Genomic DNA, 57,671 nt, shown 5'->3' with positions numbered 1-57,671 from the left:
CTACATCTCCGCAGCGAGCGGCCTGCCCGGCCAGCACGACAACCCGGAGGGCTTCGTCGGCTTCTACAACACGGCGAACGCAATGGGCCTCGAGGCACTGTCGCTGGTCCAGACCCGCGCATTCCAGGTCAAGCTGGCCGCGCTCGGTATCCCCGCCACCTTCGAGTTCCCGTCGCGTGGCACCCACGCATGGAAGTACTGGGAAGACGAGCTGTGGAAGGCTCGCCCGCAGATCCTCGAGGCGCTCAACGCCTTCTGATCTCCCTAGAGATCCGGTAGCACTGCTCCTCACAGCGCCGCCCACCACCGTTCGGTGGTGGGCGGCGCTGCGTTCTCTGTAACAATTTTCCCATCAGTCACAGCGCGGCACCCCCGCGACCGGCTCTCCTACGTGTACAAACAAGGTTCGGGACGGGGGACATCCGGCACAGCAGCGCCCGTGTGTGGGCGCCCGGTAACGCAGGAAGCGAGCGATGCAGATGCGAACCCAGCTTGGCGGTCACCGGAGCAGATCGGGCGGCAGCGCACGATCCGAGAGCAGCGGCACACGTTCGGTGGGACGCGGGAAGCGGCGTGCACTCGGGCTGCTCGCAGCCGCGCTCGTGGCACCGCTCGCAGCCGGGATGACCACGGTGCCGGTCGCTTCCGCGCAACCTCTCGCGACCCAAGCCGACCCTGTCGGCCAGAACCAGTCGGGTGCGACGGTGCGTGCGGTCGACTGGCTCACGGACCGCCGCGTGGCGCTGTGGATCGACTCCCCGTCGATGGGAACGCCCATCCAGGTGCAGATGCTCCTCGCCCGCGACTGGAACATCGCGCCGGAGAAGCGCTTTCCGTCCGTGTTCATGCTCGACGGGATGCGCGCCCGCGACGACCAGAGCGGCTGGACGCTCGAAACGGACGCCGAGGCGTTCTTCGCCGACAAGAACGTCAACGTCGTCCTTCCGGTCGGTGGCCAGTCCAGCTTCTACTCGGACTGGGTGGACCAGAACAACGGCCAGAACTACAAGTGGGAGACGTTCCTGACGAAGGAACTCCCACCGATCCTCGAGAAGGACTGGCGCAGCACGGACAAGCGCGGTGTCGTCGGCCTCTCGATGGGCGGCACGGCCGCGATGTTCCTCCCGGCGCGCAACCCCGGTTTCGCGCAGTTCGCCGCATCGCTGTCGGGCATCCTCACCACCACGACCCTCGGCATGCCCGAGGCCATCCACTACGCGATGCAGGATGCGGGTGGGTTCGACTCGGAGGCGATGTGGGGTGAACCCGGCGGCGAGGGCTGGGAGGCGCACGACCCGTATCTCCTCGCCGACAAGCTGCGAGGCGTGAGCCTGTACGTGTCGAGCGGAAGCGGCAGTGCCGGTCCGTACGACGACCCGTCGAGCGTTCCCGGCGTCAGTACCAACTACGCGGGCATGGGCCTCGAAATCTTGTCGCGCCTGACGTCCCAGGCGTTCGCGACGAAGCTGAAGAAGACCGGTATCCCGGCGCAGATCGTGTACCGGCCCTCCGGCACCCACACGTGGAAGTACTGGGAATTCGAGCTGCACCAGTTGTGGCCGCAGCTCGCGAACACACTCGGTGTCGAGGTGGAGAAGCCGGCGTGCGCGCCTGCCGGAGCCATCGCAGACGTTGCCGGTGCCGGCCCGTGGCTGGGCGACTGCCTCACCGCCGAATACCCGGTTGCCGGTGGCACCGTGCAGGACTTCCGCTTCGGGCGGGTCTTCTCGTCCGACGGAGTGACCGTCCCGGTCGCCGGCGCGATCGGCGGTCTCTACCAGGGCAGCGGCGGACCCGCGGGAGCGCTCGGCTACCCGGTCACCGAGGAACGCGGCACCGCGGACGGGCGCGGCCGGTACAACCACTTCCGCAACGGCGCGATCTACTGGACTCCCGAACACGGCGCGCGCCCGGTGCGGGGCGCGATCTTCGAAGAGTGGAAGCGCCAGGGCTGGGAAGGTGGCCCTCTCGGTTACCCGGTCCTCGACGAGGCGCGAACCCCGGACGGTCGCGGCGTCGTGCAGGGCTTCGAGATCGGGGCGATGTACTGGTCGGAGCAGACCGGCGCGCACGCGGTCCAGGGCATGATCATGGACAAGTACGGTCAGCTCGGCTACGAGGGCGGAGTGCTCGGGTTCCCGATCTCGAGCGAGCAGGTCGTCAAGGACAACGGCCGCGTCGCCGACTTCGAGAACGGCCGCATCTACTGGAGCCAGCCCACCGGCGCGTGGCCCGTGCGCGGCAAGGTCCTCGACGCGTGGTCCGCGGAGGGTGCCGAGAACGGCCGCCTGGGCTATCCCGTCGGCGACGAGTTCCCGGCCGAGGGTGGACGCGGTGTCCAGCAGAACTTCCAGAACGGCTTCGTCACCGTCGACGGCGACGCGGTTACGCTGCACCCGTAACCCGCCCGGGGACTGTTACTCCCGCACGCGCGGCCGTACGGAGCGAGGCGCTCCGTGCGGCCGCGCGTGCGCTATGTAGCCTGGGGCACACCCTGTTCCAGTTCTGCTCGATACCGGATGTGAGGACACCACCACATGCCTGCACGGACCCGCTCGCGCTCCACCCGCGTCTTCGGCGCACTCGCCGCGGCAATCGCCGCCACCGCAGTTCTGTCCGCCTGCGGAAGCGACGACTCCACCGCTACGAGCACACCGACGACGACCGGTGTGACAACGTCGACCAGTACGGTGTCTCCCACCGACGAGGCGGACGAGACCGGCGCGGGCGAGACCTCGAGCACCACCGCGAGTGGTGACGAGTCCGCACCGCCCGCCGCGACGCCGGCCCCCGGCGGCGGGGCACCCGGTGGGGCGCCCGCTCCCACCGCGGAAGGCGACGAGTTCCTCGCCGCGCTGCGTGCCGAGGGTGTCGAGCCGTCCGACGAGGCCGGCGCGATCAGCATCGCGGACTACATCTGCAGCGCTCAGGCGCAGGGTGGCTCCCCGTCCGAGGTGAAGACGTTCGTCACCGCCTTGGTTGGCAGCGAGTCGGTCACCTCCGGCGGCGAGATCACCGAGGAACAGGCCGCTGCTACCGCGGACACTTACATCGCCGTCGCGGGCGACACGTACTGCAGCTAGGAAGGTCGGCACGATGGTCAGGACGAAGCAGCGCCGTAGTGGGCGCACAATCGTGGTTCTGGGGGCGCTGCTCCTCCTGGCCGTCGTGCTGGTGCTCTGGTACCTGCTTGCGGGACGGCTCGATGTGCCGGGCCCGACCCCACCGCAGGGTCCCGACGACACGCAGTCGCAGCCGGCGTCGTGCCCGGATGTGCAGGTCGTCAGCGTGCCGGGGACGTGGGAGTCGGCGATCGGGGACGATCCCTACAATCCGACCGCAAACCCCATGTCGTTGATGCTCAACGTGACGCGCCCGCTCCAGGAGCGGTTCGATCCGCAGCGGGCGGACGTGTACACCGTCCCGTACGTCGCTCAGTTCTCGAACCCGATCGCCATTCCCCCGGACGGTCAGCAGTCGTACAACAACAGTCGCGGCGCGGGTACGGCGGCGACCACAGATTTCCTGTCGCAGCGCTTCGCCGAATGCCCGCTCACGAGCTATGTGCTCACCGGCTTTTCGCAGGGTGCGGTGATCGTGGGTGACGTAGCGGCGCAGATCGGTGCCGGCAACGGTCCGGTTCCGGCGGATCGTGTCCTCGGGGTCGCGCTGATCGCGGACGGCCGGCGCGACGGCGTGTCGGGAACCGACATCGGAGCCCCCGTCGCGGGAGTGGGCGCGGAACTGTCGCTCGCCGGACTGCGACTGCCGGGCATCACCATGACGGGCGAACGTCCGGGCGGTTTCGGAGCGCTCGACGACCGCACCGTGCAGATCTGCGCGCCGACCGACAGCATCTGCGACGCCCCTGCGAACGCGTTCAATCCGTCGAACTGGGCGACTGCTGCGCCGCGCATCCTCGAGTACGTGAACAACCCGATCCATGCGCAGTACAACTGGTATGTCGTCGACGAGAACGGGACCACCGCACCGCAGTGGATCACGTCGTGGGCGACCGATTTGATCGAATCCGCCCCGCATCCTGCCGAGGAGTGAGGTTCCTCGAGGGTTACTCGCCAGTAGTGTCGGTCGTCACCACCGGGTGCAACGGTCCTGCCGTCGGCCTCTAGACTCATCTCTCGGCCGACACGCCCGGCCGATCCGGGGCGCGCGGTTCGCGATGACTGCCACAGGAGAAGAGGTCCGATGGGTGCCAGCGACGGAGCGGCGAATACCCGCCCGGCGATGGGGCGTACCCGCACCGGCGACCTCGGCCTCCGCTGCGTTCCGATGATCCACGTCACTACCACGTCGTCCGCGCGTCTGCGCGTCGATATCGGTCCGGTGCGCCGCGCGCACGTTTCGGGCGGGCCGAGGCGGGTACTGCGCAGGTCGGGGGATGACACCGGCACGCATACCGGGCCCGGGACCCCTGCGGAAAGGGCGCCGAATGTGCACAGCGGGTCGGCGATGTCGTATGTTGGTGGCTTCCCGAAGGGGACGGAAGTGCCTGTCCCGTCGATTCCGGTATTCGTGGGGTGGGTAAGCGATGCCGATCTGTAACATATCCGTGACCTCGGACCGATGAACACCTTCAGTGAGTCGTACACAGACGCTGTTCGCGGTGTTCGAGGAGATGATCTGGCAGCGCAAGAAAGAGTTAGGGGCGCAACCATGTCGAGTGGTTGTGGGATCGCTTCGACAGGGAGAAGGAATTGAGCGTCGGGTTCGAAGAGTTCATCGATGAAAACGGCCGGATCAACTTGCCGGAGGGGAACACGCTGCTCGATCACCTCGAGCAGAACGTGGCCTCCAACGGTGACGAGACGGCTTACCGCTACATCGACTACTCGCGGGAACGGGACGGTGAGGTCCACGAACTGACGTGGAACCAATTCGGCGTCCGGCTCAAGGCCATCGCCGCGCGATTGCAGCAGGTCACCGATCCCGGCGACCGGGTAGCGATCCTCGCCCCTCAGGGCCTCGACTACGTGGTCTCCTTCTTCGCCGCGATCTACGCGGGCGTCATCGCCGTACCGCTGTTCGATCCCGACGAGCCCGGCCACACGGACCGGTTGCACGCCGTTCTGGGCGACTGCACTCCGAGCGCGATCCTCACCGCTACCTCGTCTGCCGCAGGTGTCCGGCAGTTCTTCCGCCCCCTCCCCGCCGCGCAGCGTCCCCGGGTAATCGCCGTCGACGCGATCCCCGACACGCTCGCGGACTCGTGGACCAGCCCCGCGGTCTCCACCGACGACATCGCGTACCTGCAGTACACGTCGGGCTCGACCCGCGTCCCGGCCGGCGTGGAGATCACCCACCGCTCGGTGCTCACCAACGTCATCCAGATGGCCGATTCGATCGAGCTCGACGAGACCTCGCGTGGCGTGACCTGGTTGCCGCTGTTCCACGACATGGGCCTGCTGACGGTGATCCTGCCCGCGATCGGCGGAAAGTACATCACCATCATGAGCCCGCGTGCGTTCGTCGCACGTCCCGGTCGCTGGATCCGCGAACTCGCCGCCGTCTCCGACGGTGCCGGCACGTTCGCCGCCGCGCCCAACTTCGCCTTCGAGCACGCCGCCGCGCGCGGCCTGCCCAAGGACGGCGAAACCCTCGACCTGAGCAACGTCATCGGCCTGATCAACGGCAGCGAGCCGGTGACCACGTCGTCGATGCGCAAGTTCAACGAGGCGTTCGCGCCGTACGGCCTGCCCAAGACCGCGATCAAGCCGTCGTACGGGATGGCCGAGGCGACGCTGTTCGTCTCGTCCACCAAGCACAGCGACGAAGCGAAGGTCCTCTACGTCGACCGCGACGAACTCAACCGTGGCCGGGTCGTGCGCGTCGACCGCGACGCCGAGAACGCGATCCCGCAGGTGTCCTGTGGTTTCGTGTCGATCAGCCAGTGGGCCGCGATCGTCGACGCCGAGACCGGCGCCGAGGTTCCGGACGAGCACGTCGGCGAGATCTGGCTGCGCGGCGACAACGTCGGCATCGGCTATTGGGGTCGTAAGAAGGAAACCGACGAGACCTTCCACAACAAGATCACGCAGCGGCTTCCCGAGGGCAGCCACGCCGAGGGCACCCCCGACGACGCCAAGTGGCTCCGCACGGGCGACTACGGCGTGTACATCGACGGTGAGCTGTACATCACCGGCCGCGTCAAGGACCTCGTCATCGTCGACGGCCGCAATCACTATCCGCAGGACCTCGAGTACTCGGCTCAGGAGGCCAGCCCCGCGCTGCGCCCCGGGTTCGTGGCCGCGTTCGCGGTTCCTGCCAACCAGCTCCCGCAGGTGGTGTTCGAGAACGCCGCCTCGGGCCTCGAGTTCGACGCGGACGATTCGTCCGAGCAACTCGTCGTGGTCGCCGAGCGCGCACCGGGTGCGGGCAAGGTCGACCCGCAGCCGGTCGCGGATGCCGTGCGCGCCGCGATCTCGGCACGCCACGGCGTGACGGCGCGCGACGTGCTGCTCGTTCCCGCGGGTTCCATCCCGCGTACTTCCAGCGGAAAGATCGCACGGCGCGCCTGCAAGGCCGCCTACATCGAGGGAACGCTGCGCGGTGGTCACCAGCAGCAGGCGTTCCCCGACAGCGTGTGAAGAAATGTTCTTGTTCCCGGGTAGCGTGGTGGGTTGATGGCTGACATGGAAATGACCGTTGCGGAACTGCGTGACTGGCTGCGGAACTGGATCGCAAACACGACCGGCCAGCCGGTCTCGCAGATCACGGATGATCGTCCGCTCGAGGAGTTCGGACTGTCGTCCCGCGACGCGGTGGCCTTGAGCGGTGAGATCGAGGATCTTCTCGACGTCACCCTGAACGCGACGATCGCGTACCAGCATCCGACCATCGCGTCGCTGGCAACGCGCATCATCGAGGGCGAACCGGAACGTCCCGAAGACGACGACGACGCGTCCCTCTACGCGGCGCGACCGTCGGGGGCGTCGAAGGACATCGCGATCGTCGGTGTGTCGACGCGCTTCCCGGGTCATATCGAGACGCCGGAGCAGATGTGGGATCTGCTCTCGTCCGGGCGGGACGCCATCGGCGATCTTCCCGAGGGCCGCTGGTCGGAGTTCGAAGGCGACCCGGCCGTCCGCGAGTCGATCCGCAAGGCCAACACCCGTGGTGGCTACCTCGACGACGTCAAGGGCTTCGACGCCGAGTTCTTCGCGATGTCGCCGCGCGAGGTCGAGATGGTCGACCCGCAGCAGCGTCTCGCGCTCGAACTGACGTGGGAGGCGCTCGAGCACGCGCACATTCCTCCGAGCGACCTCAAGGGTGGTTCGGTCGGTGTCTTCATCGGCAGTTCGGCGAGCGACTACATGCTGCTGGCCTCGGTCGACCCGTCCGTTGCGCACCCGTACGCGCTGACGGGTACGTCGTCCGCGGTCATCGCCAACCGCGTCTCGTACTTCTACGACTTCCACGGCCCCTCGGTCACCCTCGACACGGCGTGCTCGTCGTCGCTCGTCGCGGTGCATCAGGCGGTGCGTGCGCTGCGCGGCGGTGAAGCCGATGTCGCGCTGGCCGGTGGCGTCAACATGCTGCTCGCGCCGGCCGGAACCCTCGGTTTCGACGAACTCGGCGTCATGGCTCCCGACGGCCGCATCAAGGCTTTCTCCGCCGACGCCGACGGCATGATCCGTGCCGAGGGCGGCGGTCTCGTCGTGCTCAAGCGTCTCGAGGACGCCGAGCGCGACGGCGACAACATTCTCGCCGTCATCGCCGGCACGGCCGTCAACCAGGACGGCCGTTCGAACGGCCTGGCGGCCCCCAACCCGGAAGCACAGGTCGACGTGCTGCGCCGGGCCTACCGGGACGCGCAGATCCTGCCGTCGGGTGTCGACTACATCGAGGCACACGGCACCGGCACGGTGCTCGGTGACCCGATCGAAGCCGATGCACTCGGGCGGGTCGTCGGCCGCGGCCGCGATGCCGACAAGCCGGTGCTCCTCGGTTCGGCGAAGACCAACTTCGGCCACCTCGAGTCGGCTGCCGGTGCTGCGGGCCTGATCAAGGTCGTGCTCGCGATGCAGGAGGACGCGCTTCCTCCGACGCTGAACTACACCGCGCCCAACCCGTACATTCCGTTCGACAAGGCGCATCTCCAGGTCATTCCCGACGGTGCGAAGTGGCCCCGGTACACGGGACGCGCGGTCGCGGGCATTTCCGGTTTCGGATTCGGCGGCACCAACGCGCATGTCGTGGTGCACGAATACACCGGCCCCGACGGGCAGGAAGCAGCCGAGGCCGAGGTCGAGATCGTGTCCGACGCCGTCTCCGAGATCGCCGAGACCCCCGCGGAACCGGCTCGTGAGATGCCGGTCGTGCTCGCGGTGTCCGCTCCGATGCCGTCCCGCCGTCGCCGCGCCGCCGCCGACCTCGCCGACTGGCTCGAGACCGAGCAGGGCAGCACGACTCCGCTCGCCGACGTCGCCCGCACGCTCGCGCGTCGCAATCACGGGCGCTCCCGCGCGGTCGTGGTCGCCGCCGACCGTGCCGAGGCCATCGCCGGTCTGCGCGCCGTCGCCGCCGGCAAGCCGGCCCAGGGTGTCTTCACCGCCGACTCTCCCGCGTCCGCGGGACCGGTGTGGGTGCTGTCCGGTTTCGGTGCCCAGCACCGGAAGATGGCCAAGCAGCTGTATCTCGAGAACCCGGTGTTCGCGCGGGCCGTGGACGAGGTCGACGAGCTGATCGTCGACGAGTCCGGTTACTCCATGACGGAGAAGTTCCTCGACGACAGCCAGGACTACGACGTCGAGACCGCGCAGGTCGGGATCTTCACGATCCAGATCGGCCTCGCGGCGGTACTGCGCCACCACGGTGCCGAGCCCGCCGCGATCGTCGGGCACTCGATGGGTGAGGCTGCCGGCGCGTACATCTCCGGTGGACTCGCGCTCGAGGACGCCGTGCGCGTCATCTGCGCCCGCTCGCGGCTGATGGGTGAGGCGGAAGGCCAGCTCGAGGGCGACGACATCCGTCTCATGGCGCTCGTCGAATACAGCGCCGACGAGATCACCTCGGTGCTCCCGGACTTCCCGCACCTCGAGGTGTGCGTCTACGCCGCGCCCACCCACACGGTCATCGGTGGCCCGCAGGGCGAGGTCAACGAGATCGTCGCCCGCGCCGAGGCCGAGGAGAAGTTCGCTCGTGTCCTGCAGACGAAGGGCGCGAGCCACACCTCGCAGGTCGACCCGATTCTCGGTGAGCTCGCTGCCGAACTCGCGGGTATCGAGCCGCACCCGCTGAAGGTCGCCGTGTACTCGTCGGTGGACCAGGAAACCCTGTACCGGCCGGGACACGAAGGCATTCACGGGGTCGAGTACTGGACCAAGGGCATGCGCCACAGCGTGTACTTCACGCAGGCCGTGCGCCAGGCACTGTCCGACGGCCACACCACCTTCGTGGAGCTCAACGCCAATCCCGCGACGCTCATGTCGGTCGCGTCGACCGCTTTCGACGCGGGCGTGCAGGACGGACAGTTCATCCAGACGCTCAAGCGCAAGGAAGACGAGTCGCTCGGCGTGCTCCTCGCCCTCGCGCAGCTGTATGTGCACGGGCATCCCGTGGACTTGGGCAGCCTGCTCCCCGAGGGGGACTACGCCGAGATCCCGCGGACCGCGTTCCTGCGGAAGCCGTACTGGGTCGAGGCCCGCATCGGCTCCGCGGGCAACAGCCGGGTTCCCGGTGCGCACGTCGCACTCCCCGACGGCCGGCACGTGTGGGAGGTGCAGGCTTCGGCCGTCACCGATCCCGCCGCGCTGCTCGTGGCCGCGGCCTCGCAGGTGCTCGCCGACGTGACGCTCACCGCGTCGATGCCGCACGCACCGGTGCCCGCAGCCGGGACGCTCACCACCACGCTCACCCGCCATCCCGGTGGTGCGTCGCTGCAGGTACACGCTCTCGACGACGGCGGGTTCACGCTCGTCCACGAGGGTGTCGTCACCTCCGGTGAGGTGCTGTCCGCACCTGTTGCCGCCACCGCGGTGTCGACCCGTACGGACGAGGACACCGCCGAGGTGGCCGAGAGCGCCGGCGACCGATGGGATCCGGCCGGCTCGCAGACCCTCGAGGATCGGCTCGCGCTGATCGTCGCGGAGTCGATGGGATACGCGCCCGAGGACCTGCCGGTCGAGATTCCGCTGATCGAACTGGGCCTCGATTCGCTCATGGCGGTCCGGATCAAGAACCGGGTGGAGTACGAGTTCGACATTCCGCAACTCCAGATCTCCGCGGTGAAGGATGCGAGCCTGCGCGACGTCGCGAAGTACCTGCGGTACGCCGTCGAGAACCGCGAGGAAGTCGCGGCACTCGCCGAGCAGCAGGCCGCGGACAAGGCTGCCGAGCGCGCGGCGGACGCCGCAGAAGACGCAGCGGCCGACGAGCAGGCACCGACCTCGGTGGAGGACACCACGGTCGTCGCCGAAGCCGAGCAGATCCTGGAGGACGCGGCGCCTGCCGCGCCGGCCGAGACCGCGCCGGAGACCGCTCCGGCCGAGACCGCGTCGTTGGACACCACCGATGACGGTGGCGTCGATGTGCCCCCGCGCGACGCCGCCGAACGCCTGACGTTCGCGTCGTGGGCGGTGGTTACCGGGCGGTCGGCGAAGAGCATCTTCAACACGCTTCCCACGCTGGACGACGAGAAGGCCGAGAAGCTCGCGGCCCGTCTGACGGAGCGTTCCGGAGGCAGCATCACCGTCGAGGATGTGCGGGGTGCTGCGACGATCGAGAAACTCGCGGATGTCGTCCGCGGATACCTCGAATCCTCCGACCGGATCGACGGATTGGTGCGCGCCCTGCGACCGCGGCCCGAGGGCTCGGATGCGGTGCCGGTGTTCGTCTTCCACCCGGCAGGTGGCTCCACCGTGGCGTACGAACCGCTGCTCAGGCGTCTTCCCGCCGATACGCCGATGTACGGCTTCGAACGCACCGAGGGACCGATCGAAGAGCGCGCCGCGGTATATCTGCCGCTCATCGAGGAGATCCAGGGCGACGGCCCGTACGTGCTCTACGGCTGGTCGCTCGGAGGTGTGCTCGCCTACGCGGTGGCGCGCCTGTTGCGCGAGCGCGGCAAGGACGTGCGTGTCGTCGGGCTGATCGACACCGTCATGGCGGGCGAGAAGGTCGAGAACACGCCCGAGGAGATCAGGAAGCGCTGGCAGCGCTACGCGCGCTTCGCGAAGAAGACCTACGGCATCGAAGCCCCGCTGCCGTACGACCTTCTGGCCGAGGCCGAGTCCGACGAGGACCAGATCGGAATCCTCATGGGCCTGCTCGAGATGAGCGGTGTCGAGATCCCCGGCGGCATCATCGAGCATCAGCGCACGTCGTGGCTCGACAACCGGGCGATCCAGACCGCCGAACTCGAAACCTACGACGGCGATGTCGTTCTCTACATGGCGGATCGCTATCACGACGACGCGATCGACCTCGAGCCGGCGTTCGGCACCCGGCAGCCCGACGGCGGCTGGGGAGACGTCGTCGCGAATCTGGAAGTCGTGTCCGTGGGTGGCGATCACCTGCAGATCGTCGACGAGCCGTACATCGCCAAGGTGGGGGCAGACCTGACCCGTAAGCTGGCCGCCATCGAGGCCTCGAGGAGCTGAACGAGTAGTGACCACCACCACGGCAGAAAAGCTGGCCGAGCTGCGCCAGAAACTGGAGATCGCGCAGGAACCTGCGGGCGAGATCGCAGTCGCCAAACGCGCGAAGAAGGGCATTCCGAGTGCGCGTGAGCGCATCGACATGCTCCTCGACAAGGGGAGCTTCGTCGAGATCGGCGCGTTGATGAAGACGCCCGGCCGCGAGGACGCCTTCTACGGCGACGCCGTCGTCGTCGGGCACGGCACGGTTGAGGGCAGGCCGGTCGCGGTCTTCTCCCACGACCAGACGGTGCTCGGCGGCAGCGTCGGAGAAATGTTCGGCCGCAAGGTTTCCGCGGTCCTGGACTACGCCCTCAAAATCGGCTGCCCCGTCGTGGGCATCAACGATTCCGGTGGCGCGCGCGTGCAGGACGCCGTCACGTCGCTCGCCTGGTACGGCGAGATCGGGAAGCGCACCGAGCCGTTGTCGGGGCTGTGCCCGCAGATCTCGGTCATCGTCGGCAAGTGTGCCGGCGGTGCCGTGTACGCCCCGATCAACACCGATGTCGTGGTCGCGACCGAAGACGCCCACATGTTCGTCACCGGACCGGATGTCATCAAGGCCGTCACCGGTGAGGACGTCAGCCTTCACGAACTGGGAAGCGCGCGTAAGCAAGCCGAATACGGCAACGTGCACCACGTCGCGCCCGACGAGAAGGCCGCGTTCGAGTGGGTGCGCCAGTACCTGAGCTACATGCCGTCGAACGCGCAGGAGAAGCCGCCGGTCGTCAATCCCGGTCTGGAACCGGAAATCACGCCCGACGACCTCGAACTCGATTCGTTCATGCCGGACGCCGACAACTCCGGCTACGACATGCACGACATCCTGCTGAAGATTTTCGACGACGGCGACTTCTTCGAGGTCCGTTCGCAGACCGCGCACAACATCATCACCGGATACGCCCGCGTCGACGGCCGCCCGGTGGGTGTCGTCGCGAACCAGCCGCTCCATCTGTCCGGTGCGCTCGACGCAGCCGCAGCCGACAAGGCCGCGCACTTCGTCCGGGTCTGCGACGCCTACAGCATCCCGCTGGTCTTCGTCGTCGACACTCCGGGCTTCCTGCCCGGTGTGGAGCAGGAGAAGATCGGCGTCATCAAGCGTGGCGGCAGGTTCCTGTTCTCGTACGTCGAGGCGTCCGTGCCGAAGGTGACCGTGGTGGTGCGCAAGTCGTACGGCGGCGGTTACGCGGTGATGGGTTCCAAGCAACTCGGCGCCGACATCAACTTCGCGTGGCCGACGGCCCGCATCGCCGTGATGGGTGCCGAGTCCGCGGTTGCGGTCATCGGTCGCAAGCAGATCGCCGACGCGGGCGAGAATGCTCCCGCGGTGCGGCAGCAGCTCATCAACTTCTACAACGAGCATGTGGCGACGCCGTACATCGCTGCCGAGCGCGGCTACATCGACGCCGTCATCGACCCGGCTTCGACGCGGCTCGAGATTCGGCGCGCTCTGAATCTGCTGCGCGACAAGACGGTGTTCAAGAACCCGCGCAAGCACCACCTGTTGCCGCTCTGACGGCCACCGTGTGACAACGATGCCGTAGCGGGCTGCACGCGCACTGTGCAGCCCACTACGGCATTCGTCTGTGCCGGCTAGACGGACAGGGCGCGGCGCACGTAGCCGACGATGTGCTCGACCTCTGCGTCGGCATCGAAGCTGGTGGTGTCGCGCCAGAGCAGGTGTTCCATCGAGGCGAGCAACAGGATCGACGTTGCGCGCGAATCCCGTTCGGGGTCGGTCGAGCCCAGCTCGCGGATCGGTCCGGCGAGCACCTCCGCGAGCGCGAACTCGAGATCCTCGCGCACCTTCGGCGCATGAGGACGACCGCCTCCCGCCGCGACGACATTGCGGGTCGCGGCTCCGATGCTCGGGTCGACCGCCTGACTGAGGACCGCGGCGACGCCCGCCCGGAGAGCGCCCTCGGGGCTTCCTGCCGCGTCCATCTTCCGGCGCAGGTAGTTCAAAAGCCGCTGGCTGCCCTCCTCGACCACGGCGTCGACGAAATCGCTCTTGCTCCGGAAGTACCGGTAGAAGGCGTCGTTCGACAGTCCGGCAGCGGTGACGATGTCCGCGACGCGTGCGGGAGCACCCTGCGTCAGCAGTTCTCGGCCGGCGCGGATGAGCCGGTCCACATCGCGACTCGCAGCCTCCTGCCGCGGGGTCAGACTCCGCCTGACCGCTTGGGTGGCTCGCGGGGAGAGCGACGAGGCGTCCGCGCTGTTCTCGATGGTCACTCCCGCATTCTAGGGATACGCGACATGGTTACCCGACACCCGTCCGGGCATGTGATCCCTCACGTTCCGTCCCCGGACGGCCCACAACCACGTTCGGCCGAACCGGACGTGGTTGTGGGTGCGGCAGCCCCGGACGCTACTCGTACACGCGCATCGACGCAGGCTTCCACAGCCCCGAGCGGTTCACCTCGCTGGTCGCGATCTCCGCGGGAACCGCGTCCGGGTAGTTCGGGACGTACCGCTCGAGCGAACCCCAGTCGCGGGCCCAGTCGTTCTTCAGGTACGTCGGAATCTGTTCGGCACGGGCGAGGACCTCGGTGAATCCGAGCGGGCCACCGTTGTCCGCCGACTGCCACGTGTCGGTCGACGACACCGCGAGCGGACGGTCGGGGAGGATGCGGTAGTTCGGCATCTCGGCGACACCGGCCCAGTGATCGAACGGCCGCTGGCACGGGAACTGCAGACCCACGGCCCAGTCCAGCAGGACGGGCTGCTCCGAGCCGATCACGCTGTCGAGGGTGTCGAGGACGGGCACCCGCGGCGGCGTGAACGCGAGCCACTGGTCTCCGGTGAGGTTGGGATCGTTCGCGACGATCCGCACCGCGTCGGTGTCCTCCGGCAGATCTGCGATCGGCACACGCAGGTTCCGCCACGACGGTGCCGGACCGATGTCCCGCGGCAGGTAGGTGCCCTTCGCCTCGACGGTTCCGTCGGGCAGCCGTGTGCCGTACTCGACGAGCAGCGACTGTCCGTAGTTCAGGGCACCGGTGTCGTCGTAGGACCAGACGCGGCCGGCGGCCGAGAGCACGATCAGCGGCGACTCGTCGGCACGCTCGGGCAGCTGGTACCAGCTCGAGGTGAGGCTTGCCGGTTCCTGCACGCCCTGCTGGTAGCTACCGAGGACCGGGGTGACGGCCGGGTCGAGTCCGAACGGCAGGCGCGCGGTACTGCCGTTGACGGTCTGTGCACCTCGTCCACCGGTGGTGCCGCCGCCGGAGCCGGTCTCGAACGTGGGGCCGACACTCTGGTTGTCGGTGTTGCCCTGTCCGGGTTTGACCTCGACGTAGTCGGCGGTGAGGTCGGACGGAACGCCGTCCGGGCTGAATCCACGGGGAGAGGATCCGGCGAGCGGATCTCCGCCGGCCGGAGGATTCGCGGGGTCGGTGATCGGTTCGAGACGGCCCTGGTTGGGGTCGATCTCGACGAGCACGTCGTTCGCGAGGCCGCAGGTGTCACCTGCGAGGGCACCGATGTTGGACCGGGCGAGCGAGTAGGCGGGGTATTGCGCCACAGCGCCCTTGAGGAGTGAGAGCACCTCGAACAGAACCATGACCGCGGCGACGACGGTGAGCGGCGCGGCCGCGAAGGTCCGGATACGGCGGCCCTTGCGCGTCGTCGGTTTCTCCGGTGGCGCCGCATAGCCTTCGCGCAGGTACTGCCAGGCGACGAGGAGCAGCGCCGCACCGAAGAGGATGAGGAACACCGAGCTCGACTGGGTGCCCTGGAACGAGACGGTCTTGTCGAACCACGGAACGCCGTAGCTCGAGACGTACCACCAGCCGTTGATGCCGGCGAACGACACCGCGAGGACGAAGAGCAGACCTGCCAGGAAGATCGTGCGGTTTCGCCGCGATCGCAGAGCACTGGCGGAGACGAGCACGGCGGTCAGTGCGGCGAGCGATCCGGCGATGCCCGCGTACGCCCCGAAGTGGTGGGTCCACTTCGTGGGGTTGAACATCATGAAGAACATCGTTCCGAAGACGATGCCGAGCAGGCGCCACGACGGGCTCATGGCGATGCCGGGGATCTTCCGGCGACGCAGCAGCACGAGCATCGTCGTGAACAGGCACAGCAGCATGACCAGGAACGCGAAACGGCGTGCCAGCGACCCGTCGACGGTCTGCACCATCAGGTAGTAGTAGCGGAGGAAGTCGTTCCACCACTCCTCGTTGGGGCCGATGATCGTGCGCACACGGGTGGCCTCGAGGACCGCCGCGAGGGTCTGGTCCGAGAAGACCACCACGAGGACGAGCACACCGGCTGCGCCGATCGGAGCGAGCAACGGCAGCGTGCCGACCTCACGGTGACGGCGGACCACGATGCGCGTCATGGGCCGCAGGCCCGCGATCAGCGCGGCGATACACATCAGGCCGGTCGGGGCGGCCGCCAGCGTGAAGGCGCCGATGATGACGGCTGTCGCGGCCGGCAACAGACGGCCGGTGGCGATCGCGCGCTCGATCGAGCACCACGTCAGCAACGCGCCGAGGGCGACGATCGGTTCGGGACGCAGGCCGTTGTTGTAGGGGAGCCAGAAGGCGAGGAACACCAGTCCGCCGGTCCACAGCGCGATCCGGTTCTCCCGGACGGCACGCCCGAGCCGGGGCACGACCTCCCGGCTGATGACCATCCAGCAGACGATGGCGGCGAGCAGTGCCGGCAGTCGCATCCACGGGCTCGCCGTGGAGATCTTCGCGAACGCCGCCAGCACGTCGTAGTACCAGCCGAACGGCGCTTCGGGTACACCGAACCACCGGAAGTAGTTCGCCATGTAGCCGGAGTGCTCCGACGCCCGGGCCATCGACAGGAGGTAACCGTCGTCGGAGGTGTTCGCGCCGAAGAAGTGCCAGCCGATGAGTGTGCCGATCACGACGATGTCGACACCGCTGAACTTCCACCAGCGTGCGGGCAGGAAACGGCGGTGCCCGCGTCCGTCGGTGCCGTCCAGCTTCGCGAGCGCGGCGAGCGCGAGTGCGGTCGACAGGACCGCGAGGATCATCGCCAGCGATTTGACGAGGGTGGGTGACGACGTGAATCGCGAATCCACGTCCACGGTCACCTCGAGTCCGGGCACCGCGGTGGTCAGGTCGCTGAAGACGCCCACGACCAGCGGCCGCAGGTCGCCACCGAGTTCCCCGGCGCGCGGGAGGCCGTTCTCGTCGGAGAGCCCGACGAATTCGGCGGTCGTCCGGTCGGCGTCCGAGAAGAGACGGATCTCGGTGCACGCACTCGACTCCACCTCGCTGCGCGGCGCCGTCGCCACCACGACGTTGCGGTCGAGCACGTCGACGTTCTCCTCGCCGACACGCACGAACATCGCGTTGAGCGCGGCGTCCTGCCCGTTCGCGGGTGCGGTCGCGAGGAGCATCCCGCCCGAGTCGGGGAGTTCACCGACCGCGACGCACGGGATCGTCGCCTCGAAACTGAGCGGTACCTGCGACATCAACGGCAGTTCGATGTCGGTGACCGAGCCGTTCTGGGGCCACGTCACGGTCGCTTCCGTGACGCGCACCGGCAGGAACGGCGTCGCTACGGCAAGGACGATGCCGAGCAGTCCCGCGACAGCGGCGACGAGTCGTGCGGTCCGGTACTGCGTACGAAGATCCTCGCCGACGGACCTGAGCGGGGTCTCGCTGGGAGCGGGGGCGGTCGTCACGTCGTCGGGCACGGGTTCCGATGGTATCGGCAGCCCACGTGTGACGGCACACGCCCTCATTCCAGCAGGACAGGCACCCCGTCACGGACACGTCCCGGATTCCACACACCGGACCGCGTGACCTCCTCGGTGTCGATCACCGCACCCGTCGCGTCGGGGTCGATCGGGCGGTACCGCTCGAGCGAACCCCAGTCGCGATCCCAGTCGTGGTTCAGGTAGGTGGGGATGGTCTCGGCGGCCAGGAGCTGCGGTATCCAGCCCAGGGGGCCGCCGCCGATGTCGTCCTGCCAGCCGTTCGTCGCATCGGCACCCACCCGGTCGGGAAGGATGCGGAACTCCGGGACCTCGGCGATGCCGTTGCGGTGACCGAACGGCCGCTGGCACGGGAAGGCCAAGCCCACCGACCAGTCGACGAGGACCGGAGCCTGCGAACCGACGACCTCGTTCAGCGTGTCGAGGCGCGGCATGCGCGGCGGCGTGACCGCGACCCACTGGTCCGGAGCCAGGTTGCCGTCGTCGACGACGATCCGGACGGCGTCCGCGTCGGCAGGGATGGCGTCGGTGGGCACACGCAGGTTGCGCCACGACGGCGACGGGCCGATGTCGATGGGGGAGACCCGGCCGACCGGCGACACTTCGCCACCCGAGGTGGCGCCGAACTCGAGTTGCACGTCCTGTCCGGGGGTGATCACGCCGTCGGGGTCGACGTAGTGGACTCGGCCGGCCGCCGTGACGACGAGCAGTGGGGTGTCCTCGGTGCGTTCGGGAAGGACGTACCAGCCGGACTCGAGCGCGGCGGCCTGCTGCACCCCGGTCCGGTAACTGCCCAGGATCGGCGTGGTCGCGGGGTCGAGCCCGAACGGCAGGCGGACGGTGCTGCCGTTGACGCCCTCGTTGCCGGTTCGTCCACCGCCGGTACCCGCACCCGTCGAGGTGGTGGTGCCACCGACTTCGGAGTCGACGGTGTTCGCGCCGCCTGTCGCGGAGGTCTCGGCGTCGGCGGTGAGGTCGAAGGCGACACCGTCGGGTGTGAATCCGGTCGAGGTCCCGGCACCGAGCGCGTCGGCGACCGACCCGTCGAGCGGCGAGAGCATCGTCGCGTTCGGGTCGGACTCGACGAGAACGTCGTTGGCCAGGGCGCAACTGTCGCCGCGCAGGGCGGACAGATTGGACTGCGCGATCGAGTACGCCGGATACTGCGCCACCGCGCCCTTGATCAACGACAGGACCTCGAACAGCACCACTCCCGCGGCCACGAGAGTGAGCGGCGCGGAGGCGAGTGCCTTCATTCGTCCGTTGCGTTCGGGTCGTGGCGCGACGAACGGTTCACGCAGGTGGAACCATGCGGCCACGATCAGCGCGACCACGGTGAGGCCGAGCAGTGCGGTGGAGAACGCGTACCCGGAGATCGACGGCGGCTTGTCCCACCAGGGAACACCGAAGCTCGAGACGTACCACCAGCCGTTGGATCCGGTGAACGCCATCGCCAGGACGAACAGCACGCCCGCGGTGAAGAGGGCCCGGTTGCGGGCGGACCGGATGCCCACCGCCCCGACGCCGACTGCGGCGAGCGCGGCGATCGATCCCGCGAGCCCGGCGTAGACACCGAAGTGATGCGTCCACTTGGTCGGGGTGAGCATCATGAGGAGCAGGGACGCGAAGACGATGCCGAGGATGCGCCGGGAGGGTCCGATCGCGGTCCCGGGGATGCGGCCCTTGCGGAGAATCAGCATGACGCACACGACCAGGCACAGCAGCATCACGAACACGCCGAATCGGCGGGCGACCGAGCCGTCCGGCGACACCGTCAGCAGCGCGTCCCAGCGCAGCCGTTCGTCGAACCAGGGCACGTTCGGCCCGACCGCGGAGCGCACGCGGGTGGCTTCGAGCACCGACGCGAGAGTCTGATCGGCGAACACCACGACGAGTACGACGGTGCCCGACGCGAGGAGCGGGGCGAGCGGCGCCCATCCCACGAGGGGGCGGCGCGCCACGAGGGCTTTCACGAGGGGGCGGGCGCCCGCGATGAGTGCCGCGACGCAGATGACGCCGGTGGGTCCGGCCGCGAGCGAGAATGCGGCGATGAGGACCGCGATCGCGGCAGGGAGCATGCGGCCGGTCGCGATCGCGCGTTCGATGGAGCACCACGTCAGCAGGGCGCCGACCGCGATGATCGGTTCGGGACGCAGGCCGTTGTTGTACGGGAGCCAGAACGCGAGGAAGACCAGTCCGGCGGTCCACAGCGCCACCTGGCTGTGCCGGACCGCGGTGCCGAGCCGGGGGATGACTTCCCGGCTGATGACCATCCAGCACAGGATCGCCGCGACGAGCGCGGGCAGCCGCATCCACATACTGGCCGTCGACACCTGCGACATCAGCACCAGGACGTCGTAGAACCACCCGAAGGGCGCTTCGGGGACACCGAACCACCGGAAATAGTTCGACATGTAGCCGGCGTCGCCCGATACCCGGGCCATGTTGAGGATGTAACCGTCGTCCGAGGTGTTGGCACCGATGACGTGCCACAGGAGCAGTGTCCCGACGACCACGCCGTCGGCGATCGTGAATCGCCACCAGTGGGAGGGGAAGAAGCGGCGGGCCCGCCGCCGATCCACGCTGTCGAGGCGATGCAGCGCGACGAGAGAAATCACCGTCGAGAGGACGCACAGGATCATCGCGGCCAACTTGATCAGCGTGGGTGTCGACGTGAACCGGGTGTCGAGGTCGGCGCGCACCGACAGCCTCTCGGTGTCCGCACCGGAGGTCAGTGCCGTGGCAGATCCGTTCAGGTCGCTGAACACGCCGACCATCTGGGGCCGGGAATCGCCCTCCACCTCGACGGCGAGCCGCGGGTCCGCGCCCACGACCTCGGCGGCGGTCAGTTCCGCATTCGATGCGACCGTGACGGCGGTGCACGGTGTGTCGAGCGGAGTGGACACCAGCACCGAGTTGCGCAGCACCGCTTCGATCGCACCGGGGTTGCCGTCCGTGCCCGGGACGGCCCTGATGACGAGCGCGGTGTCGGTCGCGTCGGGCGCGCCGGGGGGAACGGTCGACACGAGCGTCCCGCCGTCTTCCCCGAGCGACTCTGCTGCCGAACACGGAACACTCACGCGCAGCGACAGCGGGGTGTACGAGACCAGCGGCGCCTCGAGGTTGTCGAGCGAGTTGTTCTGGGGCCAGGCGAGGCTGGTCGCTTCCTGCCGGACCGGGAGGAACGGGACACTCAGCGCCAGGACGAAAGCGAGCAGACCCGTCACGATCGCGACTACGCGCGCGGTGCGGAACTGCGACGTCGGATCGGGTGAAGGGGCGTTTTCGGGCGCTCGGGTTTCGGCAGGCACAAGGCCCGATGCTATGCGAGGGTGCCGCTGTGGTGGCCGCGACACCGGTAGGTGCGGTCGGCGTGGCGGGTTCTTCCGACCCCGTCCGGTGCGCCACCGACCCCCACTAGCATCGGACACCATGGACACAGCGACGCCGATCGGACGCGCGCTGCGGGCGGCCGGGATCGCCGAGGTCTGTGACGACACCGCCGCCCGCGCCATGTATTCGTCCGATGCCTCGCTGTATCGCGTGCCGCCTCAGGCCGTGGTCCGTCCACGATCGGTCGACGAGGTTGCGGCCGTTCTCGACGTGTGCCGCCGGGAGGGCGTGCCCCTCACGTCGCGCGGCGCCGGCACATCGCTTGCGGGCAACGCCGTCGGGCCGGGTGTGGTGCTCGATTTCTCCCGCCATCTCGGGCGGGTGCTCGAGATCGATCCGGACGCGCGTACGGCCCGCGTGCAACCGGGTGTCGTGCAGACCGACGTGCAACGGGCCGCCGCGCCGTACGGACTCCGGTTCGGCCCCGATCCGTCCACCCACAACCGCTGCACCGTCGGCGGGATGATCGGCAACAACGCGTGTGGTGCCCGCGCACTCGGGTACGGCCGAACCTCCGACAATGTGGTGGCGCTCGAGGTCCTCACCGGAAGCGGGCACCCGCTGTCGCTGCCCGGCACCGACGGAATCCTCGAACCTCTGCGCGAGATCGTGGCCCGTGACCTCGCCACGGTCCGCACCGAGTTCGGCCGATTCGGCCGCCAGGTGTCGGGCTATGCGCTCGAATGTCTGCTGCCCGAGAACCGGTTCGACGTGCGCGGCCTGCTGATCGGCAGCGAGGGCACGCTCGGCATCACCACCGAGGCGACGCTCCGCCTGGTCGAGGATCCGCGCGTACGCACGATGGTGGTGCTCGGGTATCCGGACATCGTTGCTGCCGGTAATGCGGCCCACACGTTGCTGTGTTTCCGGCCTACGGCGTGCGAAGGACTCGACTCGCGGATCGTCGACGTCGTCCGTTCCCGTCGTGGACCGCAGGCGGTGCCGCCGTTGCCGCGCGGCGCCGCATGGTTGTTCGTCGAGTTGGCCGGCGACGATCCCGACGAGGTCCGTGAGCGCGCGCGGGGACTGGCGACGGCATCGGGGGCGGTGGACACGCTGCAGGTGGACGATCAGGTGCGGGCGGACGCGCTGTGGCGGATCCGGGAGGACGGATCGGGGTTGTCCGCGCGGAGCCCGCAGGGTCTGCCCGCGCACGCGGGGTGGGAGGACGCCGCCGTACCGCCGGAGCGCATCGGGAGCTATCTGCGCGACTTCCAGGAACTGACGGACAGTTACGGCATCACCGGCTATCCCTACGGGCATTTCGCCGACGGATGCATTCACATCCGCCTCGATGTGCCGCTCGAGGTCCCCGGCCTGTTCCGTGAGTTCCTCTTCGCGGCGGGCCGCCTCGTCGCCGACTACGGCGGGTCGATGTCGGGCGAGCACGGTGACGGCCGGGCCCGCAGCGAACTGCTCCCACTGATGTACTCCCCGGCTGCGATCCGACTGTTCGGCGCCGTGAAGTCGGTGTTCGACCCCGACAACGTCCTCAATCCCGGGGTGCTCGTCGACCCGCGCCCCGTCGACCTCGATCTGCGAGTGCCCGCCGCGCGAAAAGTGGACGTCGACTTGGGTTTCCGGTATTCGGACGACGGCGGGAACTTCACGCAGGCGGTCCACCGCTGTACCGGTGTCGGCAAGTGCCGCGCCGACACCACCGCCGTCGGCGGCGTGATGTGCCCGTCCTACCAGGCAACCCGCGAGGAGAAGGATTCCACCCGCGGACGGGCCAGGGCGCTGCAGGAGATGCTCAACGGCACGCTCGTCACCGACTCGTGGCGGTCGAAGGAAGTGCACGACGCTCTCGATCTGTGCTTGTCGTGCAAGGGCTGTCTGTCGGACTGCCCCACCGGCGTGGACATGGCCACGTGGAAATCCGAAGTGCTGCATCAGACCTACCGGGGCAGGCTCCGTCCTGTCGCGCACTACAGTCTCGGCCGGCTACCGCGCTGGGCGGCCCTCGCATCCCGCGCACCCCGGCTGGTCAACAACCTCACGCGGATACCGGGAGTCGCCGCAACGGGACTCACGCTCGCGGGCATGGACCGGCGCCGCACCGTCCCCGCCTTCGCGCCCCGCACGTTTCGTCGCTGGTTCGCCGACACCGCTGCGCAGCGGTCCCGGAGCGGGCGCCCGGTGGTGCTGTTCGTCGACACCTTCACCGAGTACTTCACCCCCGAAGTCGGCGTGGCCGCGGTGCGGGTACTCGAAGCTGCCGGGCACCGCGTGCTGATCACCGAGGAGCAGCAGTGCTGCGCCTTGACGTGGATCACCACCGGTCAGCTCGGAACTGCTCGAAAAATATTGGGACGCACCATTTCCGAGTTGTTTCGTATCGGAACGCCGATCGTCGGGATCGAACCGTCGTGCACCGCGGTGTTGCGCTCGGATGCGGTCGAGATGCTCGGCTCCGAACCGGCCCGGATCGTCGCCGACAGTACCTCCACGCTCGCCGAATTCCTCGGGGACTGGACGCCGCCGTCACTCGACGGCACCACGGTCGTCGCCCAGCCGCACTGTCACCACCACGCTGTCATGGGGTGGGGCGCCGACGCCGCACTGCTGCGGACCGCAGGCGCGCAGGTGCAGCGGCTCGGTGGGTGCTGCGGCCTCGCGGGGAACTTCGGCGTCGAACGCGGGCACTACGACGTCTCCGTCGCGGTGGCGGGCGCTCAGCTTCTCCCGGCTGTCGAGGCCGCGTCGGCCGACACCGTCGTGCTCGCCGACGGATACTCGTGTCGCACCCAGATCGGCGATCTCACCTCACGCCGCGGCACACATCTCGCGGAACTTCTGGCGTCGCGTCTCCCGTAAACGATGAATTCCCGGCCCGGGGCGGGTCGATGTAGGGACACAACCGATATGTGACACCGCATCGATCCCGGGAGACTCTCATGACCACCACCTCGCAATCAGTTCAGCGCACCGACTACGCCGTTGTGTCGAAGCCCGCTCGCATCGCCGGGCTGGTCGTCACCGCACTGGTAGTGCTTTTCCTGCTCTTCGACTCGGTCATCCATCTGATGAACACGTCGCAGGTGCAGGACGCAATGGCCGATCTCGGCTTCGACCCGAGCCTGAACAGGGTCATCGGGGCCGTTCTACTCGTGAGCCTGGTGCTGTACGTCGTACCGGTCACGTCGATCCTCGGGGCAGTGCTGATCACCGGGTACCTCGGCGGCGCGGTCGCGACCAACATGCTCACCGAACAGCCGATCCTCAGCACGACCCTGTTCCCGATCTACGCCGGGATCTTCGTCTGGGGAGGCCTGTACCTGCGCGACGCCGGCGTCCGGGCCGTTATGCCCCTGCGGCGCGCGTGACCACCACGAACGGACCGACCTCGGTGACCGCGAAGCGCGGGTCGTCGAACAGTTCCTCGGGGAAGGTCACCGTGTAGCGACGCACGTTCGGGTCGTTCGGATACACGTCCTCGGCCAGGCGCAGTGTGTAGCCCTCGGCGCTCTGCCGGAACACGATGGCGTCGGGGGCTCGCCACGGCAACTCGTCCCACGCAGCGATCAGTTCGTCGGCGGACCCGAGTTCGGCCCAGCTCTCGATCGCGGCGGCGCGAGCCGCGAAGTCCGCCAACGGATTCGCGTAGTGCGACGTCAAAGCCTGGAAGCCGAAATACGGGTAGTAGGCAAGGAACGAGGTGTCGGCGGTGAGAACGACCCAGTCGCTGCGTTCCGGCCCGAGCTGGGAGGTGAGCACGTCGTCGACCTCCCCGAAGTAGGACGCCGCGCCCGGCGGTCGTTGTTCGGCACGCTCGCCGTTGCCGTCGGTGTCGCTGTAGGCGAGGTTGATCTCGTTGGTCAGTACCTGCGGGATGTTCTGCGCGAAGGCCAATGCACCCAGTGCGCCCACCGCGACCAGGACCGTGCGTACCCGCGGATTGTCGCTGGTGGCCAAGCTGATCCAGCGGGAGAAGTCGACGAACGCGAACGCACCCGCGGCTCCGAGAAGCACCAGCAGGATCACCTCGAGCCGGAACGCCAGCAAGGTGTTGCCCAGGACGGTGAACGCCATCGACGCGAGGTACCAGAGGTAGACGGCGACCACACCGAGCCCGAGGGCCTGCGCCCGACGCGACGACGTGGCTCTGCCGATCAGCCACACGGTGCCGAGCAGGCACAGCAACCCGACCAGGGAGGCGTGGAACATCGGCAGCGGCAGGCGCGCGCCGGCCTCGGGCAGATAGTGCGTCGCGGTGCCCGAACCGGACGGGGAGTTGCCGCCGAGGACCTCGGCGAGGAACGGTGCCCACACGATCAACGCGATCAGCATCGCGATGGCGGCGATCGCGGCGAACTTCGTCAACACGGGGAGGGCGGCTCGCCACGACCCTCCGGAGCGGCGCGCCAGGATTGCGGCGGCGACCGCCATCACCGTCACCGCGAACGCCGCGAGCCCCAGATAGAGCGTGTAGAACGTGGCGGCGACACCGAGGAACACGCCTGTTCCGACGGCCGCGCCCCACCCCTGCCGGCCGTGTCCGCGGCGTCCGTCGTCGCCGGGGCCGCGTACCGGCGACAGGGCACCCCACGCGAGCACGAGAGCGGGCGGGAGCAGCAGCGCGATCACCGCGCCGTACGGCTCCGGAGATCCGTAGGCCAGCACGATGGCGGTCGCGGCCGTCGCGGCGAGCACGGCCAGGTCGGAGCGGACGAGTTCGGACCACAGGACCAGAGCGAGCACCGCCGCGACGGCGATCGACGCGATCGCGTACGGCTTGAACGCCTCCCAGCCGTCCATGCCCAGAACGTTCGCCACCCGTCCACCGATCCAGAACCACCCCGCGGGGTAGAACGGCGGCAGGTCTGCGTACGTCATGTCGCGCAGGGCCGGACTGTCGGTCAGGCGCGTCAGGAACTCGGTGCGGAACTCCTGGTCGACGGAGATGCCGTGCAGATAGAGGCGGGTCGCGGCGAGCGGCATGCCGAGCGTGGCGGTGACCAGGCCGGACAGTGCCGCCCAGGACAGGACCCGCGCGCCCCTCACGAACTTGCGGCGACGCAGCAGGAAGATCGACAAGCCCAGTGCTGCCAGAGCCGCGACCTGCATGACGGTCGTCACCGCCTGGGTGACGTTCGACGAGTTGAACGCCGGCCACTGCACCCGGCCGAAGGCGAACAACCCGACGGACGACACGAGCACCGCCACGACCACCGCGGCGACCATGGCGCCTGCGGTGGCCGCGATCCGACGGAACGGAGCGACGGGAAGGGCGGGGGAGCTCACGGGCGCGTCGGTCACGATTGCCGAGCTTAGTGAACGCGCGCGGACATACCGGACGGGTGCAGGCTGCCGGGCTCTCCTGCGACTCCTACATCGGCAGCTTGCGGAAGATCGCGCGCGGGACGTGACGTAGCACCATCATCACGAACCGGAAGGTGCCCGGTGCCCAGACGATCTCCTTGCCCTTGTCGGACGCGGCGACCGCGAGCTTCGCGACGTCCTCCTTGTTCACGGTCAGCGGTGCCTCGTCGACGTGGGCGCTGAACTGGGTGCGCACCTGACCGGGACGCACCACCGTGACGCGGGGCCCGAACTTCGCCAGCGCTTCGCCGAGGCCGAGGTAGAAGCCGTCGAGTCCGGCCTTCGTGGAGCCGTAGACGAAGTTCGCACGCTTGACGCGTTCACCGGCCACCGACGACATCGCGATGATGCGCCCGAAGCCCTGTGCCTTCATCTTCTGGCCGATCAGCACGCCCACCGAGACGGCGGCGGTGTAGTTGACACCCACGACCTGCACGGCTTTGCGCTGGTCCTGCCAGAGCGTCTCGGCGTCCGCGTCAAGGCCGAACGCGACGATCGCCACGTCGACGTCGCCGCCACTCCATGCCCGGTCGATGACCGCGGGATGGCCGGCGGTGTCGAGCGCATCGAAGTCGATGAGCTCGACCGATGTGGCACCGGCGGCCTTCGCCTGGCTCACGGCGTCTTCGCGGCGGGAGTCGCCGGGCAGCGCCGCGAGGATCACGCGGGCGGGAGCCTTGCGCAGGTACTCCTCGACGATCGCCAGGCCGATCTCGGAGGTGCCACCGAGCAGCAGCAGGGTCTGGGGGTTACCCACGGCGTTGATCATCAGTGCAGTTCCAACCTTCTGGACATATCGGAAGCGAAGACATTGGTGGGGTCGACCGAGCGGCGCACCTTGAGCCACTCGTCGATGCGCGGGTACATCGCGTGGAACGTCTCGGCAGACGTGCGCGAATCCTTCGCGGTGTAGAGGCGGCCGCCGAATTCGAGGACCCGCTTGTCGAGTTCGCGAACGAACTCGTTGAGGCCGTCCTTGATCGGGAAGTCCACGCAGACGTTCCACCCCTTCATGGGGAAGCTCAGCGGCGCCTTGTTGCCCTCACCGAACAGCTTGAACACGTTGAGGAACGAGTAGTGCCCCGACTTCTGGATGTCGCGGATGATCTTCTTGAACTCCTCGACGGCCTCGGGCGGCACCACGAACTGGTACTGCAGGAACCCCTTGGATCCGTACGCCCGGTTCCACTCACCGAACAGGTCGAGCGGATGGTAGAACTGCGTCAGATTCTGGATCTGGCCGGTCGCGTTCTTGGTCTTGCGGTAGTACAGCTCGCCGACGATCGAGAAGTCGAACTTGTTCGCCAGACCGTTCGGGAAGACGTCGGGGAACGTCAGCAGCGTCGACCCGGAGAAGCGCAGCGGATCCTTCTGCAACTTCTTCGGCAACTGGTCGAGCGTGGCGAGGGAACCGCGCGACACCGCGGCGCGCCCGAGCTTGGGCGGCGCGGAGATCGCGTCGAACCACGCGCTCGAGTAGTCGTAATTCTCCTCCGAACCGTCGCTGTGCAGCGCGATGGTCTCGTCGAGGCTCTCGGTGCGCGCACTGTCGGCGATGAAGTACGCCGTCTCGGTTGGCGTCATCTCGATGGTCGCGCGAAGGATGATGCCGGTCAGACCCATGCCTCCGACGGTCGCCCAGAACAACTTGGAGTTGCGGCCGGTGGGCGTGCAGGTGCGGATCTGCCCGTCGGCGGTGAGCAGCTCGAGGGAGCGCACATGGTTGCCGAAGCTGCCCGCGCTGTGGTGGTTCTTGCCGTGGATGTCGGAGCCGATGGCGCCACCGACGGTGACCTGGCGCGTTCCCGGCAGGACCGGCACCCACAGACCGAACGGCAGAGCCGCCCGCATCAGCTGGTCGAGGTCGACACCGCCGTCCACCACGACACGCCTCGAATCGCGGTCGATGCTGTGGATCTTGTTCAGTGCCGTCATGTCGATGACGAGCCCGCCCGCGTTCTGGGCCGGGTCGCCGTACGAGCGGCCGAGACCGCGCGCGATGACGCCACGGCGCAGATGCGCCGGCTTGGACTCGTTGTCTTCTGCGACTCGCGCGACTGCCTGCGCGATCAGTTCGACATCGGGTGTGGTGAGCACCTCTGCGGTGGTCGGCGCGGTGCGCCCCCAGCCGGTCAGGGTGCGGGTCTGGGTGGGGAGAGGCTCACTCGCCTGCTCTGCAGCTGTCGTGGACATCAGGACAAAGGCTACCCGCGTGACCGCACGGCACTGCAAGAGCAGGGTTACCCCCCATACGGCTTTGTGAGGATCTCCAGGTTGTGGCCGTCGGGATCCGCCCAGTAGACGCCGCGACCCCCGTCGCGGGTGTTGATCTCCCTGCTGCGTCGATGCACGGGATCGGCCCAATACTCCAGGTCGCGTGCCCGGATGCGGCCGAGGATCTCGTCGAACTCCTGTTCCCCGACAAGGAAGGCGTAGTGCTGCGATCGGACGGGGTGTGCGTCGGCCATGAAGTCCAGGGAGACGTCGTTGTCCACCTGCACAACGAAGAACGGTCCGTATGGGGTCGGCGATGCGACACCGAGGATCTCCGAGAGGAGGACGGCAGATCCCTTCGGGTCGGTCGCGTGGACGATGGTGTGGTTCAGCGCGATGCTCATGTATCCGAGGGTGCAACCTCGACCGGACTCGAGGTCAACAGTCGCTTCGGTCCGGGGCGTTACCCTCGTCTGCGTGCCCGAATTCCATGACCACGTGCAGCCGTTGCCGGAACATCACGCGCCGCTCGCTCCGGAACTGCCGCTGACCGATTCCACGGCCGACGATGCGCTGGGTCTCAAGACGCAACTCGTGCGGTTCGTGCTGACCGGCGGTCTGTCGGCGATCGTCGACTACGGCCTCTACGTGCTGCTCATGGCGCTCGGTGTCACTCGCGACGGCGCGAAGGCGCTGTCGTTCGTCGCCGGCACCACCACCGCGTACCTCATCAACCGCAGGTGGACGTTCAAGGCCGAACCGAGCAAGGTGCGCTTCGCCGCCGTCGTGGCGCTGTACGCCGTGACGTTCGCCGCGCAGGTCGGCATCAACGGGGTGCTCAACGACTCGCTGGGCGACCAGTGGTGGGTCACGCCGTTCGCGTTCGTCGTCGCGCAGGGCACCGCGACCGTCATCAACTTCGTGGTGCAGCGGCTGGTGATCTTCCGCATCCGGTGAACTCGGGTGAGATGTTGCCCGCTGAGCGGGCACTTTCCGACCAAGCTTTTCAGCGGCGGCGGTCCAGGGCCGCCTGTATCTGCCGGATAACCCCGTCCGGGTCCTCGACCAGCGTGTGCCAGGTGAACCGAAGGACATGCCACCCGGCATTGACCAGAACGTTCTGCCGCTCGGCATCCCGGCGTTGACGATGCGCGTCGCGGTGCCATGCCCACCCGTCCACTTCGACTGCCACCCGGCCCGCCTCGAAGACCACGTCGATCTCGAACCCGCAGCTCCACGCGTGCGCGCGCCAGCCCGTCAGACCCGCGTCGCGCAGGAGCCGATGCAGGATGCGCTCGGCTTCCGAATGCCCGCCGTCGCCTGCCGAGCACAGCAGGCGTGACGCGGCGCGGGCGCCGTGCCGCCCGGAGTTTCTGCGGTGGACCCGCTGGAGAACGTCGAGCGACGTGTGCCGCTGCAACGCGCGATCCATGAGCACCGACCCACTCGGCATCTCGGTTGCGGCTTCGAGCACGGTGAGCGGCAACGCCGTCACCGGCAGGCTCCGGACCACCACGGTGTCCTTCCAGTGCAGGTCCCGTCGTCGCACGCGGGTCGATCGCGTGCACGACCGTATCCGGTGGTGGGGAACGGTCACGTAGTGACGGGCCGGTGGGCGATCGAGCAGTCCGTGCCACCACGCGGCGCTCGGACCCCACGCGACCGCCTCGGCCCCGGCTCCGTACACCGCCGCACGCAGTTCGACGCCCGCGGTGCGCTCGCGGTCGGAACGCAGGTAGACGCCGGGTACGAGGGTGAGCCATTCACCGGTCCCGACGGTCCGGCTCACCGACGTCGAACTCATGCCGCATCGGAGTGCCTGGGTGCGGGTGATCACTCCGTCCTGCTGGGCCATGACGGCGTGGATCTCTGTGCGGTTCATGTCTCGTTCGACGCGGCGTGCCGGTGGGAGGTTCCCGTACTCCCCGTCTTTGGTGGGACAGTGCCCGGCCAGCGGGCACTGTCCCACCCAGGTTTTCAGAACTCGGGGAGCAGGCCGGCAGACTGCGCGTCGGCAAGGGTGGGGGCGGCGCGGTCCTTGGCCGACAATTCGTACTCGAGCGGGGCGCCGTCCCTGCCCACGGCCGGCCAGTCGATACCGATCTCCGGGTCGAGTGGATGCACCTCGTGCTCCCGCTCCGGGGTGTAGGGCGTCGAGCACAGGTACACCACGGTCGAGTTGTCTTCCAGGGCAAGAAAACCGTGTCCCAATCCCTCGGACAGGAAGATCGCCCGACGGTCGGTCGTGTCGAGCAGTACCGAATCCCACTGCCCGAATGTCGGCGACCCGACACGCAGGTCCACCACGACATCGAGCACCGAACCCGACACGCACGTGACGTACTTCGCTTGTCCCGGTGGCACATCCGCGTAGTGGATACCCCTCAACACCCCGGCCGCCGAGACCGAGCAGTTCGCCTGCGCCAACTCCAGCGACCGCCCGGTCGCCTCACGGAAGGTGGATTGCTTGAACCATTCGAGGAACAGTCCCCGTTCGTCACCGAATGTGGCCGGCGTGATTTCCCACGCCCCGGCGATCTTCAGTTCGCGATACTGCATCCCCTAGAAATCCCTTCCTCGTTCCAGCAGGTCGATCAGATATCTCCCGTACCCGGATTTCGCCAAGGGCTCGGCCAGGGCACGTAATTCGTCGTCGGTGACGAATCCGCGCCGCCACGCCACTTCTTCGGGAGCGCCGATCTTCAGACCCTGCCGTTGTTCGATCGTGCGAACGTAGTTCGACGCGTCGAGCAGCGAATCGAACGTGCCGGTGTCGAGCCACGCCGTACCGCGCGGCAGCACCTCGACCTGCAACTTCCCGGCCTCGAGATACGTGCGGTTGACGTCGGTGATCTCGTATTCCCCGCGCGCGGACGGTCTCAGCCCGCGCGCGATCTCGACGACGTCGTTGTCGTAGAAGTACAGTCCCGGCACCGCGTACGGCGACTTCGGGTCGACGGGTTTCTCCTCGAGCGACAGCGCGCGACCCGCGGAATCGAACTCGATCACCCCGTAGGCGGAGGGATCGGACACCCGGTAGGCGAACACCGCGCCTCCGTCGATGTCGGCGAACCGGATGAGCTGGCTGCCCAGGCCGGGGCCGTAGAAAATGTTGTCCCCCAGGACCAATGCCACCGATTCGGTACCGATGTGATCGGCACCGAGCACGAAGGCCTGTGCCAGACCGTCCGGGTGTTCCTGCACGGCGTAGGTCAGCTCGATCCCGAACCGCGACCCGTCGCCGAGCAGTCGCCGGAACTGGTCGAGGTCGTGTGGAGTGGTGATGACGAGGATCTCCCGGATGCCCGCCAGCATCAGCGTCGAGAGGGGGTAGTAGATCATCGGCTTGTCGTAGACGGGCGTGAGCTGCTTGCTGATGCCCAAGGTGATGGGATGCAGTCGCGAACCGGTCCCACCGGCCAGGATGATTCCGCGCATGCGGGCAAGTGTTCCACGTCCGCGGAGATGCCAGGCAGATGTCGGTAGGGTTTGGCGTCATGAGGCTGCTCGTCACCGGCGGCGCCGGATTCATCGGCGCGAACTTCGTGCACCGGACTGTCGCCGACCGCCCGGACGTCGACGTGACGGTCCTGGACAAACTCACCTACGCCGGCAACCGGGCGTCACTCGACCCCGTGGCCGGGAAGATCACCTTCGTGCACGGCGACATCGCCGATCCCGAACTCGTCGACCGTCTCGTCGCGAACGCCGACCTGGTGGTGCACTTCGCCGCCGAGTCGCACAACGACAACTCGCTGGCCGACCCGACCCCGTTCGTGCACACCAACCTCGTCGGCACGTTCACGCTGCTCGAAGCCGTGCGCCGATACGACGTGCGTTATCACCACATCTCCACCGACGAGGTCTACGGCGATCTCGCGCTCGACGACCCGGCGAAGTTCACCGAGGCAACCCCCTACAACCCGTCGAGCCCGTATTCGTCGACCAAGGCCGGCTCCGACCTGCTGGTGCGCGCGTGGGTGCGCTCGTTCGGCTTGCGGGCGACGATCTCGAACTGCTCGAACAACTACGGGCCGTATCAGCATGTGGAGAAGTTCATTCCGCGGCAGATCACCAATGTCCTGACCGGGGTGCGGCCGAAGCTGTACGGCAGCGGTGCCAACGTGCGCGACTGGATTCACGTCGACGACCACAACAGTGCGGTGTGGACGGTCATCGACAAGGGCCGGATCGGGGAGACGTATCTGATCGGGGCGGACGGCGAAACCGACAACCGCACGGTTGTCGAGACCGTGCTCGAACTGTGCGGCATGGACCCAGAGGCGTTCGATTTCGTCACCGACCGGCCGGGGCACGACCTGCGCTATGCGATCGATGCGACGCGGTTGCGCACGGAGTTGGGGTGGGAGCCGCAGTACCGCGATTTCCGCTCGGGCCTGGCGGCGACGATCGAGTGGTACCGCAGCCACGAGACGTGGTGGATGCCACAGAAAACCGCCACCGAAGCCGCGTACGAACGCAGCGAACGAATCCTCGGTGGTTGAGCGACCTGCGGTTCTTGCATATTCCGGCAAACAGTGTGATCACGACGAAACGCGCTACCTCCGCCCGCATGCCGTAGAGACAGCTATTTGCGCTGCTACTGTCGCATCCGTAACAGGATCGACCACAGCGGGGAGTAGCTCGATGGAGCAGGCAACTGCCGGCGACACGACAGCGATCGACAGCAACGCGGACGCACTGGACAGCGCCCTCACCGAACCCGTACGACGGGATCGGTTGATTGCGCAGCGCGGCGTCTTTGCGTCGCTGTCGCCTCGGGTGCCCGGAAAGATGTACGTCGTCACAAAGGGTGACGCCGCGGCCGACCGTTACGGTCTCCAGCTGGCCGACGGCGCGAGCGCCCACACCAACACGTATTTCGGCAGGTTCCCCGCCAGTTTCTGGCAGCGCTGGACCGACGTGAAGACGGTGAACCTGCAACTGACGTACGGCTGCTCGGGTAGCGCACGATTCGTCGTCCACGCCTCCGACGCCAAGGGCCGTGAACGGATCGTCTCGGTCGAGACGGTGTCCGGATCGGGAGAACTCGACCTCGAGGTGCCGATCGAGCGGTTCGTCGACGGCGGCGCGATCTGGTTCGCCGCCGAGGCCAGCAACGGCTCACTGCTCGTCTCCGACGCCCGCTGGACGGTTGCGGCGCCCGAACACCTGCGTCCGGCCGCGGTCGTGATCTGCACGTTCAATCGCGCGGACGACTGCACCGTGACCGTCGGCACTCTCGCCTCCGACGACGGGGCGATGGCCGACATCGACGCGGTGTGCATCGTGGACCAGGGCACCGACCAGGTGCGGTCGCGTCCCGCGTTCGGTGAGGTCGCCGAGAAACTCGGCGACAAGCTCATCTACCTGACTCAGCCCAATCTCGGCGGCGCCGGCGGTTTCTCCCGGGGCATGTACGAGATCACCGGGTCACCCAACTCGGCGCACGCCAACGTCATCGTCATGGACGACGACATCCTGTGCGAGCCGGAGTCGGTGCTGCGCCTGAACGCGTTCGCGAACATGACGGTGCAGCCGACGATCGTCGGTGCCCAGATGCTGTCCCTGAGCAACCCACAGGTCCTCCACGTCAGCGCCGAACGCGAGGTGCTCGACGAGATCAAAGCCGGCGAGCTGACCCCGGGCGCCAAGATGGGCGTCGACCTGATCAAGAAGAAGCAGGATCCGCGCTTCGACGCCGGCTGGAACGGCTGGTGGACGTGTCTGCTCCCCGCCGAGATCATCGCCGACTGCGGGCTGCCGATTCCGCTGTTCTTCCAGTGGGACGACATCGAGTACGGCATCCGCGCGCGTTTCGCCGGGCACCCCACGGTCACGCTGCCGAACGCGGGCGTGTGGCACGCCGACTTCTACCTCAAGGACTACGACGACTGGGCGCGCTACTTCAGCATCCGCAACGGTCTCGTCGTCTCGGCGATCTACGGGCGTTTCGACGGACCCGACATCTCCAAGTACCTCTTCCGCAAGATCGGCGAACTCATCGTTTCGATGCAGTACGGTCTGGCCGCCACGTTCATCAAGGCGGCGGAGGACTTCCTCGCCGGCCCCGATTTCCTGTACGACGGTGGTCAGTCGGTCCTGAAGGAACTGCGCGAACTGCGCGACCGCTACCCGGAGACCAAGCCACTGCCCGCGTCGCAGGTGGGCAAGGAATCCGATCCTCATACGCAGATGTCGGTGTGGGACTTCGAGCCCGACAAGAAGCGTGAGGGGCTCGTGCTCCTCAAGCGCGCGGTGCAGCAGCTCGCGGGCAAGGTGGACCGTCGTCCCGTCACCGTTCCCGCGGATTACGCCGACTGGTGGCACGTCGCGCTGTTCGACGGCGCCGTGGTCACCGACGCGTCGCAGAACGCGGTGCGGGTGCGTCGCCGCGACAAGGACACCGCGCTGGATCTCACCAAGCGGGCCGCGAAGGTGTGCTGGCAGCTCCGCAAGGAAGCTCCCCGGATGAAGACGGTGTGGCAGGAAGCGATGCCGAAGCTCACGAGCCGCGAGAACTGGGCGCGGCTGTACGGCATCGACGACTGACCGATGAGGGCTTGGCCGCTCCCTCTGCTGTTCGGGGGAGTGACCGTGCTCGTCGGCGCCGCTTTTTCCTGGGTTCCGTCGTTCTGGTGGGACGAGGCAGCAACGATCTCGGCCGCTGATCGGCCCTTCGGTGATCTGCTCGAGCTGCTCGCCGATTGGGACGCCGTCCACGGCCTGTACTACATCCTGATGCACGGCTGGTTCGCGCTTGTGGGCACCGGTGAATTCACCGCGCGGCTGCCCGGCGTGCTCGCCCTCGGTGTCGGGGCCGCAGCCGTCACCGCGACCGCGCAGATGCTGGCGGGACGGCGTGCCGCGGTGGCGGCCGGGGTGCTGTTCGCGATCCTTCCGCGGGTGACGTGGGCGGCCACCGAAGCTCGCTCCTACGCGTTCGCCGTCGGCTGCGCGGCAGTGTTGTCGCTGGTCCTCGTGCTGGCGCTGCGGACCCACCGGGCACGCTGGTGGATGCTGTACGCGATCGTGGCGGCACTCGCGACGATGTTCTTCGTCTACTCCGCGACTCTCCTGGTCGCACACGCGGTGACGATGTGGGCGCTCACGCGCGGCCTCGACTCTCGTCGACGCGACCGGGCCGGTTTCGTGCTCGCCGCCACCGCGGGAGTCGCGCTGTCGCTGCCCTTCCTCGTGCTGGCTTATTCGCAGGTGCGGCAGGTGTCGTGGATCCCGGAACTCGACGAGACGGTCATCAGCACGATCCTCGTCGAGCAGTGGTTCCCGGGGGCGCCGTGGGCGGTGCTGGTGTGCTGGACCGTCGCGCTGGTGGGGACGGTCGTTGCAGCAGTGCGGGGCGTCGAACCGGGCGAGCGGACATTGCTGTGGCTCGCGCTGCCGGGCTTTCTCGTGCCCATGGCGCTGTTGCTGGCGTATTCGGTACTGGCGAGCAACATGTACCTGGACCGGTATCTCGCCTTCACGGTGCCGGCGGTGACGCTCTTTCTGGGGTGGGCGGTCAGCCGCGCCGCGACGCGATGGTGGTCGCTGCTCGCAGTGCTCGTCGCGGTGGCGCTCGCGGTGGCACCCGCCTACCTGACGCAGCGACAGCCGTTCGGCAAGGCGGGCGGCATGGACTACAGCGTGGTCGCGGATCGGCTGGAGGGGGTGTCCCGGCCGGGCGACTGCGTGGCGTTCGAGCCGAAGGTGTCGTGGCAGCCGACGTCACCGCGGGCGGTCGCCGACGCTCGCCCCGACGCGTTCGAGGATCTCGTGGACGTGGGGCTGGATGAGACCGCTGCCGATCGGGTGAGCTTGTGGTCGAGCGACGTAGCGCCCCCGGTGCTGGCCGAGCGGGCGGCCGCCCAGTGCACGAGGTTGTGGGTGATCGCGGACCGGGACCGCGGCACGGCGTTCACGGTGTGGCATCCGAACGACGTGTGGTGGCGGTTCGACCGCTACCGGTTCACCGACACCGAGACCTACCGGGCGCTGTCCGAAGCCGGGTTCACGATCACCGACCAGGAATTCGTCAACCGGTTACAGCTGATCGAACTCGAGCCGGCTCAGACCCAGTAGGCGACGCGCGACCGGTAGTTGCGCATGGTGACCAGGGCGAGTCCCCACCCGAGCACCGTGATGATCAGCACGATCACCCAGTGGTAGAGATGCTGGTCGCCGCCGAGGAGAGGCGTCCGCACGATGTCGAGGAAGTGGTACAGCGGGTTGATCTCCGCGATCCGCGCCCGGTCTTCGTTGCCGGTGCCCGCGAGGGATTTCTCCGTCCAGATGATCGGCGTCATGAAGAACAGCAACTGCACGAGGCTGCCGAGCAGCGGTGCGATGTCGCGGTAGCGGGTGGAGAGGATGCCGAAGACGAGCGAGATCCATACCGCGTTGATCGCGATCAGTGCGAGGGCCGGGATGGCCGCAAGCGCGGTCCAGCTCAGGTGCTGCGGGAAGACGATGAAAATCCCGATGTAAATCACGATGTTGTGCGCGAACAAGATCATCTGACGCCACACGAGGCGGTAGACGTGCACGCTCAGCGGGGTCGGGAGCTGCTTGATCAGCCCCTCGTTGGACATGAAGACGTCCGCACCCTCGATGATCGACCCCTGGATCAGGTTCCAGATGATGAAGCCGAGCGCGACGTACGGCAGGAACTCCGCGATGTCGAGGTTGAACAGCGTGCCGTACAGCAGACCCATGGCGATCGTCGAGACGCCGGTCGCGATGGTGATCCAGAACGGCCCGAGGACGGACCGGCGGTAGCGCTGCTTGATGTCCTGCCAGCCGAGCAGCAGCCACAACTCGCGATGGTTGAAGCCGTCGCGCAGATCCTGGAACGCGCGCCGGAACGTCCGAGAAGACTTTCCCAGCGGTTCGTCGACATGGGTGGGTGCAGACACAAGGCCCGAGCCTACCCGCGCGGAAATCCGCCCCGACCACGTGTGGGCCGGATTCGTCGTTCGGGTCTCCTGCCGGCGCGAGCGTGCCGTGCCTCACGACGTGGGGAACTCGTAGGCTCGACACGGATCGTTTCGTACGAGCAGGAGAATGATGGCAACGAACCCGGCAGCATCGAAAGAGAACTTCGAGGAGCTTCGGCGCGACGAGGACCTGTACGAGATGTCCCTCGACCTGCTCGCCTATTACCTGGACACCGCGTTCGAGGATGCGGCAGCCGGCGAGGTCGAGCGATGGACGGTGAGTTGCCTTCCCGGTTCCGGCGACGCCGCGCCGCTGTTCTCGCTGGCTGTCGGATCGACCGAAGTCCTCCGGCTCGACAAACCAGCAGGGGGCGCCGACGGATCGGTGACCTGCCTCGCGTCCGTCGCCGTCTCACGTTCGGCACTCGAGGATGAAGCAGGTACGTCGCTCGGCGCGGTGAAAAAGGCTCTTCCCGCGGTGCGCTTCCTTCCCGACGAGTCCGACGCATCGGACGCCGTCGTCGTGGTGGTGAACCTGTTCGACGACTCGTCTCTCGGTGCATTCGAAGAACTCTCCGGAAGTGGCCGCCCGATTCGCCGGCTGGCGGACCAACTCGAGGGGATGGAATCTGACGACCACCACAACACGTGGCTCGCCCGGGCCGCCCTCGACCGCATCGCGAGTGCCCCGGCCGACGAGGCAGTCTGACCTTCAGTTGGAACCCACGCGCTGAACGGGGATCAGCGCGCGAAACTACACGCGTCGATCCCCGTCCACCGCGCCGATCACGTCACGCGGTCACGTACAGCGCGTCGATCTCCTCCGCATACTTGGCGTCGATCGGCTTGCGCTTGAGCTTCATCGTGGGCGTCAGTTCGTCGCCCGACGGCTCCCACACCGTCGACAGCACGGTGTACTTCTTGATCTGCTCGACACGCGACAGTTTGGTGTTCGCCTCCTTCACCGACTGCTCGATCTCGGCGAGGACGGCGGGGTGCTGCGCGAGTTCTTCGTGCGACCCGCTGAGCCCGTGCTGCTCCGCGAAGAGGGGGAGTGCGTCGGGATCGAGGGCGAGCAGCGCGACGATGTACGGCCGATCGTTGCCGATGACGACGGCGCCGCCGAGCATCGGGCACGCGGCCCGCAGCGCGCCTTCGATGTTGGTGGGGGACATGTTCTTGCCCGCCGCGTTGACGATGAGTTCCTTCTTACGGTCGATGAGCGTCACGTAACCGTCTTCGTCGATCCGAGCGATGTCGCCGGTGTGCAGCCAGCCGTCGGGATCGACGGCTTCCGCGGTCTTGACCGGGTCGTTGCGGTATCCCCGCATGATGAGCGGGCCGCGGACAAGGAGCTCTCCGTCGTCGGCGGTCTTGATCTCGACGCCGGGGACGGCTTGGCCGACGGTGCCGATCCGGATTTTTCCGGGCCGGTTCATGGTCACCACGCAGGATGTCTCCGACATACCCCACACTTCGGAACACGGGATGCCGAGCGCCAGCACGAACTCGAGTACTTCGGGTGAGATCGCGGCGGCGCCCGTCACAGCAGCGCGTACCTGGTCGAGACCGAGTTTCTTGCGTACGGCCGACAAGACCAGTTTGTCGGCGAGCGCGTGCTGCAACTCGAGGGCCTTCGGCACGGGCTTGCCCTCGGACTGCAATCGAGCGACCTTCCGCCCCACCTCGATCGCCCAGAACGCGAGCCTCTTCTTCACCGGGCTGGATTCTTCGGCGAGGGTCTTGTCGATCGCTGCCTTCACCTTGTACCAGACCTGCGGGACCGCACCGAACAGCGTCGGTCGCACGCTCGGCAGCACCGCGATGGCCTTCTTGAGGTCGTCGAGCGTGGTGATCTGCATGCCGCTGTAGATGCTCGAGTAGTGCGAGCCCCAGCGGTTCGCGATGTGCGCGTCGGGCAGGTACGACACGATGCGGTCGTCGGGTCCGGTGGGCAGGAAAGTTGTGGTCGCAGCGAGTTCGGCGAGAAGGTTGGCGTGGGTGAGTTCCACGCCCTTCGGCGGCCCGGTGGTGCCCGAGGTGTAGATGAGCGTGAGCAGGTCGGAGGGCTGAACGGCCTTCCATGCGGCCTCGAAGTCGAACGACTCGTCGGCGGCGGCCTCGACGTCCTCGAGGGAGAGGGTGCCGTCGGGCTTCGCGTCGATGCACACCAGGTGCTCGACCTTCGTCTCGCCGATCGCCTGTTGCAGCACGGGAACGAACTGCTCCTCACAGATCATCACCCGGTTGCCGGCGTTGCCGAGCACGTAGGTGATCTGCTCGGCGGTCAGCGAGTTGTAGATCGAGAACGGTACCGCGCCGAGATGGAAGGCGGCGGTGTCGACGAGATGGAATTCCGGGCGGTTCGTCAGCATGATGCCGACGGTGTCGCCGTGCCGGACGCCGAGACCGGCGAGACCGGCGGCCAGGGCGCGAACCTTCTCCGAGTACTCCCGCCACGTGTAGTGAACGGAATCGTCCGGAGTTCGCAGCGCGACGTGGTCGGGATACGCGGCGGCGGTGGATTGAAAAGCTTCGCAGAGTGTTGACGGTGAGTCGAGACGAGATGTCATCGCAGGCTCCCAGAGACGGTGGCGGCAAGTGTAGGTCTTGCTGCCACCGTCTGTGCGCGGAATTGCGGGATCCCTTGCGGGGGAGGATTACTGGTGGGGGCGCTCGAACTTCTCTTCGCGCCCGAGCTTGCGCAGCCGTACCCACTCGCGCAGGCCCGCCGGGTCGCGGCGCGTCACCAGGAAGTACCACCCGAAACGAATCCACTCCTGCGGCAACAGCTTCCGGAGCCCGGGCTGTGACAGCAGGTAACCCCTGTTGCGGTAGGTGAAGTACCGCTTGGTCTCGTTGTCGGGATACTGGGTGTGCATCCGGCCACCGAGGATCGGCTTGAATTCGTCGGCGCCGTCGGGATGTAGGTACGCCGTCTGCAGGCAGGTGCCGAACGGCAGGCCCGACCGCACGAGACGCCGGTGCACCTCCACCTCGTCGCCGCGTACGAACAGCCGCAGATCGGGGACACCCACGGCGTCGATCGCGGCGGCGGTGAACAGCGCGCCGTTGAACAGCGACGCGATACCGGGAAGCAGATCTTCGTCGCCGAGTTCGTGACGCCAGCGCCGCCATACGACCCCGCGACGCAACGGGAACGCCAGGCGGTCGGGTTCGGCGATGTCGCACACCACCGGCGACACTTCGGCCAGGCCGTTGCGTTGCGCGCACTCGAGGAGTGTCGCGAGCACCTCGGGTCCTTCGGGGCGACCGTCGTCGTCCGCGAGCCAGACCCGGTCGGCCCCGAGCGACAGTGCGTACAGAATCCCCAGCGCAAAACCGCCCGCACCGCCGAGGTTGTGTTGGGAGCCCAGATAGGTCGTGGGCACGTCGGCGCCTTCGACGAGTTCGCGCACGGCGTCCTCGTCGGCGTTGTCGACCACGACGAGATGGTCGAGCGGGCGGGTCTGGGTGGACAGCATCTTCAGCGACTCGGCGAGCAGTTCCCGGCGCCGATGGGTGACGACGACCCCGATGATGCGTTCGTCAGACACTCTTGGTGCCTGACGTGGCCGTCGCGTCGGCGCCGTTGCGCAGGGCGCTGCGTTCACGTTCGAGTGCGAGGTCGTGCAGAACCGTGCGGACGTGGTCGCCGGCCTCGTCGCCTTCGTACGCCCGCACCACGTGCTCGATGTCGCCGCGCTCACGGATCTGCCCGTGATCGATCCACATCGCCTGGTCGCACAGTTGCGCCAGGAACTCGTTCGAGTGGCTCGCGAAGACGAGGATGCCCGACCGCGCGACGAGGTCCTGCAACCGGACCCGGGCCTTCTTCATGAATTCCGCATCGACTGCGCCGATGCCTTCGTCGAGCAGCAGGATCTCCGGATCGATGCTGGTGACCACGCCGAGTGCGACGCGCACGCGCATGCCCGTCGAGTACGTGCGCAGCGGCATGTTGAGGTAGTCGCCGAGCTCGGTGAAGTCGGCGATCTCGTCGACCTTCTGGAGCATCTTCTTGCGGCTCATGCCCAGAAACATGCCGCGGATGATGATGTTCTCGTAGCCGGAGATCTCCGGGTCCATGCCGACACCGAGGTCGAACACGGGCGCCACCCGGCCGTTGACCTGTGCGAATCCGCGGGTGGGCTCGTAGATGCCGGACAGCAGGCGCAACAGCGTGGACTTGCCGGCACCGTTGTGGCCGACGAGTCCGACGCGGTCGCCTTCCTTCAGCGACATCGTGATGTCGCGCAAGGCCTCGACCACCACGACGTCCGAGTTGTTGCGGCCGATCGAACCGCCCGCTTTACCGAGGAACGCCTTCTTCAGCGACCGCGTCTTGGCGTCGAAGATCGGGAAGTCGACGCACGCGTCGCGCGTTTCGATGCTGACACGGGTCACGATGTGGCTCCAGAGGCTGACACGGGTACCGAGGGTACCCCGCGCACCTACAGGTACTGCCCGGTGCCGGGGTGCCCGGGGCCGTGACCCGGCTGCTCGCCGCCGCGGGAGACCGTTCCGCCCAGCCCGGGTGGAAGCGCGCCCTGCCGCATCTGCTCGAGTTGTGCGCGGGCAGCCATCTGCTGGGCGAACAACGCCGTCTGGATGCCGTGGAACAACCCTTCCAGCCAGCCCACCAGCTGGGCCTGGGCGATGCGGAGCTCGGCATCGGAGGGCACGGAGTCATCGGTGAAGGGCAACGCGAGGCGTTCGAGTTCGTCACGCAGTTCCGGCGCGAGCCCCTGTTCGAGCTCGCTGATCGAGGACCGGTGGATCTCCTTGAGCCGGGTACGGCTGGCGTCGTCGAGAGGTGCCGCCCTGACCTCTTCCAGAAGCTGCTTGATCATCGTGCCGATCCGCATGACCTTGGCCGGCTGTTCGACCATGTCGGCGAGGCTCTCGCCGTTTCCTTCCGCGTCGTTCCCGCGGTCCTTCTCTGCGCCGGTCGCCGCCCGGTCGGCTTCCCGCCGAGGGACGCGGACGGGCTGGCCGTCGGGGCCGATCACAAGAACCTGGTCGCTGTCCGGATTCGTCATGGCTCCATTCTGTCCCCTCACGCCGACAACCGTCGCGGGCACGCCCTTTCCCGGCGGGAAAAGTTCGCGGCCGCGAGGGAGCGCTCCGGTGAGCCGGGGCAGGATTCCGGGCGCGCGAGTCCGCTATACCCCGGCGCCGACGACCACAATTGACACAGGGTTTTAGAGTGTCAGCCATGGCTTACGACGTTGCCCGGATCCGGGGGCTCATCCCCTCGCTCGGCGACGGCTGGGTTCACCTCGATCCGCGCGCGGGAATGCAGATCCCGGACGCGGTGTCGCGCATGGTGTCGACGGCCTTCCGGAACGCGTCGTCCTCGGCTGTCGGGCGGCACTCGTCGTCCCGCCGCAGCGCCGCGATCCTCGAGGCCGCACGCGTGGCCGTCGCCGACCTCGTGGGTGGTGATCCCGCAGGTGTGGTGCTGGGCCCGAGCCATTCGGTGCTCTTGGCATGGCTCGCGGAAGCGCTCAGCTCCCGGCTCGGCCTGGGCACCGGAATGGTGCTCTCCCGCCTCGACGACGAAGCCAACATCGCACCGTGGTTGCGTGTCGCGAGCCGGTACGGCGCCCAGGTGCGCTGGGCCGAGATCGAGATCGACACCTGCGATCTGCCCACCTGGCAATACGAGGAACTCATCACGCCCACGACCCGGCTGGTCGCGCTGACGGCGGCGTCGTCGATCGTCGGCTCGGCACCCGACGTGCGAGTCGTCGCAGACCTCATCCACGACGTCGGCGGGCTCATGGTCGTCGACGCGGCCGCGGCGGCCCCGTACGCCCACATCGACATGGAAGATCTGGGAGCGGACATTCTCAGCATCGATGCCGCAGCATGGGGCGGACCACAAATCGGTGCCCTCGTCTTCCGCGATCCCTCTCACCTCGATCGCGTGCCCGCGATGTCGCTCGATCCGCATGCCCGCGGTCCCGAGCGGCTAGAGGTCGGCGGACACCAGTTCGGCCTGCTGGCCGGGCTGCCCGCGTCCATCGACTTCCTCGCCTCGCTGGACGACTCGGCGTCCGGCAGCCGCCGGAACCGCCTGGAGACGTCGATCAGCTCGATGCAGGACTATCAGGACGGCTTGTTCGACCGGCTGCTCAGGCAGCTCGACAGTCTCACCGGTGTCATGGTGCTGGGCAAGGCGCCCAGCCGGGTCCCCACCTTGAGTTTCACCGTCGAAGGCATACCTGCGGAGAAGGTCGCCGCACACCTGGCCGACCGGCGAATCGAGACGGTGGCGAGCACCCGCGGAACGAGCCGGTTGCTCGACTCCCTGGGAGTGAGCGACGAAGGCGGTGCCGTGAGCATCGGTCTCGCCCCGTACACCACCAGCTTCGACATCGACCAGCTCGTCCGCGAGCTACGCAACCTCTGACCGGTCAGGTCCGGGCGACCCGCAGCACCACCTTGCCGACAGTGTCGGGACTGTCGAGCATCTCGTGCGCCCGCGCAGCTTCTGTGATGGGCAACTCGGCGTGCACCACCGGCTGCACCTTCGCCTCCTCGATCAGCGGCCACAGGTGTTCACGCACCGCGGCGACAATTGCACTCTTACCCGACTTGCCGGTGTCCGGACGGCCGCGCAGGCCCGTCGCGATCACGTGTCCGCGCTTGGCGAGGAGCTTGCCGAAGTTCATCTCACCCTTGGTGCCACCCTGCATGCCGATGACGACGAGTCGTCCGTCCGGCGCGAGCACGTCGATGTTGCGGGACAGATACGCCGCACCCATGTTGTCGAGCACCACGTCGGCACCACCGAACGCGTTGCGCACCTCGGCCACGAAATCCTGGCTGCGGTAGTCGATTGCCAGATCGGCGCCGAGTTCCCGGCACCGCTCGAGCTTGCCGGCCGACGCGGTGACCGCGACCTTGGCACCGAGCGCCTTACCCACCTGGATCGCGTGCGTGCCGATACCCCCGCCACCACCGTGCACGAGCAGCACGTCGCCGCGTTCGAGTCCCGCGGTCATCACCACGTTCGACCACACCGTGCAGGCGATCTCCGGGAGCGACGCAGCCACGGCGATGTCCATACCGGCCGGCACGGGCAACAACTGGGCGGAGGGCACCACGACCTGCTCGGCGTAACCACCGCCGGTCAGGAGCGCACACACACGATCACCGATGTTCCATCCGCTGACACCCTCACCGAGTTCGGCTATGACGCCGGAACATTCGAGTCCGAGGATTTCGCTGGCTCCGGGCGGCGGGGGGTAGAGCCCGCGGCGCTGCAGAAGGTCCGCACGATTGACGGCGGTCGCTGCGACATCGAGGAGGACCTGTCCGGGGCCGACCGTGGGATCGGGACACTCTGCCCACCGGAGAACTTCGGGACCACCGGGTTCGGTAACGACGATTGCGTGCATGACCCCGACGCTAGCGTGTGCGGCCCGCGGTGTGGTCATCCCATCTCGGCGCGCAGGTCGCTTCGCCGGGAGAACCTCCGCGCCCGAGTCCGCCTTAGACTTTCGGGGTGACGAGCGAACAGGACGAGCCGAACTGGTTGACCGCGGAAGAGCAGACCGCCTGGCGCAACTATATGGACGGCAACGCCCGCCTGATGGATGTGCTCAACCGAAACCTGCAGGAGCGACACGGATTGTCGTTGGCGGAGTACCGGATCCTGGTCCTGCTGTCCGAGTCCGAGCACGGCTCGCTGCGTATGAGTGAACTCGCCGACGGTGTCCTCTCGTCGCGCAGCCGTCTCACCCATCAGATCCGTCGCATGGAGGAACAGAATCTGGTCGTGCGCGGGTCGTGCCCCGAGGACGGTCGGGGGGTTCTCGCGTCGGTCACCGATGAAGGACGTCGGCGGCTCGCCGAAGCGGCCCCCACCCACGTCCGCGCCGTCCGCAACAACCTCATCGACCGGCTCTCCAAGAGCCAGGTCAAAGCACTCGCGCAGATCTTCGGCCGGATCGACGAAGCCCTCGCCGACCACTAGGGCGCGGATGCGGTTAGGATTTGCGACGGAAGCGTGGCAGAGCGGCCGAATGCACTCGCCTTGAAAGCGAGCTTGGGTAAAACCAACGGGGGTTCAAATCCCTCCGCTTCCGCCACAGTCCCCTTACCTGTTCGCGCAGGTGAGGGGATTTTTGCTGTGGTGGAGGACGTCACCGGACGTGCCCATCGGGACGGGCGTGCGGGGTTGCAGACGAACGGAAAGGGTTCATGACCGACACGGATGTAGGTGCGCGCAGAAGCACCGTCGATCTGGTTGCGCGTGTACTGACCGAGGTGGGTGCACCGTGGGTGATCAACATCGTTACGTCTGTGATTCTCGGCGCAGCGGTCGGTGCACTCGGCTGGGGCGTGTTCGTCGCCGTGTGTGCGGGAGTGATCCCGATGGGTGCGATTCTCCTGGGCATGCGCCGATCGCGTATCGGTGACCACCATGTCACCACGCTCGACGAACGTCACGCGCTGATCGTCGTGATCTTGCTGGCGACGACAGGTGGGTTGGTGACCCTGGTCGTCGCCGATGCTCCGCAGGAGATGGTCGGGTTCACGGCCGCCGGTTTGATCACCTTGGTGGCAGCGGCTGTCGTCACCAGCATCTTCCGATGGAAGATCAGCTTTCATACGGGAGTCGCGGCCGGGGTGAGTGTCGTTCTGGCCCTCGCTCTGTCGCCCTGGTGGCTCGCGGGTCTGGTCCTCACCGTTCTCAGTGGCTGGTCCCGCGTGCATCTCGACCATCACACGATCGGACAGGTGACGGTCGGCGCCGTTCTCGGCGCGATCACAGCGGGAGTGAGCTACGTGCTCATCGTCTGAGGGACTTGCCGTCCCGGAGACATGTCAGCTGTTTCCTTCGAGTTCGTCCGCGATGAGCGATGTCCACGTCATGACTTCGTCGGGGTCGGAAGTCGGGAAGTACTTGTGGTCGCGCGCGGCGACAGCCGCCAAGAGTTCGGGCACTTCCACCTCCCCGCGGATGGTGCTGTTCTCCTCCACGGGCGCGGAGAACAACCACACCTGCTGCTGAGTCAAGGCGTCCGCGTACCGGCGGCACAGATCTGCGGAGGCAGCGGGCCACTTTCCGCTTTCGGCTGCGCTGCCGATGATGATCGCCTCGAACTCCGCCACGCGGTCGAGATCGCTGTTCTCGCCCAACGTGACCTCGATATCGCGTGTACCGAGCGACTCGGCGATCGCTTGTGCGACCTGGTGAGTCACTCCTCGGTTGCTCCCGGCTACGACGAGTACGGTCATGTTCCAGGGGTTTCCCCGCACCCGATCCGGGGAAACATGGATGCACCAGCCGGCGCCGCCGGTGCTGCGCGCTGCCCGGGACCGGTCACGATCCCAGTGAAGGGGACTAGGGCCGCTACCAGTCGGCTTGACCGCGCACGCGCGGCCGAGTTGGGATCAGGATCCATGTCGTCGGGGGACGGGGAGCTCGATGCTGAAAAGGTTCATCACCGCGCTCGGTGTGGGTGTGATGTCGATAGTAGGAATTCCGTCGCTTTCGCACGCCCAGCCGGCGCCTGTCGCGTCGATCGAGCGCACGGCGATGCTCACCGAACAGCGGACGGACGTCGAAGTGTTCTCGCCCGCGATGCAGCGCGTGGTCCGGGTGCAGGTGCTCCATCCCGTCGGTGACGGCCCTCGACCGACGTTGTACCTGCTCGACGGGGTCAGCGCGGGCGAGGAGTCCGAGTTCAGGGAGAGCACGTGGACTCAGCGCACCGACATCGAGGAGTTCGTCGCCGACAAGAACGTCAACGTCGTGCTCCCGATCGGCGGCACGGCGAGTTACTACACGGATTGGCGGAACCCCGACCCGGTACTCGGTGTCAACAAGTGGGAAACCTTCCTGACGCAGGAACTGCCGCAGCTCATCGATGCACGGTTCCACGGCAACGGGGTCAACGCGGTCGCCGGATTGTCGATGGGGGCGACCGGGGCGATGAGCCTGATCACGCGACACCCCGATCTGTATCGAGGCGTTGCGGCGCTGAGCGGATGCTTCGATACCTCGCGTGAGTCGTCCCGCGACTCGGTGCGCGGAACCGTCGCCTACAAGGGCGGGAACCCGGACAACATGTGGGGCCCTCCCGGTGACCCCGTCTGGGAGGAACACGATTCGTACCTGCTCGCCGAGCGGCTGCGTGGCAAGGAAATCTTCCTCAGTACGGGCAACGGTCTCGTAGGCCCGTACGACTTCGGTTCGGGCGAAGAAGTGTTGACCGGCGGTACGCCGCTCGAAATCGGCACGTTGGCGTGCACGGTGACCTTCGACCGTCGCCTGCGGCAGCTCGATATTCCGGCGCAGGTCGTATACCGGCCGTGGGGTACCCACTCGTGGGCATATTGGCAGGACGACATCAAGACCGCGTGGCCGACGCTGAAAGCCGCTCTCCAACTGTAGGTTCGCGCTCAGTGCATGTGGATGCGGTCTGTTGTGGGCGGGACGACGGGATCGTGGGCCGCGAAATAGGCGTTGAGAGCGTCGAGTTCCTCTCCGGCGCCGGTTCGGTGCCGGGCGTGGGTGAAGACGTCGAAGCCGTCACCACCTTCCGCGAGGAAGTCGTTGACCACCACTCGGTAGTGCTGTTCGGGGTCGACCGGCTCCCCGTCGATCGTGAGATCCCGGATTCGGTCGCCCGAAGGAGCGATCCGGTCGAGCGTGTATCGAAAGTTGTCCGACGGCGCGAGAATCCATTCGAGCGCGTTGCCGTTCGCGGTCGTCTGGAATTGTTGCTCGAGAAGTTCGTCGAGTTGGGCGCCGGAGAGTTCGAGCACCTGGAGGCGATTGCCGAAAGGCTGCGCTGCGTACGTTTGCCCGTACGTGACGACTCCGTTTTCTCCGCAGATGAGGTCGCTGCGAAGGCCGCCCGGATTCGTCAGTGCCACTTGCGCTCCCACCGATCGGGCTGCTGCGAGCTGGGCATCGGCAACGAGGTTGCCGAGCGCGGATTCGCCGCTGGGACCCGCTTCGCGGGTGATGTCCGCCGAGGCGGAACCCACGCGACGACCTGCGACCGCGTCGGACATTTCGACTGCGCGTTCGACGAACTGCTGCGTCTGAGGGTCGGGTTCGATGTCGTGGGTGATGACTTGGGTGAAAGCCAGCGTGTGATCCCGCAGTACGTCGCGGGTTTCGCGGTCGATCATGAGATCTGCGACGGAGATGATGCGCCCGTGCGAGGCGCCTTGCACGACGGTACGTGGTTGGCCGAGCGGATCGGGATAGGTGCAGTTGAAGTGCCTGTCACCGTCCGAGGTGACGATCAGATCGACTTTCGGGGACACGGCGGTGGCGACGACGTTCGCCGGCCCGTCGACGGGATGGCAGGGGTCGTTCTGTCCATCGGTGCCGATATCGCCCTTGTAGAGCAGCACGACGGCGCGAACCCCCAGTGAATCGAGTAGGTCGGCGGTTCGGTCCACCGCCTCGATCTCGTCGCCGAATCGAAGGCCCGCGATGGAGTCGGACCGGATGAAGTCCGGCGTGTTGCTGGGAAGCACACCGATGGTGCCGACCGGGATTCCGTCGACATAGCTGATGCTGAACGGCAGCGCGGCAGGCGCCCCGTCCTCGGTCGTGAGATTCGCGGCGAGCAAGGGGAAGCGAGCACCCTCGAACGTCTCGCCGTAACGGCACCCGTCGTCGGGGTGACACCCTCCGTCGCGCAGACGGGTCAACTCCGCGTATCCCTGGTCGAGTTCGTGGTTGCCCAGTGCGGCGGCCGTGACGTCGAGATCGTTCAGCAACTCGATGGTGGGCTCGTCGTGGAACATCGCCGATTCGAGCGGGGACGACCCCCACGTGTCGCCTACCGCGTACAGCATCGAATGGTCTGCTTGTGCCCGTAGCTGACGCACGTAGGCCGCGAGATGCGCCACTCCACCTGCGGCGACGGACGTTCCGTCGGACCTGACGACCTCACTGCGCGGTCCCTGCGGCGGCAGAAGGTTGCCGTGGAGATCACCGAAGGCGATCAGGCGCACCGGCACCACGTTCGGAGGTTCCGCGGCAGCGGGTGCGACACCGGTACCTGCACACACGATTGCGGCGAGGGCGCAAGCGGACAGGGCACGGCGTGCCTTGCCTCCATCCATGCAGCGCCTCCGAGTCGGGTCCGTATCAACCGCCCGAGTGTGTCAGCGCAGGGTCACGTCACCGATACCTAGGGATAACGGTTGGGTCTCGTCACAGGTCAGGCGACCCCTGCGAGTGCCCGGCCCGGACCCGTCGCGAAGGCGAGGAACCGATCGTTCTCGTGCGGGTCGCCGATCGTCACGCGCGTGCCGTCACCGGTGAAGTTCCGCAGGATCACGCCTGCCTCTGCCGCCGCCTCGGCGAAGGCCGCAGACCGGTCGCCGAGGGGCAGCCAGAGGAAGTTCGCACCGCTCTCGGGCACGTCGTAGCCGGCCGCCAGCAGTGCGTCGCGCACGCGGTGGCGCTCGGCGACGACATGTTCGGTACGCGCGAGCAGTTCGTCGGCGGCCTCGAGCGACGCGATGGCGGCCTTCTGCGCGATCGTGTTGACCGAGAACGGGGTGTGCACCTTGCTCATGGCCGCGGTGAGTTCGGGGGCGGCGACCGCATACCCGACCCGCAGGCCCGCAAGTCCGTACGCCTTGGAGAACGTCCGCAGTACGACCACGTTGTGGCGGTTCTTCGCCAGGTCGAGACCGTCTGCGAAGTCGTCCTCCGAGGCGGGCCGCACGTATTCGAAGTACGCCTCGTCGAGTGCGACGACGACGTCGGACGGGACTTCGTCGAGGAACTGCTCGAGTTCCTTCTTCCCGAGGAGCGAGCCGGTCGGATTGTTGGGATTGCAGATGAAGATCAGGCGGGTCCGGTCGGTGATGGCCGCGAGCATCGCTTTCAGCTCGTGGCCGTGCTCCGGGGTGTTCGCCACGGGGACCGCGGTTGCGGCCGCGACGGCCACCACCACCGGGTACGCCTCGAACGATCGCCACGGGAAGATCACCTCGTCGCCGGGCTCGCAGGTGACCTGCACGAGTTCCTGGCACAGGCTCACCGATCCGCAGCCGACCGCGATGTTCTCGACGGGGACCTGCAGCCGCTCCGACAGCGCTGCGAGCAACGCCGTGGCGCCGTTGTCCGGATACCGGTTCACGTCGGCGGCGGCTTCGAGAATGGCCTCGCGCACGGAGGGCAACGGGCCGGCGGTCGTCTCGTTGCTGGCGAGCTTCACAGCGCCGGGAAACGTGCGTCCGGGAACGTAGGCCGGGATCGAGGCGAGGTCGGGTCGGGTCCGAGGGGTCACCAGCCGATTATGCTCCCGACGATTCCGTGCGGGTACTCGGTGGGCGTGTCATCGTGGACACCATGCCGGAAACCAGCAATGATGCTGCGCCGCGGATCGGTGGTACCGGGGACGTACCGCTGACAGTGGTTCGTCCGGATTCGAGGCCGCGCGGGAGCATCGTGGTGTTGCACCGCTCCCACGGACTCTCGCCGGCCCTCCGCGACTTCATCGAGACGCTCGCCGACGATCGGTGGCTCGTCGTCGCGCCCGAGCCGACACAGGATGCTCGCAGTGCGGAAAACGCCGAGCAGTTCGGGGACGAGTTCTACGCGAACGTGGACGCGACCTTCCGGTGGATCGCCGGGCAAGGGATCGGCCCCGACATGATCGGGGTGCTCGGGTTCGACGATGCGGGCACGGCCGCGCTCTATGTTGCCGCGGAGCGGGTCGTCGGTGCCGTCGTGAGCGTGGCCTCGCCCGGCATCGTGCAGACCGCGCAGGGCGGTACGCGGTCGCTCGCCGACATCGTCGGGTCGCTCCGGGCGCCGTGGCTCGGACTGTACGGCGACGACGACCCGAAGACTCCACCGTCGGAGGTCGCCGCCTTGCGTGAGGCTGCGGGCCGGTCGGATGCGCCGGCGCTTGTGGTCAGTTACGAAGGGCTCGCCCACCGGCCGGATGAGCCGCCGGTCGTGCACGACTCCCTCGATCCCGAGACCGATCGCGCGGAAGCGGCGATCGTCGACGCGCGGCGCCGTATCTACGATTGGTTCGACACTCACCTGCGTTGACCAGCCGTTTTGCGTTTCGGTGCGGTGCATGTGTAATCTTTCGTCCCGGCGGTTCGAGAGCTTCGAATCCCCGAGGAGGCGTGCCAGAGCGGCCGAATGGGACTCACTGCTAATGAGTTGTCCCCCTTACCGGGGACCGGAGGTTCAAATCCTCTCGCCTCCGCCAGTTGGTGTACCGTCACTGACGACAATTGAATAACTTGCGCCCGTAGCTCAACGGATAGAGCATCTGACTACGGATCAGAAGGTTAGGGGTTCGAATCCCTTCGGGCGCACGCACAAGAACACCCCGCCGGCATTGTCGGCGGGGTGTTCTCGCACTGCGGGTCGTGTCACACCAGCTTCGCGATGATCTCCTCCGCGAATCGCTCGATGGGCTCGCGGTAGCGCTCCGCGGTCCCGAGAAGGTGATCGTGGTCGCCGGAGTGGGTTGCTTCCCAGTTGGCCCACGGCGAGCACATCACGCCCGTGATCCCGATCTTCTCGGCCCGCTTGTACAGCTCGGTGGACGGCTGGTCGCGCAGACCGAGGATGATGTCGAACGGTTCGTTCTCACGTCCGAATTCGCGCCGGTAACCGTTGATCCGCTCGATCCACTTCTCGGCGTCGTCGATGGTGTACGCCGTGCCGACCCAGCCGTCGCAGTAGCGGGCGGCTCGCTTGAGTGCGGCAGTGGATTCTCCACCGCACAGGATCGGTACGGGTGCAGGCGGGTGCGGCTCGATCGTCATCTCGGGGATGTCGTAGTACTCGCCCTTGAAGGACACCCATCCGCCCTTCCACAGTGCGCGCAACGCCTCGATCATCTCGTTGAGGCGCGGGCCACGGTTGTCGAAGTCCTGGCCCAGCAACTCGAATTCCTCGCGCATCCAACCGGCGGAGAGGCCGATGGACACGCGGCCGTGTGAGATAGCCGCTGCGGTGCCCACCTGTTTCACGACCTCGAGAAGTGGGCGCGACGGCGCGATGTAGACGTTGTTGCCGAAGTGCAGGTTCTGGGTGACGGCTGCCATGGCTCCGATGAGGACCCACGCGTCGGGCCAGTCCGTCTCCGGGTGCCAGAACATCTTTCCGCTCTCGTGCCCGGGGTAGACGGTCTTCATCTCTTTCGGATAGATCAGGTGGTCCGAGACGAGCACGCCGTGGAACCCTGCCTGGTCGAGCATGGTCGCCACCGCCGGCATTTCGGTCGTCTTCATGAATGCGGTCCCGGTCCAGAACTTCAACGGACTACCTCCGTGCGCCGGCACTCTGCAAGAGTCATGATCATCCAATCGGAGAGTGCAGTTATTCCATTGTCAGAAGACTGTTCTACCGGATGTTGTGACCGCAGTCACCACTGGTCACGTGCGGTGCGGCGCCGACAGGCCCGCGAGTGAATCCGGCATCTCACCCCTGGCGGACTGCCCGCCCGGAGCTCGTCGGGGTCGGTGGGGGAGCAAAACGACGCCGGTACCGGCCCAAAGGATGTATTGACGAGGCCGTGCGAACGACAGTAGATTCCGGGACGGTGCCGAGAAGTTAACGATGATTCGCACGATCAGCCGGCGGCTGGCGGTCGCGCTCTGCGGGGGAGAAGACATGGAACTTGCGTGGTCCGACGCCGACGCCGCCTTCCGAGACGAGGTCCGTGCCTTTCTCGACGAGAAGCTCACCCCCGAGCTGAGACGTGCCGGCAGGCTGGCCACCAGCGTGTACTCCGACCACGAGGCGAGCATGGAGTGGCAGCGCATCCTCCACGAGCGGGGATGGGCGGCGCCGGCCTGGCCGGTGGAGTACGGAGGATGCGACTGGACGCAGACGCAGCACTACATCTTCGGTCGCGAATCGATCCTCGCCGGTGCCCCGTCGTTGTCGCCGATGGGTATCCGGATGGTTGCGCATGCGATCGTCGCGTACGGCACGCAGGCACAGAAGGACTACTTCCTGCCCGGAATCCTCACCGGTGACGTCTTCTTCTGCCAGGGCTACTCGGAACCCGAAGCCGGTTCCGACCTCGCCTCCCTGAGCATGGCGGCTGTGCACGACGGTGACGATCTCGTCGTGACCGGAAGCAAGATCTGGACCACCCACGCGACGGAGGCGAACTGGATGTTCGCGCTCGTGCGGACCACCAGAACCGAACGAAAGCAGCAGGGCATCACCTTCCTGCTCATCGATATGACCTCGCCGGGCATCGAGATCCGACCCCTGGTGATGACCTCCGGCGAAGAGGTCCAGAACCAGGTGTTCTTCGACGGCGTGCGTGTCCCCAAGAAGAACGTCCTGGGCGAGATCGACCACGGCTGGTCCGTCGCGAAGTACTTGCTGGTGTTCGAGCGAGGCGGAGCGGCTGCTGCGCCCGCACTCCAGGTCCTCGCAGAGCGCATCGCGGTCGCGGCAGCCGGGCAACCCGGCCCCGGCGGTCGCGCGCTCGTCGACGATCCCGCGTTCGCCGCCAGACTCGCGGACGCCCGTATCCGTACCGACGTACTGGAGATCCTCGAATACCGCGCCCTCGCAGCGCTATCCGCAGGTAGGGACCCGGGCCCGGCGTCATCCATGCTCAAAGTGCTCGGCACCGAGCTCAGCCAGACGCTGACGCAATTGGCTCTCGAGGCTGCCGGCCCACGGGGGCGCGTGTACCAACCGCACGTCACTGCGCCCGGTGGCCCGATCGCCGACTACGAACCGCCCGCCGACGGTTACGTCAGTGGCGAAGACTGGCAAGCGGTAGCGCCGCTGCGCTATTTCAACGACCGCGCCGGCTCGATCTATGCCGGTAGCAACGAGATTCAGCGAAATATCCTCGCCAAAGCAGCATTGGGGCTCTGATGGACTTCGGTTTGAGCAAAGAGCAAGAGCTTCTCCGCGATTCGGTCACCGGGTTTCTCTCACACCGGTACGACCTGGCCCGGAGTCGCACGGCAGCGACCACCGGCGCGGGGTGGCAACCCGACGTGTGGCGCGCGCTGTCCGAAGAACTCGGCATCCTCGGCGCCACTCTTCCGGAAGACGTCGGAGGAATGAACGGCGGCCCGGTGGAATTGATGGTCGTGGCCGAAGCTCTGGGGCACGCCCTCGTCGTCGAGCCTTATGTCGACACCGTTGTGCTCGGGGGCGGGATGCTCCACCGCGCCGGCGGACCCCGGGCACACGCAGTACTCGAAGCGATCGCCTCGGGGGAGGCGGTCACCGCCTTCGCGGCAACGGAACCGACGAGTGGCTACGACTTCCACGACCTGACGACCACCGCGCGCCGGGACGGCGGCGAGTGGGTGATCGACGGTGCCAAGATCGTCGTCACCAGCGCTCCGCTGGCAACACATCTCCTCGTGACCGCCCGCACAGCAGGTGACCGCCGCGACACCGCAGGGTTGTCGCTCTTCCTCGTCGAGTTCGATCCTGCGAACCCTCCGGCCGGAGTGGAGATGCACTCGTATCGAACCATCGACGATCGCCGCGCCTCGGATCTCACCTTCTCCGGTTTTCGCGTCCCCGCGGACGCTCTGCTCGGTGACGAGGGCGGCGCGTGGCCGTCGGTGTCCCTGGGGATCGACGAAGCCACCACCGCGGTGGCGGCAGAAGCGGTCGGCCTCATGCGGAAGGTACTCGCCGACACCGTCGAGTACACGAAACAACGCCGGCAGTTCGGTCACCCGATCGGCAGCTTCCAGGCATTGCAACACCGCATGGTCGACATGTACATGGAACTCGAGCAAGCGATATCGGCCGTGTACCTGGCCGTCATGCACCTCGAGGCGGACGATCTCGTCCGCGCGCGGTCCGTCTCGGCCACGAAGGCGACCATCAGCCGTGCCGCGCGCTTCATCGGGCAGAACGCCGTCCAGCTGCACGGGGGAATGGGCATGACCGAGGAACTCGCGGTCGGGCACTACTTCAAGCGGTTGACGGCGATCGAGTACGAGTTCGGTACCGCGGACCACCACATCGCGCGGTACGCGGAACTCACCAAGGCCTGACCCGGACGGTGTCGGCGCACGAGTTCAGAACAGGAGCCACCACGTCGTCGCAGCGAGCGCAGCGAAGGCGATGACCAGAACGAAGTCCGACTTGCCGGTCATCGAATCGTTGAACAGTGGCCGGGTGCCTCGCTGGATCCGTCGTTTCTGCTCGGCCATGACTCCAGTGAAGCGCGGTCGTGCCCGCGCGCGCATCCGAATTACTGCTCAATCTGTGCCGGAGTCGTCCAGAGGAGAACCGGCGGGTGATTCCGGCGGGGGTGTGAGCGCCTCCGCGACTCGCGTGGCGGCCGTGATCGGGTCTTCGTGCTCCCACACCCGGATCACCGTCCACCCCGCAGCGGCCAGGCGAGAATCCGTGTCGCGGTCACGCTCGACGTTGCCTGCGAGTTTGTCGGCCCACCACTCGGCGTTGTTCTTCGGATCGGTCGCGTGCAGTGGGCACCGATGCCAGAAGCAGCCGTCGACGTACACCGCGACACGTCGGCGAGGAAACACCAGGTCGGCTCGGCGTCGCACGCCGGGCAATGGCGCCCGGTCCACATAGAAGCGCAGACCGCGGCGATGCAGTTCGCGTCGCAACGCCACTTCCGGAGCGGTGTCCCGACGGCGTTGCCTGCTCATCCGTGCGCTGGTACGCGCGTCCGTCTGCGGTCGTGCGGGCCGGAGTTCGTCGGACGGAGGCATCGCGACCTCCTACGCGGCGGCCTGCGGGAAGCCGCCCATGCGGTCGAGGTGGTTCTCCACGTCGTCGAGAAATCCTGGGAGAAAGCGGAGGCTGCCCGACCGTGCCCGCCGGAGGAAGCCGGCGGTCGCGCGAGCGGACAGCAGACGCGAATCGTCGAGGAATCCGCCGAGGTCCTCGTAGGGGTCGTGGACGGGCCACTGCGATTCGTGCACGCGGAATGCTTTGCGGTGAGAACCCCATGCCGCGGTGGGCCACGGATCGCCGGGTTCGAGGGGAGTCTCGTGATCGGCGGTGTAGTCGATCTGATTGTTCACGCGATGTCCCACCCAGGTCGCCATCCGGACACTGACGGCGTTGCCCACGAGGCGCCAGCGGTGCCCGGTCCGGACACCCACCGCCTGCGTGGCAGGTGCGGTCCAGTCGGGGTCGAATCCTTGGAGTCGTTCGGCATCGGTCAGCCCGGGGGTCACGATCTCGCCGGACGGCAATCGCACGGCCGGTGGACTCGCGATACCGAGAGTCGAACCGCCCTTGAGCGTGGGCACGGCATTGACCGCCCAACCCAAACCGCGCACACCTTCCGTCCAGTAGAAGCCGCACGGGAACAGGTCGGGGTTCCCGTCGACCGGCATGCCGGCATCCTGCCCGAACAGGACGGCGCGCGGATCGTCGGTGCGGGAGGCCACCATGAGCACTCGCTGCCGGCGCTGGGGGAGGCCGAAGGCGCGAGCGTCCACCACCCGGTAGGCCCACGTGTACCCGAGGTCTTCGAGCGCATCCGTGATGTGGCGCATCGCAGCACCGCGGCTGAGTTGGAGCATGAACGGAACATTCTCGATGACGAGCCAGCGCGGCCCGTTCTTGCGCCGGACGAGACGGAACACCTCGTCCACGAGGCTCGACTTCGTTCCGGTGATGCCGGCGGTACGGCCGGCCTGGGACAGGTCCTGGCAGGGAAAGCCCGCCGCAACCAGTTCGGTCCCCTGCGGCAAGGAACGCAGTTGGGTGACATCCGGATGGAGGGGAACGTCAGGGAAGCGGGCACGCAGCACCGCTTGTGCACCGGGGTCGACCTCACACAGGAGTTCGGTATTCCACCCATTCTCCCCGAGCCCAAGCTCGAGGCCGCCGATTCCGGCGAACAGCCCCACCATGTTCCCCGACGACGTCACGGCACCCTTCCTCGCTCAACTCAAGCGAGAACGTTACTCGAGTAGTAGGGGCATCCGTGACCCGACGCAGGATCACGCCCCGGAGCTCGGCATCTTGCTGATGTCTCCCGGAATCCGGGGAGGTGCTGTACCTGTCTCCCTATAGATGGACACCTTCTCTACAGATCGCCCTCTCTATAGGGGGCCACGGTGGGCCGCCGGCACATCGACTGGCGGGTTCTTCCCAGCAAATCGGCGTTGACCTGGCGATTTGGTGTTTGTGGGGGTGCTCGCGTAACTTAATCCAGGTCAGAGCGACACGGACACCGACCCGGACCTACAGGGACTGGGAAAACGAGGTTGGACGAGAGCGCCTGAATATCTGGTTCGAAATCTTCTGGTAAGGTTTCGTACTGCCCCTGGGTTCGGAAGCGACACGGATTTGCGTCTGTGTGGTGCGGGATCTAGGCTGGAACAGTTGCCCCGGAACGAGCGAGTTGTGAAATTCGTGAGTGATGGTGTGTGCGTGTTCTTTGAGAACTCAACAGTGTGCCGATGAATGTCAGTGCCAATTATTTGGTGCGATCATCC

44 protein-coding genes and 3 tRNA genes (1 of these 47 running past the window's edge) are annotated in these 57,671 nt (G+C 67.3%); 24 read left to right on the top strand and 23 right to left on the bottom strand.

Translation table 11 applies throughout. The features are described from left to right. The 7 genes from HF886_RS10255 to HF886_RS10225 all read left to right on the top strand — a co-directional run. Nucleotides 1-259 carry the final stretch of an alpha/beta hydrolase family protein gene (locus HF886_RS10255; protein WP_169620778.1) on the top strand. The gene continues 752 nt to the left of window position 1, outside the view, so 259 of the gene's 1,011 nt are visible here — the last part of the coding sequence; its start codon lies beyond the left edge, outside the window; it ends in the stop codon at nucleotides 257-259. A gap of 214 nt (nucleotides 260-473) precedes the next feature. After that, nucleotides 474-2,402: an alpha/beta hydrolase-fold protein gene (locus tag HF886_RS10250; protein ID WP_169620777.1), complete on the top strand. Its 1,929-nt coding sequence runs from the start codon at nucleotides 474-476 to the stop codon at nucleotides 2,400-2,402. Nucleotides 2,403-2,537: 135 nt separating this feature from the next. Then, nucleotides 2,538-3,083, top strand: coding sequence for a DUF732 domain-containing protein (locus tag HF886_RS10245; protein ID WP_169620776.1), 546 nt, complete (start codon nucleotides 2,538-2,540; stop codon nucleotides 3,081-3,083). A 13-nt stretch (nucleotides 3,084-3,096) separates the two neighbouring features. Continuing rightward, on the top strand, nucleotides 3,097-4,056 hold the full coding sequence (locus HF886_RS10240) for a cutinase family protein (protein WP_169620775.1): 960 nt from the start codon (nucleotides 3,097-3,099) through the stop codon (nucleotides 4,054-4,056). A 659-nt stretch (nucleotides 4,057-4,715) separates the two neighbouring features. Beyond that, nucleotides 4,716-6,605 carry a long-chain-fatty-acid--AMP ligase FadD32 gene (gene fadD32, locus HF886_RS10235; RefSeq protein WP_169652236.1) on the top strand — a complete coding sequence of 630 codons (1,890 nt, stop codon included), beginning with the start codon at nucleotides 4,716-4,718 and terminating at the stop codon, nucleotides 6,603-6,605. A 51-nt stretch (nucleotides 6,606-6,656) separates the two neighbouring features. Then, nucleotides 6,657-11,618 (top strand): polyketide synthase Pks13, encoded by a 4,962-nt coding sequence (gene pks13 / locus HF886_RS10230; RefSeq protein ID WP_169652347.1) that lies wholly within the window; start codon nucleotides 6,657-6,659, stop codon nucleotides 11,616-11,618. A gap of 7 nt (nucleotides 11,619-11,625) precedes the next feature. Continuing rightward, the gene (locus tag HF886_RS10225) at nucleotides 11,626-13,170 is read left to right on the top strand and encodes an acyl-CoA carboxylase subunit beta (RefSeq protein WP_169652235.1); all 1,545 of its coding nucleotides are present in this window, start codon (nucleotides 11,626-11,628) and stop codon (nucleotides 13,168-13,170) included. A gap of 77 nt (nucleotides 13,171-13,247) precedes the next feature. Here the strand turns inward: HF886_RS10225 and HF886_RS10220 are convergent, their stop codons facing one another. The 3 genes from HF886_RS10220 to HF886_RS10210 all read right to left on the bottom strand — a co-directional run bounded on the left by HF886_RS10220 (nucleotide 13,248) and on the right by HF886_RS10210 (nucleotide 20,666). Further along, nucleotides 13,248-13,889, bottom strand: a complete 642-nt coding sequence (locus HF886_RS10220) for a TetR/AcrR family transcriptional regulator (RefSeq protein WP_169620772.1) — start codon at nucleotides 13,887-13,889, stop codon at nucleotides 13,248-13,250. A gap of 136 nt (nucleotides 13,890-14,025) precedes the next feature. Further along, nucleotides 14,026-17,334, bottom strand: coding sequence for an arabinosyltransferase domain-containing protein (locus HF886_RS10215; protein WP_169652234.1), 3,309 nt, complete (start codon nucleotides 17,332-17,334; stop codon nucleotides 14,026-14,028). Nucleotides 17,335-17,378: 44 nt separating this feature from the next. After that, complete coding sequence (locus HF886_RS10210; RefSeq protein WP_169652233.1) at nucleotides 17,379-20,666, bottom strand: arabinosyltransferase domain-containing protein; 3,288 nt, start codon at nucleotides 20,664-20,666, stop codon at nucleotides 17,379-17,381. Between the two features lie 121 nt (nucleotides 20,667-20,787). On the opposite strand from HF886_RS10210, the gene HF886_RS10205 reads away from it, so the two are divergent. Both HF886_RS10205 and HF886_RS10200 read left to right on the top strand, forming a co-directional pair. Next, nucleotides 20,788-23,565, top strand: a complete 2,778-nt coding sequence (locus tag HF886_RS10205) for an FAD-binding and (Fe-S)-binding domain-containing protein (protein ID WP_169652232.1) — start codon at nucleotides 20,788-20,790, stop codon at nucleotides 23,563-23,565. A gap of 80 nt (nucleotides 23,566-23,645) precedes the next feature. Beyond that, a complete protein-coding gene (locus tag HF886_RS10200) occupies nucleotides 23,646-24,074 on the top strand; it encodes a DoxX family protein (protein WP_169652231.1) in 429 nt (142 codons plus the stop codon). Here HF886_RS10200 and HF886_RS10195 read toward each other — a convergent pair. From HF886_RS10195 to HF886_RS10180, 4 genes are all read right to left on the bottom strand, one after another. Beyond that, a complete protein-coding gene (locus HF886_RS10195) occupies nucleotides 24,052-25,932 on the bottom strand; it encodes an arabinofuranosyltransferase (RefSeq protein WP_169652346.1) in 1,881 nt (626 codons plus the stop codon). The genes HF886_RS10200 and HF886_RS10195 overlap by 23 nt on opposite strands. A gap of 145 nt (nucleotides 25,933-26,077) precedes the next feature. After that, nucleotides 26,078-26,839, bottom strand: a complete 762-nt coding sequence (locus HF886_RS10190) for a decaprenylphospho-beta-D-erythro-pentofuranosid-2-ulose 2-reductase (protein WP_169620767.1) — start codon at nucleotides 26,837-26,839, stop codon at nucleotides 26,078-26,080. Next, entirely contained in the window at nucleotides 26,839-28,263 is a 1,425-nt protein-coding gene (locus HF886_RS10185) for an FAD-binding oxidoreductase (RefSeq protein ID WP_169652230.1), read from the bottom strand. Before HF886_RS10185 ends, HF886_RS10190 begins: the two co-directional genes overlap by 1 nt. 47 nt (nucleotides 28,264-28,310) lie before the next feature. Beyond that, nucleotides 28,311-28,688, bottom strand: a complete 378-nt coding sequence (locus HF886_RS10180) for a VOC family protein (protein WP_169652229.1) — start codon at nucleotides 28,686-28,688, stop codon at nucleotides 28,311-28,313. Here HF886_RS10180 and HF886_RS10175 point away from each other — a divergent pair. Continuing rightward, nucleotides 28,687-29,241 carry a GtrA family protein gene (locus HF886_RS10175; protein ID WP_277351034.1) on the top strand — a complete coding sequence of 185 codons (555 nt, stop codon included), beginning with the start codon at nucleotides 28,687-28,689 and terminating at the stop codon, nucleotides 29,239-29,241. The two genes, HF886_RS10180 and HF886_RS10175, sit on opposite strands and share 2 nt — an antisense overlap. 49 nt (nucleotides 29,242-29,290) lie before the next feature. On the opposite strand, the gene HF886_RS10170 is transcribed toward HF886_RS10175, so the two are convergent. The 3 genes from HF886_RS10170 to rfbA form a co-directional block, all read right to left on the bottom strand. Beyond that, complete coding sequence (locus HF886_RS10170) at nucleotides 29,291-30,166, bottom strand: type IV toxin-antitoxin system AbiEi family antitoxin domain-containing protein (protein ID WP_169652228.1); 876 nt, start codon at nucleotides 30,164-30,166, stop codon at nucleotides 29,291-29,293. A 95-nt stretch (nucleotides 30,167-30,261) separates the two neighbouring features. Then, on the bottom strand, nucleotides 30,262-30,843 hold the full coding sequence (gene rfbC, locus HF886_RS10165; protein ID WP_169652227.1) for a dTDP-4-dehydrorhamnose 3,5-epimerase: 582 nt from the start codon (nucleotides 30,841-30,843) through the stop codon (nucleotides 30,262-30,264). A gap of 3 nt (nucleotides 30,844-30,846) precedes the next feature. Continuing rightward, complete coding sequence (gene rfbA / locus HF886_RS10160; RefSeq protein ID WP_169620762.1) at nucleotides 30,847-31,722, bottom strand: glucose-1-phosphate thymidylyltransferase RfbA; 876 nt, start codon at nucleotides 31,720-31,722, stop codon at nucleotides 30,847-30,849. 59 nt (nucleotides 31,723-31,781) lie between these two features. Here rfbA and rfbB point away from each other — a divergent pair, with 59 nt between their 5' ends. The 3 genes from rfbB (at nucleotide 31,782) to HF886_RS10145 (ending at nucleotide 36,366) form a co-directional block, all read left to right on the top strand. Further along, the gene (gene rfbB, locus HF886_RS10155; protein ID WP_169620761.1) at nucleotides 31,782-32,789 is read left to right on the top strand and encodes a dTDP-glucose 4,6-dehydratase; all 1,008 of its coding nucleotides are present in this window, start codon (nucleotides 31,782-31,784) and stop codon (nucleotides 32,787-32,789) included. 142 nt (nucleotides 32,790-32,931) lie between these two features. Continuing rightward, complete coding sequence (locus HF886_RS10150) at nucleotides 32,932-34,836, top strand: glycosyltransferase (protein WP_169652226.1); 1,905 nt, start codon at nucleotides 32,932-32,934, stop codon at nucleotides 34,834-34,836. 3 nt (nucleotides 34,837-34,839) lie between these two features. Beyond that, a complete protein-coding gene (locus HF886_RS10145; RefSeq protein ID WP_169652225.1) occupies nucleotides 34,840-36,366 on the top strand; it encodes a glycosyltransferase family 39 protein in 1,527 nt (508 codons plus the stop codon). On the opposite strand, the gene HF886_RS10140 is transcribed toward HF886_RS10145, so the two are convergent. After that, nucleotides 36,354-37,199, bottom strand: coding sequence for an ABC transporter permease (locus HF886_RS10140; protein WP_346765344.1), 846 nt, complete (start codon nucleotides 37,197-37,199; stop codon nucleotides 36,354-36,356). The two genes, HF886_RS10145 and HF886_RS10140, sit on opposite strands and share 13 nt — an antisense overlap. 151 nt (nucleotides 37,200-37,350) lie before the next feature. On the opposite strand from HF886_RS10140, the gene HF886_RS10135 reads away from it, so the two are divergent. Continuing rightward, nucleotides 37,351-37,929: a hypothetical protein gene (locus tag HF886_RS10135; RefSeq protein ID WP_169652224.1), complete on the top strand. Its 579-nt coding sequence runs from the start codon at nucleotides 37,351-37,353 to the stop codon at nucleotides 37,927-37,929. An 82-nt stretch (nucleotides 37,930-38,011) separates the two neighbouring features. Here HF886_RS10135 and HF886_RS10130 read toward each other — a convergent pair whose 3' ends face one another. From HF886_RS10130 to HF886_RS10115, 4 genes are all read right to left on the bottom strand, one after another. Beyond that, nucleotides 38,012-39,793, bottom strand: coding sequence for a long-chain fatty acid--CoA ligase (locus tag HF886_RS10130; RefSeq protein WP_169652223.1), 1,782 nt, complete (start codon nucleotides 39,791-39,793; stop codon nucleotides 38,012-38,014). Nucleotides 39,794-39,880: 87 nt separating this feature from the next. Continuing rightward, nucleotides 39,881-40,777 carry a glycosyltransferase family 2 protein gene (locus HF886_RS10125; RefSeq protein ID WP_169652222.1) on the bottom strand — a complete coding sequence of 299 codons (897 nt, stop codon included), beginning with the start codon at nucleotides 40,775-40,777 and terminating at the stop codon, nucleotides 39,881-39,883. Then, complete coding sequence (locus HF886_RS10120) at nucleotides 40,770-41,630, bottom strand: ABC transporter ATP-binding protein (RefSeq protein WP_169621053.1); 861 nt, start codon at nucleotides 41,628-41,630, stop codon at nucleotides 40,770-40,772. Before HF886_RS10120 ends, HF886_RS10125 begins: the two co-directional genes overlap by 8 nt. Before the next feature lie 44 nt (nucleotides 41,631-41,674). Further along, a complete protein-coding gene (locus HF886_RS10115; RefSeq protein WP_169620754.1) occupies nucleotides 41,675-42,262 on the bottom strand; it encodes a bacterial proteasome activator family protein in 588 nt (195 codons plus the stop codon). Nucleotides 42,263-42,438: 176 nt separating this feature from the next. Between HF886_RS10115 and HF886_RS10110 the strand changes: the two genes are divergently transcribed. Then, a complete protein-coding gene (locus tag HF886_RS10110; RefSeq protein ID WP_169620753.1) occupies nucleotides 42,439-43,638 on the top strand; it encodes a cysteine desulfurase-like protein in 1,200 nt (399 codons plus the stop codon). Between the two features lie 4 nt (nucleotides 43,639-43,642). Here the strand turns inward: HF886_RS10110 and HF886_RS10105 are convergent, their stop codons facing one another. Further along, entirely contained in the window at nucleotides 43,643-44,629 is a 987-nt protein-coding gene (locus tag HF886_RS10105) for an NAD(P)H-quinone oxidoreductase (protein WP_169620752.1), read from the bottom strand. Nucleotides 44,630-44,802: 173 nt separating this feature from the next. Here HF886_RS10105 and HF886_RS10100 point away from each other — a divergent pair, with 173 nt between their 5' ends. The 3 genes from HF886_RS10100 to HF886_RS10090 all read left to right on the top strand — a co-directional run bounded on the left by HF886_RS10100 (nucleotide 44,803) and on the right by HF886_RS10090 (nucleotide 46,037). Then, complete coding sequence (locus HF886_RS10100) at nucleotides 44,803-45,207, top strand: MarR family transcriptional regulator (RefSeq protein ID WP_169652343.1); 405 nt, start codon at nucleotides 44,803-44,805, stop codon at nucleotides 45,205-45,207. Between the two features lie 27 nt (nucleotides 45,208-45,234). Then, nucleotides 45,235-45,322, top strand: a tRNA-Ser gene (locus HF886_RS10095). 112 nt (nucleotides 45,323-45,434) lie between these two features. Further along, a complete protein-coding gene (locus HF886_RS10090) occupies nucleotides 45,435-46,037 on the top strand; it encodes a hypothetical protein (RefSeq protein ID WP_169620751.1) in 603 nt (200 codons plus the stop codon). Nucleotides 46,038-46,061: 24 nt separating this feature from the next. On the opposite strand, the gene HF886_RS10085 is transcribed toward HF886_RS10090, so the two are convergent. Beyond that, nucleotides 46,062-46,475, bottom strand: a complete 414-nt coding sequence (locus HF886_RS10085) for a flavodoxin domain-containing protein (RefSeq protein WP_169620750.1) — start codon at nucleotides 46,473-46,475, stop codon at nucleotides 46,062-46,064. 190 nt (nucleotides 46,476-46,665) lie between these two features. On the opposite strand from HF886_RS10085, the gene HF886_RS10080 reads away from it, so the two are divergent. Next, entirely contained in the window at nucleotides 46,666-47,634 is a 969-nt protein-coding gene (locus tag HF886_RS10080; RefSeq protein ID WP_169652221.1) for an alpha/beta hydrolase family protein, read from the top strand. Nucleotides 47,635-47,642: 8 nt separating this feature from the next. Here the strand turns inward: HF886_RS10080 and HF886_RS10075 are convergent, their stop codons facing one another. Then, nucleotides 47,643-49,328: a bifunctional UDP-sugar hydrolase/5'-nucleotidase gene (locus HF886_RS10075; protein ID WP_169652220.1), complete on the bottom strand. Its 1,686-nt coding sequence runs from the start codon at nucleotides 49,326-49,328 to the stop codon at nucleotides 47,643-47,645. Between the two features lie 98 nt (nucleotides 49,329-49,426). After that, on the bottom strand, nucleotides 49,427-50,506 hold the full coding sequence (gene hisC, locus HF886_RS10070) for a histidinol-phosphate transaminase (protein ID WP_169620747.1): 1,080 nt from the start codon (nucleotides 50,504-50,506) through the stop codon (nucleotides 49,427-49,429). Nucleotides 50,507-50,568: 62 nt separating this feature from the next. Here hisC and HF886_RS10065 point away from each other — a divergent pair, with 62 nt between their 5' ends. The 3 genes from HF886_RS10065 (at nucleotide 50,569) to HF886_RS10055 (ending at nucleotide 51,554) form a co-directional block, all read left to right on the top strand. Continuing rightward, on the top strand, nucleotides 50,569-51,279 hold the full coding sequence (locus HF886_RS10065; RefSeq protein ID WP_169652219.1) for a dienelactone hydrolase family protein: 711 nt from the start codon (nucleotides 50,569-50,571) through the stop codon (nucleotides 51,277-51,279). 74 nt (nucleotides 51,280-51,353) lie between these two features. After that, nucleotides 51,354-51,445, top strand: a tRNA-Ser gene (locus tag HF886_RS10060). Between the two features lie 36 nt (nucleotides 51,446-51,481). Continuing rightward, nucleotides 51,482-51,554 (top strand) — tRNA-Arg (locus HF886_RS10055). A 57-nt stretch (nucleotides 51,555-51,611) separates the two neighbouring features. Here the strand turns inward: HF886_RS10055 and HF886_RS10050 are convergent. Continuing rightward, nucleotides 51,612-52,505 (bottom strand): TIGR03619 family F420-dependent LLM class oxidoreductase, encoded by an 894-nt coding sequence (locus HF886_RS10050; RefSeq protein WP_169620745.1) that lies wholly within the window; start codon nucleotides 52,503-52,505, stop codon nucleotides 51,612-51,614. Nucleotides 52,506-52,860: 355 nt separating this feature from the next. Between HF886_RS10050 and HF886_RS10045 the strand changes: the two genes are divergently transcribed. Together HF886_RS10045 and HF886_RS10040 are read left to right on the top strand one after the other, a co-directional pair. Further along, nucleotides 52,861-54,093, top strand: coding sequence for an acyl-CoA dehydrogenase family protein (locus HF886_RS10045; protein ID WP_169621051.1), 1,233 nt, complete (start codon nucleotides 52,861-52,863; stop codon nucleotides 54,091-54,093). Further along, complete coding sequence (locus tag HF886_RS10040; RefSeq protein ID WP_169652218.1) at nucleotides 54,093-55,241, top strand: acyl-CoA dehydrogenase family protein; 1,149 nt, start codon at nucleotides 54,093-54,095, stop codon at nucleotides 55,239-55,241. Before HF886_RS10045 ends, HF886_RS10040 begins: the two co-directional genes overlap by 1 nt. Before the next feature lie 24 nt (nucleotides 55,242-55,265). Here the strand turns inward: HF886_RS10040 and HF886_RS21260 are convergent, their stop codons facing one another. From HF886_RS21260 to dcm, 3 genes are read right to left on the bottom strand one after another with little or no spacing between them, the layout of a single operon-like run. Continuing rightward, nucleotides 55,266-55,400, bottom strand: coding sequence for a hypothetical protein (locus tag HF886_RS21260; protein WP_277350459.1), 135 nt, complete (start codon nucleotides 55,398-55,400; stop codon nucleotides 55,266-55,268). 48 nt (nucleotides 55,401-55,448) lie between these two features. Next, on the bottom strand, nucleotides 55,449-55,928 hold the full coding sequence (locus HF886_RS10035) for a very short patch repair endonuclease (protein ID WP_169652217.1): 480 nt from the start codon (nucleotides 55,926-55,928) through the stop codon (nucleotides 55,449-55,451). 9 nt (nucleotides 55,929-55,937) lie between these two features. Continuing rightward, entirely contained in the window at nucleotides 55,938-57,083 is a 1,146-nt protein-coding gene (gene dcm, locus HF886_RS10030; protein ID WP_169621050.1) for a DNA (cytosine-5-)-methyltransferase, read from the bottom strand. Between the last annotated feature and the right edge of the window lie 588 nt (nucleotides 57,084-57,671).

The organism is Rhodococcus sp. 105337 (assembly GCF_012844225.1).
GTDB lineage: Bacteria > Actinomycetota > Actinomycetes > Mycobacteriales > Mycobacteriaceae > Rhodococcus.
Note: the sequence above shows the minus strand (reverse complement) of the source record. Positions and strands in the feature narration are given on the sequence as shown.

What these genes read in the sequence shown, in the direction of transcription:
- HF886_RS10250 (WP_169620777.1), top strand. Translation starts at nt 474, where the DNA reads ATGCAGATGCGAACCCAGCTTGGCGGTCACCGGAGCAGATCGGGCGGC.
- HF886_RS10065 (WP_169652219.1), top strand. Translation starts at nt 50,569, where the DNA reads ATGCCGGAAACCAGCAATGATGCTGCGCCGCGGATCGGTGGTACCGGG.
- rfbC (WP_169652227.1), bottom strand. Translation starts at nt 30,843, where the DNA reads ATGCAGTATCGCGAACTGAAGATCGCCGGGGCGTGGGAAATCACGCCG.
- HF886_RS10115 (WP_169620754.1), bottom strand. Translation starts at nt 42,262, where the DNA reads ATGACGAATCCGGACAGCGACCAGGTTCTTGTGATCGGCCCCGACGGC.
- HF886_RS10195 (WP_169652346.1), bottom strand. Translation starts at nt 25,932, where the DNA reads ATGGTCGCCGCGGTGGTCGTGGCGGTGCTCGTGTCGTCCGTCGGGTTG.
- HF886_RS10045 (WP_169621051.1), top strand. Translation starts at nt 52,861, where the DNA reads ATGGAACTTGCGTGGTCCGACGCCGACGCCGCCTTCCGAGACGAGGTC.
- HF886_RS10180 (WP_169652229.1), bottom strand. Translation starts at nt 28,688, where the DNA reads ATGAGCATCGCGCTGAACCACACCATCGTCCACGCGACCGACCCGAAG.
- HF886_RS10105 (WP_169620752.1), bottom strand. Translation starts at nt 44,629, where the DNA reads ATGCACGCAATCGTCGTTACCGAACCCGGTGGTCCCGAAGTTCTCCGG.
- HF886_RS10090 (WP_169620751.1), top strand. Translation starts at nt 45,435, where the DNA reads ATGACCGACACGGATGTAGGTGCGCGCAGAAGCACCGTCGATCTGGTT.
- HF886_RS10175 (WP_277351034.1), top strand. Translation starts at nt 28,687, where the DNA reads ATGTATCCGAGGGTGCAACCTCGACCGGACTCGAGGTCAACAGTCGCT.
- HF886_RS10200 (WP_169652231.1), top strand. Translation starts at nt 23,646, where the DNA reads ATGACCACCACCTCGCAATCAGTTCAGCGCACCGACTACGCCGTTGTG.
- pks13 (WP_169652347.1), top strand. Translation starts at nt 6,657, where the DNA reads ATGACCGTTGCGGAACTGCGTGACTGGCTGCGGAACTGGATCGCAAAC.
- HF886_RS10150 (WP_169652226.1), top strand. Translation starts at nt 32,932, where the DNA reads ATGGAGCAGGCAACTGCCGGCGACACGACAGCGATCGACAGCAACGCG.
- HF886_RS10100 (WP_169652343.1), top strand. Translation starts at nt 44,803, where the DNA reads ATGGACGGCAACGCCCGCCTGATGGATGTGCTCAACCGAAACCTGCAG.
- rfbB (WP_169620761.1), top strand. Translation starts at nt 31,782, where the DNA reads ATGAGGCTGCTCGTCACCGGCGGCGCCGGATTCATCGGCGCGAACTTC.
- HF886_RS10245 (WP_169620776.1), top strand. Translation starts at nt 2,538, where the DNA reads ATGCCTGCACGGACCCGCTCGCGCTCCACCCGCGTCTTCGGCGCACTC.
- HF886_RS10145 (WP_169652225.1), top strand. Translation starts at nt 34,840, where the DNA reads ATGAGGGCTTGGCCGCTCCCTCTGCTGTTCGGGGGAGTGACCGTGCTC.
- rfbA (WP_169620762.1), bottom strand. Translation starts at nt 31,722, where the DNA reads ATGCGCGGAATCATCCTGGCCGGTGGGACCGGTTCGCGACTGCATCCC.
- dcm (WP_169621050.1), bottom strand. Translation starts at nt 57,083, where the DNA reads ATGGTGGGGCTGTTCGCCGGAATCGGCGGCCTCGAGCTTGGGCTCGGG.
- HF886_RS10135 (WP_169652224.1), top strand. Translation starts at nt 37,351, where the DNA reads ATGGCAACGAACCCGGCAGCATCGAAAGAGAACTTCGAGGAGCTTCGG.
- HF886_RS10035 (WP_169652217.1), bottom strand. Translation starts at nt 55,928, where the DNA reads ATGCCTCCGTCCGACGAACTCCGGCCCGCACGACCGCAGACGGACGCG.
- HF886_RS10130 (WP_169652223.1), bottom strand. Translation starts at nt 39,793, where the DNA reads ATGACATCTCGTCTCGACTCACCGTCAACACTCTGCGAAGCTTTTCAA.
- HF886_RS10080 (WP_169652221.1), top strand. Translation starts at nt 46,666, where the DNA reads ATGCTGAAAAGGTTCATCACCGCGCTCGGTGTGGGTGTGATGTCGATA.
- HF886_RS10085 (WP_169620750.1), bottom strand. Translation starts at nt 46,475, where the DNA reads ATGACCGTACTCGTCGTAGCCGGGAGCAACCGAGGAGTGACTCACCAG.
- HF886_RS10040 (WP_169652218.1), top strand. Translation starts at nt 54,093, where the DNA reads ATGGACTTCGGTTTGAGCAAAGAGCAAGAGCTTCTCCGCGATTCGGTC.
- HF886_RS10185 (WP_169652230.1), bottom strand. Translation starts at nt 28,263, where the DNA reads ATGTCCACGACAGCTGCAGAGCAGGCGAGTGAGCCTCTCCCCACCCAG.
- HF886_RS10075 (WP_169652220.1), bottom strand. Translation starts at nt 49,328, where the DNA reads ATGGATGGAGGCAAGGCACGCCGTGCCCTGTCCGCTTGCGCCCTCGCC.
- HF886_RS10190 (WP_169620767.1), bottom strand. Translation starts at nt 26,839, where the DNA reads ATGATCAACGCCGTGGGTAACCCCCAGACCCTGCTGCTGCTCGGTGGC.
- HF886_RS10205 (WP_169652232.1), top strand. Translation starts at nt 20,788, where the DNA reads ATGGACACAGCGACGCCGATCGGACGCGCGCTGCGGGCGGCCGGGATC.
- HF886_RS21260 (WP_277350459.1), bottom strand. Translation starts at nt 55,400, where the DNA reads ATGGCCGAGCAGAAACGACGGATCCAGCGAGGCACCCGGCCACTGTTC.
- HF886_RS10110 (WP_169620753.1), top strand. Translation starts at nt 42,439, where the DNA reads ATGGCTTACGACGTTGCCCGGATCCGGGGGCTCATCCCCTCGCTCGGC.
- HF886_RS10170 (WP_169652228.1), bottom strand. Translation starts at nt 30,166, where the DNA reads ATGAACCGCACAGAGATCCACGCCGTCATGGCCCAGCAGGACGGAGTG.
- HF886_RS10240 (WP_169620775.1), top strand. Translation starts at nt 3,097, where the DNA reads ATGGTCAGGACGAAGCAGCGCCGTAGTGGGCGCACAATCGTGGTTCTG.